Below are 57,671 nucleotides of genomic sequence, written 5' to 3' on the forward strand. Positions count from 1 at the left end.
ATCGGAAAGCCGTATGAGGGAAAACCTCACGTACGGTTTGATGAGGAGGGGCAGATTTCTCTGCCCTTCACTCTAGTACCGGAGCATCGTGCTGTCAAAAAAAGTGAGCGAAATTGGAAGAAAACGGGTATACTTGAGCTGTAGCTTTATTTTTGATACGGAATCCTGTGGGCGTAACGGGTTAAACGTGGAAGGGAACCGGGATTCATGTACCGGCTGGGAAAGAGGTTGAAATGAATGAACGGTAATCAAGCATTGCAGTACAGGCTGTGTCCGTACGAATCGGGGGGAAAGATCGTCAGAAGGGGAACGCCGGCCGGAGGGCTTGAAGCACCTCCGCAATTTAGGCCGGAAGGCGGCGAAAAGGAGTCTGTGTTTGACGAACAGACGCTGCAGCGGATTCTCGGGCTGATAAACAAAGTATGTGGAATCGACTTCCAGAATTACAAGCGAAGCAGCCTCATCCGGCGCATCGAACGCCGCATGGGCAGGCTGAACCTGGCAGAGATAGAGAGTTATGAGCGAGTATTGACAGGCGAGCCGGACGAGCTGCTTGCGCTGGGCAAAGATCTGCTTATCGGGGTGACGCATTTTTTTCGCGACCCGCAGGCATTCGAGACGATTCGGAAAAAGGTCATTCCCGCCATCGCAGAATGCAGGCGGCAGGAACGGCATATTCGCGTCTGGGTTGCGGGATGCTCGACCGGTGAAGAAGCTTATTCCCTCGCTATGCTGTTTCATCAATTCAACGAGAACTCGGCGGAGGCTTATTCGGTCAAAATTTTCTCCACCGATCTGGACAAGGACGCAATCGCTGCGGCCAGTCAAGGCATCTATCCCGAAGCGGCGGTGACAAGCCTGCCGAAACCATGGCTGAGGCGGTATTTTACCCGAAACGGAGACCTGTATCACATCGATAAAGACATTCGTCAGATGGTCGTGTTTGCGCATCACAACATGGTTGAGGACCCGCCGTTCAGCCGCCTGGACCTGATCGCCTGCCGCAATCTGTTGATCTACCTGCAATCCGAGACGCAGCAGAAGGTGCTGTCGACGTTTCATTTTGCGCTTAATCCGGATGGGTTTATGTTTTTGGGACCGAGCGAAACGATCGGCCGGCTCACGCATTTATTTGTCCCTTATGACCGCAAGTGGAACATCTTCAGGCAGAAGCAGCCGCCTGGACCGGGGCCGGTGTTCGCAAGCGAAATCGACAGGGGCAACCCTGAGGCTGCCCGGACACGTACGCTGGCATCGGCAAGGCGGGGGCATCGGCAGTTGAAGGATTTGCAAAGCTTCATGAGAACGGACGAGTTGTATACGGCTTTCGTGGACGAGCACATGCCGCCCTGTATGGTGATCGACGAAAACAACGAAGTGATTCACCTCAGCGGCAACGTGAATCCTTATGTAACGCTGGCGAAGGGAAGACCGAGCTGGAACATTTACAAAATCGTTGAGGGTCGCCTGGCAGTGGCGATTGTAACGGCCATGCAAAAAGTCCGCAAAGAAAAGCGTAACGTTTATTATCATAACATAAAGGTAAGCGGCCCCGAGCCGCCCACATTCGTTAATTTGATCGTGAATCCGTTTTCATTGAAAAACAAAAAGTTCGACAAGCTGGTGCTCGTTTTGTTCGAGAAGCCGGAGCATTCTGGCAATCCGGTCCGTGCTGACGACGAATTTGAAATTGAACCGAACGTCAACCATCGGATGATCGAGTTGGAGCAAGAGCTGCGACAAGCGGAGGAGTCGCTTCAGGCGACGATTGAAGAGCTGGAGACGTCCAACGAGGAGCTTCAATCGGTTAACGAAGAGCTGGCTGCGATGAACTCGGAATATCAGTTCAAGCTTCAGAAGCTGAGCGAAGCGAACGATGATATGGACAATTTTTTGACCAGTACCAATATCGGGGTGGTGTTCTTGGACACCAACCTGTGCATTCGCCGGTTTACGCCTGCCATCACGAAGGAAATCAACTTGCTTGAGGTCGATTGCGGGGTCCCCTCGGGCATATCTCCCATAACTTCGATGACGACGGCATCGTGCGCGATGCCCAAAACGTGCTGAAGACGCTGATTCCCGTCGAGCGGGAGCTTCGGAGCCGCAGCGGGCTGTGGTACAGCATGCGCGTCCTGCCTTACCGTACGAGCGATCATGTGATCAAAGGCGTCGTCCTGACGTTCGCGGACATTACGGAGCTGAAGTCGGCCAACGAGCAGCTGCTTAAGCTTTCTTGCGCCATAGAGCAAAGTCCCTCCGTCACCGTCATTGCCGATGCGGAAGGAAAGATCCAATACGCGAACCCCAAATTTACGGAGATGACCGAGTTCCAAATGGCCGAGGTGGCGGGAAGTTCCCTTCGCGAGCTGAATCATTGGGACGCCTCTCCAACCTCATTCGAGGAAATCTGGAGCCTGCTCTCGTCCGGACACGAGTGGAAGGGCGAGTTGGAATGCCGGCGCAAAAACGGGCCGAATTACTCGGAATTCGTCAAAATTTTGCCGATTAAAGATCAGGATGGCCGGATTATCCATTATCTTAAAATCGCCGAGGACATTACGGAACGGAAGCAAACGGAGGAATTGCTGCGGAAATCGGAGATGCTGTCGGCCGTCGGCCAGCTTGCGGCCGGCATCGCGCATGAAATTCGCAATCCGCTGACCGCGCTCAAAGGCTTTACCAAGCTGATGGGTTCGGGAGGACAGCACGGAAACTATTTGTCCATCATGACGGACGAGCTGGAGCGGATCGAAGAGATCGTGAGCGAGCTGCTCGTGCTGGCGAAACCGCAGGCGGCCGACTTTTTGCCGAAATCCGTGGCTTCAATTCTGCATGACGTCGTTATGCTGCTCGAAACGCAAGCCATCATCAGCAAGGTGACCATTGAAAAGGACATCGAGGATGAGCTCCCACTGGCAAGCTGCGTGGAAAACCAGTTGAAGCAGGTATTCATCAACGTGCTGAAGAACGGGGTGGAAGCGATGCCCGGAGGCGGTACGTTCCTCGTCAAGATGGAAAAGTCGGAGCGGGGCAGCATACGCATCAGCTTTATCGACCAAGGCTGCGGCATTCCGGAGAGCAAGCTGGCGAAGCTGGGCCAACCGTTTTATACGACGAAAAACAAAGGAACGGGTCTCGGGCTCATGGTCAGCTACAAAATTATCGAAAATCATCGCGGGTCTATGACCATAACGAGCAAGGAAGGAGTCGGAACGACGGTCGTTATTGAACTTCCGGGGGTGCCGTAAAAGAAAAAGCACCTGATTCGCAATATTGCGGATTCAGGTGCTTTTGCTCGCTGCGCAGGTTTATTTTATGGCTACCGGCAACTGCTTGATATTGCCCGGATCGGGCGTGATGAACAGTGTTTTTTGATGGTCGTAAATGACGAATCCGGGCTTGGCTCCGCTAGGCTTACGCACGTGCCGGATGAGCGTATAGTCCACCGGCACCTGGCTCGATTCCTTGGCTTGGCTGAACCAGGCGGCAAGCTGGGCCGCTTCGTGCAGCGTCGCCTCGCCGTACTCGGCGCTGCGAATGACGACGTGAGAGCCTGGAATATCCTTCGTATGCAGCCACGTATCGCCAGGGTGGGCGAGCCGGTTCGTCAAGTACTCGTTCTGCGTGTTGTTTTTGCCGACATAGATCGGGATGCCTTCGCTTGAAGTGTAGCAGGCCAGAGCCGGCTTTTGGTTCGGCTTTTTTTTGCGTCCTTTTTTGCCGCGGTTCCGCACATAGCCTTGCTCCGTCAGCTCCTCGCGAATTTCCTCGATATCGGCGAGTCCCGCGCTGGCCAACTGCTGCAGCAAGTTGTCCAAATAGCGGATTTCCTCGTGCGCCTCCGCCATCTGCTGCTGAACGGCGATCAAGCTGTTCTTGCTTTTGGTATATTTCTTGAAATACCGCTGGGCGTTCTCGGACGGCGTCAGCAGCGGATCAAGCTCAATCGTGACGGGACGCTGCTCTTCGTCGTAATAGTTCACGACCTCGATTTGCTTGTCGCCTTTGCGGATTTGATGCAGCGAAGCGGTGAGCAGCTCGCCCAGGATGCGGAAACGGTCCGCGCCGCGGGCGTCCTCCATCGTCTCTTCCAGTTTTTCCAGCTTTTTTATGTTTTTGCTGCGTTCGTTGCTGAGCAGCCGGAACAGATCGGCTACGCGCTGCTTCACGGTATCCCGCTCGGCCTTGTCTCCGTAATACGCCTCGAGGCAGGCGCTAATCGAGGAGAAGCGCTGCGTCTCGCCCTGCACGTGGCTCAGCTCCGTAATGGAGAAAAACGTTTTGCCCGTCGACGCTTCTTCGACAATAACCGCTTCCGCCGCTCCGGCCTCCAGTCTTTCGGTGAGCTCCCGGAACGGAGCCCACAGCTTCGCGGGCATTTCGGACGGTAGAGGCAGGCCTCCTCCGTTGACAGCGCGGTACACAAGCTCGCGGGCGACAAGCGGGCTAAACCCGCTGAAACGCGCGACAAGCGCCTGCTCCCAGAAGCGCGAGGAAGCGGGCTCATCGGCCGCCTCGGCCACTTCGGCAAGGAGAGCGGTGAACCGCTCCTGGCTAAGCCCGAACGGAAGCAGCTTGTGCTGTTCCGGCGGCGCCGTGTAGACGCTGCCCGGCATGACGATGCGGTAGCTGCTGATTGCCGGCGTGACGTGATGAATGCCGTCGGTGATGAATCCGGTCGCCGGGTCCTTCAAAATAATATTGCTGTGGCGGCCCATAATCTCCACGACGATGGTTTTGAGGCTGAGGTCTCCGAGCTCGTCGCGCTGCCGGATGTTCAGATGCAGTATCCGCTCGAGACCGGGCTGCTCGATCGCTTCGATGATGCCTCCCTCGCAATGCTTGCGCAGCAGCATGCAGAACATAGGTGCTTCCAGCGGATTCAGGAAGCTCTGCTCGGTGAGATGCACCCGGGGGTAGGTTGGATTGGCGGACAGCAGCAGCTTCAGGTTGCGGCCGGCCGCGCGGATTTGCAGGACGATATCGTTTTCCGATGGCATCTGCACTTTATTGATGCGGGCCCCGACGCAGCATTGCAGCTCGCGGGCCAGACTGTGAACGACGAGACCGTCGAAAGACATGCGGGACAACTCCATTCTTCATGCGCAGAAAGCGATTTTTGAGTGCTACCCTCTATCATGCCATATTTTGAAGCAAATTTTAAGCTGTAAGACCCGGATGCCGTTTTCGGGACCGTTTTTGTAGCCTGAGCCGACGGGAAGAGGGACGGTTCGTGTCAATATTGGCGAGGCTGCCGTTTCCTCTTCCGGAGCCAATACAGCGCCGCCGCGATGACCGCGTTGCATAGCACAAGACCCGTCAGCGCGGGCGCGACGACCGCGAAGCCGGAATCGCCGCCGAAATAAATGCTCCAAACGATCTTCAGTACGGCGATCAGATTCAGAACGAGCAGGCCGTACAGCCAGGACCGTTTCCAGAACGCATATGCGAGAGCGGCCAGCGACCCGGGCACCAGCAGCGTCATCAACATTTTCGCCAAGTTCCATTCGCCTAGCAAGTAGTCCTGCTCCATTTGCAAAAATTGCTGCACGTGCGGGTCAACCGCGGCTGGCTTCGCAAACCAGAACATGCTGCTCAACAGCAGAAGAAGCACGACAGCGATTCCTTTGAGGCTGCGCCTATAGGCGAAGAAACAGAACGGCAGAAGAAATAACGGACGAATGTACCAGCTCAACACGTTTTGATGCCTTTCATAAGCCCAGAAAAACCATTCCTCCAGCATTTGTATTTACCTCCCCGAACGATTTGTTGCGGCGATGCCGTTTTCCACGATCCGAAGCAGGCTGTCGATCGTCTCCATGGCCTGTTCCTCACTGCCGGACAAGGCTTGATCGGCGTAATGCTCCGCGACATACACGCTTAGGAACGAAATCAAATCGGCAAGCACCGGCGCATCGACGTCGGGGGCGATCCGGCCCGACTCTTTTTGGCGCTCAATGAGCCGAATGAAAAATTCGTTGCTTTTGGCCGCGGCATCGCCGGTTATTTCCCGTTTCAGCCCGGGATCGCGAAGCTTGGCGAAATCTCCCGCGATCGAAGCAAGCTTCGGATGCGCCCGGTAGAAGCGAATGCCGGAGACAAACAGCTCTCGCACCGTTTGCAGCAGATCGTTCCGTTCGAGATCACGGAAGGCTGCGACCGAGAAGTCCGCCTTTTGCCCGCCTATGACCTCCAGGACATGCTTGTAGAGGTCTTTTTTGTCTTCGAAATACTGGTAGAAGCTGCCTTTGGCAATGCCGGTTTTCGCGACGATACGCGAAATGCTGGCTTTGGCGTACCCGAGTTGATAAAACTCTTCCACGGCCATTTCGAAAATCAGGTTTCGCTTGTCGGCAGGCAAATTAAAAAATGTCGGATGCGGCATCAAACACAGCTCCTTTTGAATATGACTATACGGTCATATGACTATATAGTCATATTATACATCGTTTCCGCATTTTTTCAATGATCTGTGGGGCGAACGGTGAGCGACCCCGGCGTTCCTTTCCAGGTGCTAATTTCCAGCTTGTCTGAATACATTTAACGTAGACAACCTTTTGGGAGGGAAAAAGCAGATGAGTCAGAAGAAGTGGTATCAAATGTCGACGGAAGAAACCCTGCAGTCGTCCGGGACAGAGCCTTCAAAAGGGCTGACTATGGAGGAATCGGAAAAGCGTCTGGCCGCATACGGCAAAAACGAGCTGGCGGAAGGACAAGGCGTGTCTCCCGTGACGCTGTTTTTGAACCAATTCAAAGACTTCATGGTGCTCGTGCTCGCCGGAGCGACGCTCGTCTCGGGGCTACTGGGCGAATATTTGGACGCGGTCGCGATCATTGCGATTATTATCATGAACGGCATTCTCGGCTTTGTGCAGGAATTCCGGGCGGAGCGATCGCTGCGGGCGCTAAAGGAGCTTTCGGCGCCGAACGCCAAGGTGCTGCGGGAGGGCCAAGTGGAGCTCATCCCGGCACGATGGCTGGTTCCAGGGGATATCGTCGTGCTGGAAAGCGGCGACCGGGTGCCGGCGGACGTCCGGTTCATCGAGACGAACGGCCTTTATGCGGAAGAGTCCGCGCTAACGGGGGAATCCGTACCGGTCGCCAAACATACGGAGCCGCTGGAGGGAGATGATATCCCGCTAGGGGACCAGCGCAATGTAGGCTTTATGGGGACGATGCTGACGAGAGGAACGGCCAAAGGAGTCGTTGTCCGTACCGGCATGGCGACGGAGATGGGCAAGATCGCCGACCTGATCCAAAACACGGATGCCACCGAGACGCCTTTGCAGCACCGGCTCGAGCAGCTCGGCAAAATATTGATCGTCGTTGCACTGGCGCTGACGGTGATGGTCGTGGTTGCAGGCATCCTGCACGGACAGGAACCGTACGGCATGTTCCTCGCCGGGGTGAGCCTGGCGGTCGCCGCGATTCCGGAGGGGCTGCCGGCGATCGTGACGATCGCTCTGGCGCTTGGGGTACAGCGGATGATTCAGCGTAAGGCGATCGTCCGCAAGCTGCCTTCCGTTGAGACGCTCGGCTGCGCTTCGGTCATCTGCTCGGACAAAACCGGCACGCTGACGCAAAATAAAATGGCCGTGACGCACTTATGGACGGGCGGCGAGCTGCTTGAGGTGACGGGGAACGGGTACGACCCGCGCGGCGATATTTTGAAGCAGGGGCAGCACGTCGATGTGCGGAAAAACCAGATGCTGCGCCGGCTGCTGCAGGTTTCCGTGCTCTGCAACAACGCGGAGCTGCGGGAGGAGCGGGCGGAGTCCAAGAAAAATCAGCCGGACGACGAGACGGAGGGCGTGTGGAACATCAAGGGCGATCCGACGGAGGGAGCGCTTGTCGTGCTCGGGGCCAAAGCCGGCGTAACGCAGCAATCGCTCGAAGGCTTGTACCGGCGCGTCGTGGAGTTCCCGTTCGATTCGGAGCGCAAGCGGATGTCGGTCATCGTCGAGCATCAGGGCGGCCGGATGGTCTGCACGAAAGGAGCGCCCGACGTTCTGTTGCAGCAGTGCGCCTACGTGCTGTGGGACGACAAAATCATCCCGTTCACTCCGACGCTCAAGCAGAAGGTGATGGCGGCGAATGAAGGGATGGCCAAAAACGCGCTCCGCGTGCTCGGCCTGGCTTACCGCGATTTGAAGCCGACGGAACGGAGCGAGGAAGAGACGGCGGTGGAAAGCCAGCTTGTTTTCGTCGGTCTGACCGGGATGATCGACCCGCCGCGCAAAGAAGCGCGGGAAGCGATTCTCAAATGCCGCAAGGCCGGCATCAAAACGGTCATGATCACCGGCGATCACCAGACGACGGCGGAGGCCATCGCCAGGCAGATCGGCATTCTGCCGCAGGACGGCCTCGCTCTGAACGGCCAGCAGCTTAGCGCGATGAGCGACGACGACCTGGATAAACGCATCGGCGAGGTGTACGTCTACGCGCGCGTGTCGCCGGAGCATAAGCTGCGCATCGTCAAATCGCTGCAGCGCCAAGGCCACGTCGTGGCGATGACCGGCGACGGCGTGAACGACGCGCCGGCGATCAAGGCGGCGGATATCGGCATCGCCATGGGGATCAGCGGGACGGACGTATCGAAGGAAGCGTCCGCGCTCGTGCTCAGCGACGATAATTTTGCCACGATCGTCTCGGCCATCGAGGAAGGACGCGGAATTTACGAAAATATCCGCAAATTTATCCGCTACTTGCTCGCTTCGAATGTCGGCGAAATTTTGACGATGTTCCTCGCCATGCTGGCCGGGCTGCCGCTGCCGCTCGTGCCGATTCAGATTTTATGGGTCAATCTCGTGACGGACGGCCTGCCGGCCATGGCGCTCGGGGTGGATCAGGCGGAGAAAGATCTGATGCAGCAGAAGCCCCGCATGGCCAAAGAAAATATTTTCGCTCGCCGCCTCGGGTGGAAAATTATCAGCCGCGGCATTCTGATCGGACTATGCACTCTGGCGGCGTTCTACATCACGCTCAAGCAGGGCGGGGACGGCTCGGGCGCGCTTATGAAGGCGCAGACGGTCGCTTTCGTCACGCTGGTGATGGCGCAGCTCATCCACGTGTTCGACTGCCGCAGCTCACGCTCGATTTTCCACCGGAACCCGCTGCAGAACAAGTGGCTTGTGATGGCGGTCGTTTCTTCGCTGCTGCTGATGCTGCCGGTTCTTTATGTGGAAAAGCTTCAGCCGATTTTCAAGACGGTGCCGCTCGGTGTTGCGGATTGGATGCTTGTGCTCGTATTTGCGGGTATCCCGACATTTCTGATGGGCATCGGAAGCCTGATGAGCAAGCCGCGGAAACGCAAGCCTGCTTCTTACGGAGGCGGCGGGGCGAAGGCGATGAAGCCGGTCATACGGTAAAAGGGATGGGAGCCGGACCCCTGCGAAAGCAGAGGGTTCGGCGATTTGCATTTTCGCCCGAATTCGGATAAAATTTTGCGGAACCGCTATGCATAGCTGCGAATTTGCGATATAGTAGGGTGTAAAACGCTGAAATGGGAGCCAAAACGATGAATTTCACGAAAATGCAAGGGTTAGGCAACGATTTTATCGTCTTGCACGGCCACAAGGAGCTGCCTGTGGATGCATCCCGGCAAGCGATCCGGTTGTGCGACCGCCATTTCGGCATCGGCGCGGACGGTCTTGTCTACCTGCTTCCTTCGGCAAAAGCCGATTATATGATGCGAATCATCAATTCCGACGGCTCGGAGGCGGAGCAATGCGGCAACGCCATCCGCTGTGCGGCCAAATATATTTACGATCACGAGCTTGTTCCCAAGGACAAGACGGAGCTGACGATCGAAACGATCGGAGCCGGGGCGCAGGAGGTTCAGCTGACGCTCAAGGAAGGGCGCGTCGCTACGGTACGCGTCGATATGGGAGAGCCGGTATTGAACGGGCTCGAAGTTCCTACGACGATCGACGAGCCGCAGGTCATCGGGTATCCGGTCACCGTCGACGGACGCGAATTCCGGTTCACCGCCGTGTCGATGGGCAACCCTCACTGCGTTATCTTTGTCGAGGACGCCGTCGGAACGGATCTGTACGCCTGGGGCCCAAAGCTTGAAACACACGCGTTGTTTCCACGTAAAATTAATGTAGAGTTTGCGACGGTCCAAAGGCGCGATTACGCCGACATGCGGGTGTGGGAACGCGGCGCGGGCCCGACGCTCGCCTGCGGAACGGGCGCCTGCGCCACGCTGGTGGCCGGGGTGCTTACCGGACAAATGGACCGGGAAGCGGTCATTTCCTTAAAAGGCGGCGAGCTTCGGATCGAATGGAGCGAATCGAATAATCATGTCTATATGACCGGACCGGCGGAAATCGTGTTTAAAGGAACGCTGTAAGGTCCATCATGGAGAGAAGGGAGATGCCGTTGGTGAAACCGGATTTGCGAGAAGCTCTCAGACGTCAGGTGCTGGTAGGGGACGGGGCCATGGGTACGTACCTGTATCAGATGGGTTTTCCTGTCGGCATTTCTTATGAAGAATTAAATTTGTTGGAGCCCGATGTCATTATGGACGTGCATCGGCGCTATTACGAAGCCGGAGCGCGTTTAATCGAGACCAATACGTTCTCGGCGAACCGCGAAAAGCTGTCCAAATACGGGCTGGAGCAGGAGATGGAGGCGATCAACCGCGCCGGCGTCGAGCTGGCCAGAAAAGCGGTTGGAGACGACGCCTATGTTGTCGGCGCTATCGGCTCGATCCGGGCGGGCAAACGCAAAAATGTCCGCACCGCCAAGGTTAAGGAAGATTTGCGCGATCAGATCGAGGTGCTTGTCGATACGCCGGTGGATGGGCTGCTGCTCGAGTCGTTCTACGATCTGGAGGAAATGTTGATCGCGTTGAGGCTGATCCGCAAGGTCAGCGAGCTCCCGGTCATTTGCCAGTTTGCGACCGAAGGAACGGACTCGACGCATGACGGCATCCTGCTGACGGAAGCGTTCCGGAAACTGACGGCGGCCGGGGCGGACGTTGTCGGTTTCAACTGCCGGAGCGGTCCGAACGGGCTGATGCGTTCGCTTCAGCGGGTCGCCGGCATGGAGGGCGCGCCGCCATTCTCGGTGTTCCCGAACGCAGGGATCGCCGACTATGTGGACGGACGCTACACCTATGCGGCCACTCCGGAATATTTCGGGGAAACCGCCCGGAAATTCGTCGACTTGGGAGCGCGCATCATCGGCGGCTGCTGCGGCACGACGCCCGAGCATATCGCCGCCATGGCGCAGTCGCTTCGGAACTATTCGCCCAATCCGGATGCTTTGCGCTTGCTGCAGGAAGTCGGCGGCGGAAGCGAGACCGGCCGCATTGTGACGCGTCTGCAGCCCGTACCGACGCCTTCCGCTCCGGAGCCGAATCTCGCCGAGCTCGCGAAGGAGCGCTATACCGTCATCGTGGAGCTTGATCCACCGCGCGATCTGGACATCGAGAAGTTCATGCAGGGGGCGCAGGCGCTCAAAAATGCCGGGGTCGACGCGTTGACGATGGCGGACAATTCGCTCGCCGTCACACGGATGAGCAACTTGGCGCTCGGCAGTCTGGTAAAAGAGAGAATCGGCATGAAGCCGCTCATTCACATCGCGTGCCGGGACCGCAACATGATCGGTACCCAATCGCATATGATGGGGCTTCATGCGCTCGGCATCGACCATGTGCTGGCCGTGACGGGCGATCCGGCCAAATTCGGCGATTTGCCGGGTTCGAGCTCCGTGTACGATCTGACATCGTTCGAGATCATCCGGATGATCAAGCAGTTGAACGAGGGAATCGCTTTTTCCGGCAAGTCGCTGAAGAAGAAAGCGAATTTCGTCGTTGGCGCCGCCTTCAATCCCAATGTCAAGCACTTGGATAAAGCGGTGCAGCGGCTTGAGCGCAAAATCGAGTCCGGCGCCGATTATATCATGACCCAGCCGGTCTATAATGCGGAGCTGATCGAGAAGGTGTACGAAGCAACAAAGCATCTGGACGTTCCGATCTTCATCGGCATTATGCCGCTCGCCAGCGGGGGCAACGCCGAATACCTGCATAACGAGGTTCCGGGCATTCAGCTATCGGACGAAGTCCGGCAGCGGATGAACGGGCTCAAGGGCGAGGAAGGACGGGCCATGGGCGTGCAGATCGCCAAGGAGCTTCTCGATGCGGCGATGCGTTATTTTAAAGGAATTTACCTGATGACGCCGTTCCTTGCCTACGAGATGACCGTACAGCTGACGGAGTACGTTTGGGAGAAAGCGCAGCGGCTTGATTCCCACTTGTACCCACTATCAAAATGAATTAGAATAGGATAATGGATGTGAAGGCCATGGTCATCAGTATGACCGGCTTCGGACAAGCCGCACGTACGACGGACGGCTTCCGGATCCAGATTGACCTGAAATCGGTCAATCACCGTTACTGCGAGATCGTGGTACGGATGCCCCGGGAATTTGCCCGTTACGAGAACGCGGTGAAAGCCGCCGTTCAGCAGCACGTAAGGCGCGGGCGTGTCGATGCGTTCGTTACGGTCGAACGCGACCGCGACGTACCGCAAGCCGTCGAGATCGACTGGAGCTTGGCGATGGGCTATGTTCAGGCGGCCGAACAGCTGCGGGAGCGGTTGTCCCTCAAGGACGAGCTGAGCCTGCGCGACTTGCTTGCCATTCCCGGCCTGGTTGCGATCGGGCAACATCAGGAGATGGCCGAGGAGCGGATGGAAGCCGAGCTCGTTGCCTGCGCAGCGGAAGCGGCAAGGGAGCTTTCGGACATGCGCGAGAAGGAAGGCGCCTTTCTTCAGAACGATCTGATACAGCGTATCGGGACGATGGAGCATTATTGCAGCACAGCCTCGGGGATTGCGCCACAAGTGGTCCAAGACTATGCCGGCAAGCTCCGCGCCCGGATCGAAGAGCTTTTGCAGCAAGCGCCTCCGGACGAGCAGCGGCTTGCCATGGAGATCGCCGTCTTCGCCGACCGTGCCAGCATCGCCGAAGAACTGACCCGTCTGCAAAGCCACTGCAAGCAGTTCCGGGAGCTGCTGAAATCTTCCGAGCCGGTGGGCCGCAAGCTCGATTTCCTCGTTCAGGAGATGAACCGGGAAGCGAATACGATCGGTTCCAAAGCGAATCATGCCCAACTGGCCGCCGTGGTGGTCGACATGAAAGCGGAGCTTGAAAAAATGCGGGAGCAGATTCAAAATATCGAGTAATTTTAGTAATTAACTCTTTCTTTTGAAATGATTTTTGTTCGTTGCGGTTGGCGGAGAACAGAGGATCTGCCGGAGCATATGCTTCCGATGCAGTTTTCCTTTGCGGAAAACTTGCAGTTTACGTGCCGCCTTTGAAATTGGGTTCTTACCGCAAAGGAAGTTCATGAAGAACCCGATTTCAAGAGCGGCCGAAGGCAGATGCTGCTGATTCGCAGCCTCTGACGAACAACCTCTCATTTTAAAAGAAAGTTCCAGGGGGAACCTATAACAATGGCGATCAAACTAATCAACATCGGTTTCGGGAATATCGTATCTGCGAATCGAATCATTTCCATTGTCAGCCCGGAATCGGCACCGATCAAACGGATCATCCAAGAAGCGCGCGACCGCCATATGCTGATCGATGCGACTTACGGTCGCCGCACCCGCGCCGTCATTATCACGGACAGCGATCATGTCATTTTGTCCGCGGTACAGCCGGAAACGGTGGCGCATCGACTTTCCAATAAGGACGATGATCATGACGAGTAATGTAGGATATACCCCTGCGGATAAGGGAATTTTGATCGTGCTTTCCGGTCCTTCCGGCGTCGGCAAGGGTACCGTCTGTAAAGCGCTGCGGGGCTGTGCGCCGGATATCGTATATTCGGTTTCCGCAACAACGCGGGCTCCGCGGCAGGGCGAAGTGGATGGGGTCAATTATTTTTTTAAGACGAGAGAGCAATTCCAGCAAATGATTGCGCAGGACCAGATGCTGGAATGGGCCGAGTACGTAGGCAATTATTACGGAACACCGCGCAAGTTTGTAGAAGACACGCTGAACGCAGGCAAGGACATTATTTTGGAGATCGAAGTGCAGGGTGCGCTGAAGGTGAAGCAGAAGTTCCCGGAAGGAGTCTTCATTTTTCTGCTGCCACCGTCGCTGCCGGAGCTTGAAAGCCGCATCGTCGGACGCGGCACGGAATCCGAGGAAACGATTCGCAGCCGCATGTCGGTGGCGGTCGACGAGATCGCGATGATGGAGCATTACGATTATGCTATCGTCAACGATCAAGTAGATTTCGCCTGTTCCCGGATCCGCAGCATTTTGACGGCGGAGCATTGCCGTAAAGACCGGATGGTTTCCAAAATTCAACACTGGATGGCTGAGGTGAAAAAATAACATGTTGTATCCTTCAATCGACAAGCTTTTGGACAAAGTAGACAGCAAGTATTCGCTCGTGGTAGCGGCCGCCAAACGGGCGCGCATGCTGCGTGACGGCTCCAAAACCGAAGTAAAGCAAAAGAAGTCGCATAAATATGTAGGTCTGGCTCTGGAAGAAATCTACGAAGATCATATTTCCTACGAGAAATTGCAAAACAAAGAGTCCTTAAAGTAAACAACAACCCTCGCGGTTGTTATTTTTTTCGCAAGGATACGATTCATTGCCCGTAAGGGAAAGGAGCGAAGCCCATGTTGAACGGAAAAACGGTCTTGCTCGGGGTCAGCGGCGGCATTGCCGCTTATAAAGCGGCGGCGGTGTGCAGCAAGCTGGCACAGGCGGGAGCCGACGTGCGGGTCATCATGACGGAATCGGCGACCAAATTTGTAGCGCCGCTGACGTTTCAAACGTTGTCGAGACACGACGTCATTGTCGATACGTTCGACGAAAAGGACGCTTCCGTCGTATCGCATATCGATCTGGCGGACCGGGCGGACGTCGTCGTGATCGCCCCGGCTACCGCCAACGTCATCGGCAAAATCGCTCTGGGCCTCGCCGACGATATGCTTAGCACGACGCTATTGGCCACCACGGCGCCGATTCTCGTAGCTCCCGCCATGAACGTACATATGTATGCGCACCCGGCGGTGCAGGCCAACATGCAGAAGCTTGCGGAGCGCGGCGTGCGGTTCATCGAGCCCGGCACGGGTCAGCTGGCTTGCGGCTATGTGGGCAAGGGCCGTCTGGCGGAGCCGGAAGAGATCGTGGCTGCGGTCGAACGTTTTTTTCAAGAGAGGCGGCTGCTTGAAGGGAAGCGTGTTCTGGTAACGGCCGGCGCGACGGTGGAACGGATCGACCCCGTCCGGTACTTGACCAACGATTCCTCGGGCAAAATGGGCTACGCAATCGCCGAGGAAGCGCAGCGGATGGGGGCGAACGTGACGCTCGTCACGGGCAAAGCTTCAATTGCCGCGCCCGCCGGCGTGACCGTGGTCAAAGTCGAATCCGCGCTGGAGATGATGGAAGCGGTCCTTTCCCGACTGCCCGAGCAGGATGTGATTATTAAGGCCGCGGCCGTGGCCGATTACCGGCCTGCGGAGCAGGCGGAGCATAAAATCAAGAAAAACGAAGATGAAATGACGATGCGGCTGGTGAAAAATCCGGATATCGCGCAAGCGGTCGGCGAACGGAAGAAGCCGTCGCAGCTTCTCGTCGGTTTTGCGGCCGAAACGCAGCATTTGGAGACATTTGCGCAGGAAAAGCTGAAGAAGAAGCGCTGCGATCTGCTGGTAGCCAATGACGTGACGATGGAAGGCGCAGGTTTCGGGACCGATACGAACGTCGTACGGATTTATGATTCCGGGGGGCTGGTTGAAGCGCTGCCTCTGATGTCGAAAGGACAAGTCGCGGCCAGATTGCTCGCGCTAGTTGCGGATCGTCTCGGAAAGGGGAGATGACCGACGAATGTACGCCAAAGTTATTGTGGATGTCCCGGCCCGGCCTACAAACCGGGCATTTGATTATATAGTACCGGAAACGATGCGGGACTACATCGCCGTGGGGAGCCGCGTAGGCGTTCCCTTCGGCCCGCGGACCGTACAAGGGTTTGTCGTGGAGCTTCATGACGGAACGGACCTCGACCCGGAGAAGCTGAAGCCGATCCGCCAGACGCTGGACGTTACTCCTCCGCTAACTCCCGAGCTGGTAAAGCTGGGCCGCTGGATCAGCCGCACGTATCTTTGCCACGAAATTATTGCGCTGCAAGCAATGATCCCCGGCGCGCTGAAGGCCAAGTACGAACGGCATGTGAAGGTGGCCGACGAACCGGAGACCAAAGAAAAGCAGCCGGAGCTGCTGCCTCTGCTTCTTCCCGAGCAGGAAGAAATCCTCGCTTATGTCCGCAAGCACGAATCGGTCGAGCTGGAATCGCTGCTGCAAACCTTTTCGGAAAAAGGCGCACTGATCAAGCAGCTGCTGGAGGACGGCCGGCTGACGGAAATTCAAATGGTCAAAGACCGGATGTCTTCGAAAAAAGCGCTGTATGTGTTTCCGCCGAACGATCCCGATCAGATGGAAGCGTGGCAAGCCGAGCTGCCGGCGCGCGCGGCCAAGCAAAAGCAAGTGCTCGCTTTTCTGCAGGAGCATCCTGAGCCAATCAAGCTGACAGAGCTGCTGACGAAGCTGCAAATCACCGCCGCAGCGGTCAAAGGGCTCACCGAACGAGGCTGGCTTCGGCTGGAGGAAACCGAAGTGCAGCGCGATCCCTATGCGTCGCGCACCTTCAAGCCGACCTCGCCGCTCCCGCTGACGCCCGAACAGCAATCGGTGTTCGAACGGATCAGAGAAGCGGCGCAAGGACGGACGCGTCGCGTCTTTTTGCTGCACGGCGTGACTGGCAGCGGCAAGACGGAGGTCTACCTCCAGTCGATCCAATCCTGCTTGGATCAAGGCCGCGAAGCGATCGTCCTTGTCCCGGAAATTTCGCTTACGCCCCAGATGGTGGAGCGGTTCAAAGGAAGGTTCGGCAATCGGGTCGCCGTGCTGCACAGCCGTCTCTCCAACGGCGAACGCTATGACGAATGGCGCAAAATCGTGCGCCGGGAAGTCAGCGTCGTGATCGGCGCCCGCTCGGCGATTTTCGCGCCATTCACGAATATCGGACTCATTATTATTGATGAAGAACACGAATCGACCTATAAGCAGGAAGAAAGCCCGAAATATCACGCTCGCGATGTGGCGATCGCCCGGGCGGGTGAACACGGGGCCTCAGTCGTGCTGGGCTCCGCTACGCCTTCGCTGGAAAGCATGTACCGGGCTTCCGTCGAGGCCACGGCTTTAGCAACCCCGGATCGTCCGGCATTCGAATTGCTCTCCATGCCTTCGCGCGTCGAGGGAAGGCCGCTGCCGCGGGTGAACATCGTCGATATGCGCGAGGAACTGAAGAACGGCAACCGGTCGATGTTCAGCCGCGCCTTGTATAAAGCGATCGAAGATCGGTTACACAAGAAGGAACAGGTCGTCCTGCTGCTGAACCGGCGCGGGTACGCCACGTTCGTCATGTGCCGCACCTGCGGCTATGTCGCGGATTGTCCGCATTGCGATATCTCGCTGACGTACCATCAAAGCTCCAAGGCAATCCGCTGTCATTACTGCGGCTACGCGGAGCGCGAATTGGCCGTCTGTCCGGACTGCGGCAGCGAGCATATCCGCCACTTCGGCACGGGAACGCAGCGCGTCGAGGAGGAGCTCGGCAAGCTGTTTCCCGGCATTCGCGTCATTCGCATGGACGTCGACACGACGACGGAAAAGGGCTCGCACGAAAAATGGCTCACGATGTTCCGCAACCGTCAGGCCGACGTGCTGCTGGGAACGCAGATGGTCGCCAAAGGGCTTGATTTTCCTTACGTGACGCTCGTCGGCGCGCTAGCTGCCGATTCCGTTCTGAACCTGCCCGATTTCCGCGCGGCCGAACGGTCGTTCCAGCTGCTGACGCAGGTGGCGGGACGCGCCGGACGGCACGAGCTGCCCGGCGAGGTGTTCGTGCAAACGTACACGCCGGAGCATTACAGCATTATGAGCGCGAGCAAGCACGATTATATGGGCTTTATGCGCAAGGAGATGCTGATGCGCAAGCTGCACAATTACCCGCCGTTTCACCGGCTGGTTTTGATTACGTTGTCGCACGAGCAGGTACAGCTGCTGCTTCGCGCGGGCGAAATGCTCGCTTCCCGTCTCAAGGAGCTGGCGCAGACGATGCAGGCGGACGGAACCGAGCTGGAGGTGCTGGGGCCCGTCGCTTCGCCGATTTCAAGGATCAAAGATAGATATCGGTTTCAATGCATGATAAAATATCGGGGAGAGACGGACATTTCCGCCTTGGTGCAGAAAGCGGCCGCCGTGCTTGACGATATCGTGAAGCAGCAAAAGCTGACGGTGTCGATCGATGTCGATCCCCAAGTGTTAATGTAAGGCGCTGTCAACCGGCCCGTGCGGCCGGAATATACATAACGTATCAGTCCGGCTGTAAAAAGCCGGTTCATTCTGTTGAACTGAAAAAGGATGGTGCACGAAATGGCAATCAAAATCATCGTGAAGGACCCGGACCCGGTGCTGCGTGAAAAATGCAAGCCGGTTCCTAAAATTACACCGAACATTCATAAGCTGTTGAATGATATGGCGGATACGATGTACGATGCGGAGGGCGTAGGACTGGCCGCGCCGCAGATCGGCATTCTCAAGCGGGTCATCGTTATGGACGTCGGCGACGAGCACGGCTTGATCGAGCTGATCAATCCGGAGATCATCGAGCGGGAAGGAGAGCAGTTCGGACCGGAGGGCTGCTTGAGCATTCCCGGATTTACGGGCGATGTGAAGCGGGCAGCACGTGTGAAGGTGAAAGGTCTCAACCGCAACGGCGAGGAGATCGTCATCGAAGGGACCGAGCTGCTGGCCCGCTGCATCCAGCATGAGGTGGATCATTTAAACGGGGTGCTGTATACGGATCTCGCTGAAAAAATGTATCGCAGCGAGCAAGAGGATCGTGATGACGCATGAGAGTGATTTTTATGGGCACGCCGGAGTTCGCCGTGCCGTCTCTGCAGACGCTGCTGAACGATAAAAATCTGGAGGTCGTCGCGGTCGTCACGCAGCCGGACCGTCCGGTCGGGCGCAAACGCGTACTGACGCCGACTCCCGTCAAGGTCGAGGCGGAGAAGCACGGCCTGCCCGTGCTTCAGCCGGAACGGCTGCGCCGCCCGGAGTCCGTCGAGGCGATCCGCACCCTGCAGCCGGATCTCATTGTGACTGCGGCCTTCGGACAAATTTTGCCAAAATCGGTACTCGATCTGCCGAAGCTGGGCTGTATTAATATTCACGCTTCGCTGCTCCCCAAATACCGCGGCGGAGCGCCGATTCATTACGCCGTGATGAACGGCGACGCCGTCACCGGCGTCACGATCATGTACATGGCGGAAGGTCTGGATACCGGCGACATGATCAGCAAGATCGAGGTGCCGATCGAGGACAGCGATACGACCGGCACGATGTTCGACAAGCTGAGCTTGGCCGGAGCGGAGCTGCTGGAGCGGACGCTGCCGGATTTGTTGGCGGGCCGTGTGCAGGCCGTGCCGCAGAACGATGCGGAGGCGGTATACTCGCCCAATATTACCCGCGAGCAGGAACTTATCGATTGGACAAAGCCGGCGGAGCAGCTGTGGAATCTGGTGCGGGGGCTGCATCCTCGTCCGGGAGCTTACACGCTGTGGAACGGCGAAGTATTGAAAATATGGACGTGCGCCAAGCCCGACGAGTCGGATCAGGCATCTGAAGGCGTACAGCCGGGTACCGTGCTGGAAGCGGGAGAACGCGGGATCGCCGTCGTTGCCGGACAAGGCGTGCTCCGGATCACGGAGCTGCAGCCGGCGGGCAAGAAGGCCATGGACGCCGCCGCGTTCGCGCGAAGCGGACAGCTGGCGCCGGGCACCGTGCTTGGGACATCGGGCGATTGAGCTGTGAGCTATAGAAGAAAAGCGGAGGAATTATGAGCGAAACGAATCAACCGTCCTCCGGACGGACCAAGCGGGCGGGAGCGGCAGGAGGCAAACGTGCCAGTGGTGGAGCCTCGGGGAACCGTCAGGGGAATGCTCCCCGGGCAAGCAAAGGCACGGCTCAGGGCTCGGCCAGGGAAGCGGCGCTTGATGTGCTGGTGCGGATTGAGCAGGACCGTTCGTACAGCAATTTGCTGCTCAACCAGACGCTGCAAAAGTACAAGCTGGATAAGCCGGACTCAGGGCTTGCGACCGAAATCGTCTACGGAACGGTGCAGCGGCTCGGCACGATCGACTTTTTCCTGGAGCGGTTCGTCAGCAAAGGGCTGGCGAAGCTGCAGCCCTGGGTTCGCAACCTGCTGCGGTTGAGCTTTTACCAGCTTCACTACTTGGACCGGATTCCGGACCATGCGATCGTCAACGAAGCGGTCAATATCGCGAAGCGGCGGGGCCATCAAGGCATCTCCGGCATGGTCAACGGCGTGCTGCGCAGCGTGCTCCGCAGCAAAAGCGAGCTCGTCCTGCCCGCCGGGCTGCCGGCCGAGCGGCGCATCGCGCTTGCGCAGTCGCACCCGGAGTGGCTGGTGCGGCACTGGGTCCGCGAGTTCGGCGAGCAGACGGCCGAGCGGCTCTGCGAGGCGAACAACACGCCACCGCGCGTGAGCCTTCGCGCGAATGCGCTGAAGCTCGGCCCGGGCGAGCTGGCCGAGCGGCTGCGGCAAGGAGGGCTCGAAGCGGAGCCCTCCGCCGTTGCGCCCGCCGGCGTGACCGTTCGCGGCGGCGGCAACATGGCCCTCTCGCCGGACTATGCGGCGGGCCTGTATTCGGTCCAGGACGAGAGCTCCATGCTCGTCGCGGAATGGGTGGATCCGCAGCCGGGCGAGCGGGTGCTGGACTGCTGCGCCGCGCCCGGCGGCAAGACGACGCACCTAGCGGAGAAGATGGGCGACCGCGGTGAAATCGTCGCTTGCGACGTGCACGAGCATAAGCGGAAGCTCATCGAGGAGCAGGCGGAGCGCCTCGCGCTGCGGTCAATTCGGACGCTGACGGCGGACGCGCGCCGGCTGGCGGAGCAGTTTGCCCCGGGAAGCTTCGACCGCATCCTGCTTGACGCCCCCTGCTCGGGGCTTGGCGTCATTCGGCGGAAGCCGGATATGAAGTGGAGCAAAAGCGAAGCGGAGCTGACGGAGATCTGCGATATCCAGCGGGAGCTGCTGGAGGCGGTGCATCCGCTGCTGAAGCCGGGAGGCGTGCTGGTGTACAGCACGTGCACGGTGGAGAAGGCCGAGAACGAAGACATGATCCGCGCCTTTTTGGAGCGGCATCCTTCGTTTGCGCCGGACCTGCCCGAAGTGCCGGAGACGCTCCAAGAGCGGCTGGACGAAGAACTCGCCGCGGTGCGGATTATGCCGTACGATTACGGTTCGGACGGCTTTTTTATCGCCCGGCTGCGCAAGCGAGCATAGAACCGCAAAATGTGGTAAAATAAAACGTGGCCTTTTCGGCGGATTGTCCCCGAAAGGGCTTCACTATAGACTAAACAGGTTGTGATGCATACAATGAACGAAATAGAAAGCAGATGGCAGCCGAAAAACGAAAAGCCGTACGTCTACGACTTTACCCTGGAGGATTGGCAGCAGTGGGTCAAGGACAACGGAGAGGCGGGCTTTCGCGCCGGCCAAATTTTCGATTGGCTGTATGTGAAAAGAGTTTCAAGCTTCGACGAGATGACGAATCTTCCGAAAACGCTCCGGGATCGGCTTAAGGAGCAGTTCGACTTCGTCACGCTCAAGGAAGTGGCGCATTACCGTTCGAAGGACGGGACCGTCAAGTTTTTGTTCGAGCTTAGCGACGAGAACGCGATCGAAACGGTCATCATGAAGCACAGCTACGGGAACAGTATCTGCGTAACGACGCAGGTCGGCTGTCGGGTCGGCTGTACGTTCTGCGCCTCGACGCTCGGCGGGTTGAAGCGGAATTTGACGTCCGGCGAGATCATCGCTCAGGTCGTCAAGGCGCAGCAGCTCTTGGACGAAACGCAGGAGCGGGTCAGCAGCATCGTTATCATGGGAATCGGCGAGCCGTTCGAGAATTATGACGCGGTGATGAAGTTTCTCAAGGTGATGATCCATCCGAAGGGGCTGAATATCGGCCAGCGGCACATTACGGTGTCGACAAGCGGCATCGTTCCGAACATTTACCGGTTTGCCGACGAGGATACGCAGATCAATCTGGCGATTTCGATCCATGCGCCGAACGATGAGCTGCGTTCCAAGCTGATGCCGGTCAACCGCCGGTACCCGTTTGCCGAGTTGATCGAAGCCTGTCAATATTACGTTGCAAAAACCGGACGGCGTATTACGTTCGAATACGCGTTGATGGGCGGCGTAAACGATCAGGCGGAGCACGCGGAGGAGCTGGCGAAAGTATTAAAAGCATTTCCGATGGCGCACGTGAACTTGATTCCGGTCAATTTCGTTTCCGAGCGCAACTATGTGCGTACGCCCCGGAATGATATCTTCACGTTCCAACGCATTCTGGAACGCAACAAAATCAACGCCACCATACGCCGGGAGCAGGGAAGCGATATCGCGGCCGCCTGCGGGCAGCTGCGGGCGAAGCATATGGAGTCGGGTGCGAGGTGAAGCAAGCGATGCTGAGATTGGCTTATCAATCCGATATCGGCCGGGTGCGGGCAGTCAATGAGGACCGTGCAGCCGTTCAAGAAGACTTGAACGGCTGGACCCTCGCCATTGTCGCAGACGGCATGGGAGGCCATCAGGCCGGAGATATCGCAAGTCAAATGGCGGTGGAGCTTATCCCGCTGAAGGTGAAGTCCTTGGATCCGAACCGGTCGTCCGAGGAGAGGCAGCTTAAATTGAAAGAAGCCATCGAAGCCGCCAACGATAACATTTTCGAGTTTGCGTCCGGACGCGAAAATTACCACGGGATGGGGACGACCGTCGTTGCTGTGCTGGCGAACGACGAGCGGGCTGTCGTGGCGCATATCGGCGACAGCCGCGTATACCGGATTCACGACGGGCAGATCGAGCAGTTAACGGAGGATCATTCGCTTGTCAACGAGCTGGTCAAAAGCGGCCAAATCACCCGTGAGGAAGCGAGCCACCATCCGCGGCGCAACGTTCTGACGCGGGCGCTCGGCACCGAGCCGACGATCGAGGTGGATGTGCAGGAAATCGGTTGGGGCCCCGGAGACTTGCTGCTGCTGTGCAGCGACGGACTAAGCAGCCTGGTTGAGCCGGGCCAAATGCTCCAAACCGTGAAGGAGACGGACGGTTTGGAGCGTAAGGTGGACCGCTTGGTCCAGGCTGCGCTGGATGCCGGGGGCGACGACAACGTAACGGTATTGCTGATCGAGAACGGGCCGGGTTCGGCGGTAGATGACGACGGAGAAGCGGGGTGAGGAAGGAATGATCGGTAAGCAGCTTGGAGGACGCTACGAGATTTTGGGACGCGTCGGCGGCGGCGGAATGGCCATCGTATACAAAGGACTCGATATTTTATTGCATCGGCATGTCGCCGTGAAGGTGCTGCGTCAGCAGTACGTGCACGACGAAGAATTCATTCAGCGTTTTCGCCGCGAAGCGCAAGCCGCAGCCTCCTTGTCGCATCCGAACGTGGTCAGCATATACGACGTCGGCCAAGAGGAAGACATCCATTACATCGTGATGGAATACATCGAGGGAACGACCTTGAACGAGCTGATTAAGGAAAGGGCACCGCTGCAGGTGGAGGAAGCCGTTCATATTGCGGGCCAGATTTGCGACGCTCTCGATCACGCGCATCATAATCAAATTATTCATCGCGATATTAAGCCTCACAACATTTTGATGGGCAAAAACGGCCGCGTCAAAGTGACCGACTTCGGGATCGCCCGTGCCGTCACTTCTTCCACGATTACGCAAACCGGCTCCGTCGTCGGCTCGGTTCATTATTTTTCGCCCGAGCATGCCAAAGGGACGCCGACCGGCGAGCAATCGGACTTGTACTCTCTCGGGATTGTCATGTACCAGATGCTGACTGGCCGGCTGCCGTTTCTCGGCGAAAGTCCGATCAGCGTAGCATTGAAGCATTTGCAGGAGGATGTCGAAGAACCGCGCAAGGTGAATCCGCTCATCCCGCAAAGCGTGGAAAACATCATTCTGCGCGCGATGCGCAAAAGCACGTCCGAGCGGTACCGTTCGGCCAAAGACATGCTGAGCGACCTCGAGTCGTGCCTGCTGCCGCACCGCCGCAACGAGCCGAAGGTCAACTTTCTGGACGACGATGAGCTGGATGAGGAAAAGACACGGGTCATGCCCGCGCTGCGGCCGGGACAATACGCCGTTGTGGAGGATGACGACGATCCGCAGCCCCGTGCGAAGGAACCCGCGCCGCCCGAGAAGAAGAAAAAGGGCTGGGTCAAGCCGCTGGTCTGGTTCGTGGTACTTATGTCGCTCGTGGGCGGCATGTGGTATGCGGTCCAGTACGTGCAGCAGAAATTGGCGGTGCAGCGGGTCGATATCCCGAATGTGGTGGATAAGCCGCTTGCCGAAGCTACGAAGATTTTAGAGGACAACAAGCTTCGGGTGGAAGTGGAGCGCCAGAATGATGAGGCGAAGCCGAAAGATATCGTCATTCGGCAGAGCCAGTCGAATATGCAGGTTAATGCGGGTGCGACGATCAAGCTGACTGTCAGCGATGGGCCCGAAAGTAAAAAAATGCCCGATGTTACCAAGCTGAAGCTGGCGGATGCCAAAACAAAGCTGATCTCTCTTGGCTTCAAGTCGGAAAATATCAAGATCGATCAACAGTTTCTGGAAGCCGAGCCGGAAACGGTCACGTCTCAAAAGCCTGCGGTGAATGAGGAATACACGTTGCCGGACGATGTTAAGGTCGAGCTGATCGTTAGCAAAGGACGAGAAACGTTCAAAATGCCGAACCTGGTCGGCAAAACGGAGAACGAAGCCAAAACGTTCCTTAGTGTAAATAGGCTGAAGCTTTCCAAGGACGGGATTGTCCGCCAGCCGAGCTACAAGCAGAGCAAGGGCCGTGTGACTAAGCAATTTCCGTTCGAGCCGGACGACGACGTAACGCCGGGGACGGAGATTACGCTGACCGTCAGCTCGGGCCTTCCGCCGGAAGCGGGACAGATGACCGTGCCGGTGCAGATTAAGCCGACCAAGGAAGGGCAGGCGGGTACGGCCAAAGTTATTCTAAGCGATGCGACGGCCGAAAATTCGGAATACCAGAAGCTTACGAACGTGACCAAGACGGAAACGCTTGAGGTGAAGCTGGTCGTCTCGCCGGATAAAGATGCGACGATTCAGATTCGCGGGGATAACATTCAGAACGATTCGATAACGATCACCTATAAGGATTATCAGGATCAAAAAGGCGGCAAGACTCAGTCAAACGGTACCGGTACGCAGCAGAATACAGGTACCGGGACGAACGGCGGCGGCAAGACCGAGCCTCCGGCCACTCCGGCTTCCGGCACGGGGGCCGAGAGTAGCAAGCCGACGCAGCAGGGAAGCGGCGGAACGGCGCCGCCGACCGGGCAGAACGGAGGCGCAGCAACGCCTCCGGCCGGGAATACGACAAGCACAGGAGGCAAGAATCCATAATGCCAACCGGGTTAATCGTGAAGGCGCTAAGCGGATACTATTACGTGCTTGCCGACGACGCGCAGACGACTGAATCGGTGCAATGCCGGGCGCGGGGGATTTTCAAGAAGCGCGGCATTTCGCCACTTGTCGGCGACCGCGTGGTGTACGGGCTGACGGAGAATGGGGAAGGAACGGTCGACGAAATTCTTCCCCGTTCCTCCGAATTGATCCGGCCGCCGGTGGCAAATATCGATTTGGCTGTATTGGTGTTCTCAGTGACCGAGCCGGCGCTTAATTTGCCGCTTCTGGACAAGTTTCTGGTACATACCGAAAGCGCCGGGCTCGATACGCTGATCTGCTTGACCAAGCATGATCTCTTGTCCGAAGGAAGCTCGCCTGACGGCGTTTCCGGGCAATTGGTGCCGGTGATCCGGCTCTACGAGTCGATCGGTTACCCGATGCTTGTGACAAGCGCCAAGGAAGGCATCGGCGTGAGTGAAGTTTACGATCGGCTTGCAGGCCGAATCGGGGTAGTTGCAGGGCAGTCCGGCGTCGGAAAGTCGTCGCTGCTTAACGCCATGGTGCCGGGGCTGTCGCTCGAAACGAACGAAATCAGCATGAAGCTTGGCCGGGGCAAGCATACGACGCGTCACGTCGAGCTGATCCGGCTGCAGAACGGCGGGCTTATCGCCGATACGCCGGGCTTTAGCCAGCTCGATTTTTTGCAGGTGGATGCGGAGGGGCTTAGCGGGGCTTTTCGGGAATTTGCGCCTTATGCCGCAGCATGCCGCTTCCGCGGTTGCTTGCATCTGCACGAACCGGGCTGCAAGGTTCAGGAGGCGAAAGAAGCGGGCCATATCGCCGCATCGAGGTACGACCATTACATTCAATTTTTAAACGAGATCAAAGACAAAAAAAGGAGGTACTGAGATGCTGCGTATCGCTCCTTCGATCTTATCCGCGAACTTTGCCAAGCTGGGCGAAGAAATTGCCGACGTCGAGCGCGGCGGGGCCGACTGGATTCACGTCGACGTGATGGACGGACATTTCGTGCCGAATATTACAATCGGACCGCTGGTGGTAGAGGCAATCCGTCCGATAACAAAGCTGCCGCTCGACGTGCATCTGATGATCGAGCAGCCGGATCGCTACATCGCCTCGTTCGTTCAGGCCGGCGCTGACCTTATATCGGTTCATGCCGAGGCATGCGTCCATCTGCACCGGACACTTCACTATATCAAGGAGCAGGGCGTAAAAGCCGGCGTCGTGCTGAATCCGGCCACTTCGCTCCATGCTTTGGAATATGTGCTTGAGGAAGGTCTGCTTGACTACGTGCTGCTGATGACGGTTAACCCGGGCTTCGGCGGGCAAAAGTTTATTTCCGCGGTGCTGCCCAAAATCGCCGGACTGCGCCGCATGCTGGACGAGCGCGGGCTTCAGCACGTGGACATTGAGGTTGATGGAGGCGTCAATACCGAAACGGCCAAGCTCGTTGCCGAAGCGGGCGCCAATGTGCTCGTTGCCGGGAACGCGGTGTTCAACCGGCCGGACCGCGCCAAGGCGATCCGCGCGATCCGGGAAGCCGGGAGCGGCCGATAAATGCGGGCGCTTCAAATTTTTGCCTTCTGTTTATTATGCGCCGCCCTGCTGTTCGTGTTTTCCATTATCGACGGCGTGGTAAAGTTTGCATTTTCGCTGGGCGCTTTATACGTCGGTATCCAGTTTTTTAAGCGATTCGAGACGCGCGGCCCGCGCATTGCATTCGTCTTAACCACGATCTTATTCTATTTTATTTATACAGTATTCTACGCGTTGTATTTGGCTGTTCAGCAGCAGCAGGCTGCAGTTTGAGAAAAAAAACAAAACCCGGGCGTGCATAACCGGCCCGGGGTTCGCATACACATGGTTACAAAAGTACGGCTTCCGGCTTTTGTAGCCTTTTTTGTTTTTTCGGTGCCCGGAATTTGCATGGCACGTTTTGGGGAGCAGCGGAATATACTTTTAACGAGGTGGTTTACTGCGCGCATGGCTCGAGGTCGGCTTTGCGTCGCAAAGCCAAGCGATGCTGACTTTGCTGCGCAAAGTCTGGAGGGAGGGTGCAAAATGAAATTTTACACAATCAAGCTTCCGAAGTTTTTGGGTGGGTTTGTGAAAGCCGTACTTAATACATTTAGCAAAAACTGAAGGTACGCTCGTCCATACTTAGGCGCCGGCTGCCGGCTAAGGCAGGCGCTACACCCGGAATCAACGGCTCAGCCGTCCTTGTCTTGCAAGACAAGCGCGTTTGTCTAAGTTGATAGGAATTTATGCTTATCAACTAAAAAAAGCACCTGAGCCAGGTGCTTTTTGTCTGCGGACGCAGATTACACGCGAGTTACTTTTCCGGATTTCAGAGCCTTCGTGCTCACCCAAACGCGTTTCGGTTTGCCGTCGACCAGAATGCGAACCTTTTGAACGTTGACACCCCAAGTGCGTTTCGCTTTGTTGTTCGCGTGGGATACATGGTTGCCGGTACCCGGGCCTTTACCTGTGATAAAACATTTGCGGGACATTGATTACACCTCCTTAAAGCATACACGCTTCAAAAACACACTTAAACATCATATCACAGCGGCCTAAAGGCCGTCAACGCAGCTTCTTCGTTTTCTTCCCCTGAGGCCTGAGTTTTATTTATTTCTTGCGGCGAATATAGTACAATGATTCGTAGTCCATGCTAATTTTGGGATCGAAGGAGCTGTATGGAGATGACAATCGAACTGGCTTCAGAATATGGAAAAATCTATGTTACGGATGAAGTAATCGCCGTACTTGCGGGTTCGGCGGCGCTGGACTGCTACGGACTTGTCGGGATGGCTTCGCGCAATCAATTCAAGGACGGGATTGCCGAACTGCTGCGCCGGGACAATTTGCGCCGGGGAGTTGAGGTTCACCGCGACGAGCAGGATGTCCTGACCATTGATTTATATATCGTCGTCAGCTATGGCACGAAAATTTCGGTCGTTGCGCATAACGTGCAGAGCAAAGTCAAATACATGCTCGGGGAAGTCGCGGGCCTGCAAGTGGCTAACGTGAACATTTTTGTCCAAGGCGTGAGGATTGCGGAATGAGACCTGTGATGACAGCGGTTGTGGCCGAAACATGTTATGGATCGCCGACAGGGTTATAGCGAAAGGGGAACGGTCTTTTTGAGTAAGCGCTTAAAAGAAATGAATGGACAAGATTTCATCCGAATGGTAGAAGCGGGAGCGCATAGGCTGACGACGAACGCAGAACGGGTCAATGCGCTTAACGTCTTTCCGGTACCGGACGGCGACACGGGCACCAATATGAATTTGACCTTGACTTCCGGGGTGGAAGAGCTTCGCCGCCGTCCGTCGGACCACTTGGGTAAAGCAGCGGAAGCGCTTGCTAAAGGCTTGCTGATGGGCGCCCGCGGCAATTCGGGCGTGATTCTGTCGCAGTTGTTCCGCGGTTTCGCCAAAGCCGTATCCGATCTGCCTTCGGCCAACGCCCAGCAGGTGGCTGCGGCGTTTCAGAACGGCGTGGATATGGCCTACAAAGCCGTTGTCAAGCCCGTGGAAGGTACGATTCTGACCGTAGCCAAGGAGGCGGCAAGACAGGGCGTACAGACCGCCAAGCGGCAGCCGGACGTGGCAGTCGTCATGGCGGAGCTGCTGGATCAAGCGAAAGAGGCGCTGGCCAAAACGCCGGACATGCTTCCTGTACTGAAGCAGGTCGGCGTAGTCGATTCCGGCGGACAGGGGCTCGTGTATATCTACGAGGGCTTTGTTTCCGTTTTGGACATGGAGGAAGCGCTGCTGGAGGAGCCGGCCGATATGCCGTACGTCGCTTTTGGCGCGGTGCAGCCGCTCGAGGAGACGCTTGAGCCCGCGGCGACGCCGCTTGATTTTACCGGCCATGAACGCGCTCAGGCGAAGCTGGCGACGGAGGATATCGAGTTCGGGTACTGCACGGAGTTTATGGTGACGCTGAACCCGGGCAAGCTGAACGGCCGCAAGTTTGACGAGGCTCTGTTCCGCGAGGAGCTGTCCGCCTTCGGCGATTCCCTGCTTGTCGTGGCCGACGACGATCTGGTCAAAGTGCATATCCATGCCGAATTCCCGGGAAGCGTTATGAATCTGGCTCAGAACTACGGAGATCTCAGCCGGATCAAAATTGAAAATATGCGCGATCAGCATACGCATCTTTTGATGGAGGAGGCCGGACCGTCCGGCGCGGTCGCGGCATTGGCCAAGGCGACGCATCTGTTGGACGCGGCGAAGGAGCTCGAAATGGGCCAACCGTCCGTCCCCGCAGCGAACAACCCGTCCCGCGAGCTCAAGCCGTATGGCTTTGTCGCCGTATCCGCAGGGGAAGGCATCTCGGGTATTTTCGGCAGCTTGGGCGTCGACCGGATTCTGCATGGCGGACAAACGATGAACCCGAGCACCGAAGATATCGTCCGCGCTATCAACGAGGTTGAAGCGAGAACCGTGTTCGTGCTTCCGAACAATTCGAACATCATCCTGGCTGCTCAGCAGGCCGTGGAGCTTGTCGAAGATAAGCAGGTTGTCGTTATTCCGAGCAAGTCGATTCCGCAAGGCATTGCCGCTGTCATCGCCTTCCAGGAGGAGGCGGCTCCCGAGGAAAACATCGGCGAAATGCAGCAGGCGCTGCAGCAGGTACAGGCCGGTCAAATCACCCATGCCGTACGCGATACGCAAATGGATGGGATCGAGATTAAAGAGGGCGATTATATCGGCATTCATAACGGCCGCATCGTTTCCTCGGCTCCGGACCTCGTCGATTCCTGCAAAAAGCTGATTGACTCCATGCTGGATGCGGGTGCCGAGATCGTGACCCTGTATACCGGAGCGGATGCGGTGCAGGAGCAGACCGAGGAGCTTGTCGGGTATGTCGAACAAACGTATCAAGAGGTAGAAGTGGAAGTGCAGGACGGCGGACAGCCGCTCTATTACTACATTATTTCCGCGGAGTAAGCGGGTTGGCTTTCGACGTTATTACTATAGATCAAAATTTTGCAAAGAATTGAGGGAGGCTATTGAGCCAGGTTCGTATTGTAACGGACAGCACGGCGGATATTCCGGCCGACCTGCGGGAGCGGCTCGGCATTGAGATGGTGCCGCTTAAAGTATTGTTCGGCTCGGAGGCATTTCGCGACGGGGTTGATATGGGTCCGGAGCAATTTTATGACAAGCTGGCCTCGTCCGGTATTTTTCCGACCACATCGCAGCCGTCGCCGGCCGATTTCATCCAAGTATACGAGAGGCTGGCAGACGAAGGCGCCGACTCGATCATCTCGATTCATTTGTCATCGCAGATGAGCGGCACGTACCAGTCCGCCCTTGTGGCGAAATCGATGATCGACGAGAAGGCGGATATCGAGGTGGTGGACAGCCGTACGGCTTCCTGTGGCATCGGTATGCTCGTCGTAGCTGCGGCGGAGGCGGCAAAGCAGGGGAAGAGCAAGTCGGAAATTTTGGAACGGATTGCGTCGCTGCGCCAAAACATCGGACTTTATTTTTTGGTGGATACGCTCGAGTATTTGCATAAGGGCGGACGGATCGGCAAGGCTGCGGCGCTCTTCGGCTCCTTGCTTAATATTAAGCCGATCCTATCGGTCAACGATGACGGAGTCGTGTACTCCGTTGATAAAGTTCGCGGACAGAAGAAAGCGATGAACCGGATCATCGAGCTGATGCAGAAGGATTTTGCCGGCAAGCCGATCGATTTGATCATGGCTTATACGACCGGTCGCGAGACGGCAGAGGAATTTTTCTCGTTGCTGAAGCAGCATTTTGATGTAAAAAGCGTGCAATACACGCATATCGGGCCCGTCATCGGAGCGCATGTCGGACCCGGAACCGTAGCGGCCTTTGCCATACCGGTCTGATATGACCTTGGATCTTTATTCGCTTCCGGTCACGAAGGTGTCCGGCGTCAAAGGCAAGAAGCCCGAGGAGCTGCTTGCGCTCGGCATCTCGAGCGTCGGAGAGCTCCTCGATTATTATCCTTTCCGCTACGAGGATTACACGCTTCGCGATTTGACGCAGGTGAAGGACGGAGACCGGATTACGGTGCAGGGCACGGTCGCAGGGGTTCCCCAAGTGCAAATGTACGGGCGCACCAAATCGCGCATGACCTGCAAAATCGTGGTCGACCCGCTCTTCATTACGGCCGTCTGGTTCAACCGGCATTTTTTGAAGGACAAGCTGACAGCCGGCACGGATGTCGTCTTGACCGGAAAATGGGACCAGAAGCGGCTGCACTTGACCGTGACGGAGGTCGAATTCCCGGGCCGCGGCACGTCGCAGACCGGCACGCTGCAGCCGGTTTATTCGGTGACCGGATCGATCACGCAAAAATGGTTCCGGCAAACGACGAAGCAAGCGCTGCTGCAATTCGGCGACCTCATTCCCGAGGTGCTTCCGGGCAAGCTGCTGCGCAAATACAATCTGCTGCCCCGCAAGCAGGCGGTTGCTCTGCTGCATCTGCCGGGCAACATGGAACAGGGACAACGGGCGAGACGCCGGATGGTGTACGAGGAGCTGTTCTTGTTCCAGCTCAAGATGCAGGCGTACCGCACGCTGAATCACGAGCGGGCGGACGGGGTCGCGCACCCCGTAGATTTGCCGGCGGTCCGCGCGTTCGTACGCGCGCTGCCGTTCACGCTGACGGCTTCCCAGAAAAACGTGCTGGCCGAAATTCTTCATGATCTGCAGCAGCCTTTTTGCATGAACCGCCTGCTGCAGGGCGACGTGGGCGCGGGGAAAACCGTCGTCGCGGCGGTGGCGCTATTTGCTGTCGTGAAAGCCGGCTATCAAGGCGCGCTGATGGTGCCGACGGAAATTCTTGCGGAGCAGCACAAACGCTCGCTCGACCGCTTGTTCGAGCCGTACGGCATTCAGACGGCGCTGCTGACGGGCAGCCTGACGGAGCGGCAGCGCCGGGATGTGCTCGGCTCGCTGCAGATGGGGATGATCGACATCGTCGTCGGTACGCATGCGCTCATTCAAGAGGATGTGTTTTTCCGTCGGCTCGGACTTGTCGTTACGGACGAACAGCATCGCTTCGGCGTACAGCAGCGCAGCATTTTGCGCCGCAAAGGGATGAATCCGGACGTGCTCACGATGACCGCGACGCCGATCCCGCGGACGCTCGCAATTACCGCTTTTGGCGATATGGACGTCTCAACGCTGCGGGAGCTCCCTAAGGGACGAAAGCCGATTCAGACCTATGCGGTCACGCACAATATGCTGGAGCGCGTCCTCGGCTTTATTCGCCGCGAGGTGGCCGAAGGACGGCAGGCGTATGTCATCTGCCCGCTGATCGAAGAATCCGAGAAGCTCGACGTGCAGAACGCGATTGACGTGCACGCGCAGCTTCAATTTGCTTTTCCGGAGTACAAAGTCGGGCTGCTGCACGGACGGATGGCCCCGGCGGAGAAGGACGAGGTGATGCGCGAGTTCAGCCAAGGCCGGCTTCATGTCCTGGTCTCGACGACCGTTATTGAGGTCGGTGTGGACGTGCCCAACGCGACGCTGATGGTCGTCTATGACGCCGACCGGTTCGGATTATCGCAGCTTCACCAGCTGCGGGGCCGGGTCGGACGGGGCGAGCACCAGTCGTACTGCGTGCTGATTGCCGATCCGAAGAACGAAGTCGGCAAGGAACGGCTGAAGGCGATGACGGATACGAACGACGGTTTCGAGATTGCGCGCCGCGACCTCGAATTGCGGGGGCCCGGAGATTTTTTTGGTACGAAGCAGAGCGGGGTGCCGGATTTCCGGCTCGCCGACATGGTGACCGACTTCGAAGTGATGGAACAGGCAAGAGACGATGCGGCGGAGCTTGTCAAGCAGCCGGATTTCTGGACCGAGGCCGACTACGTGCCGCTCCGTCACTATTTGCAGCGCGAGCATATCTTCGACAGCGAGATGCTGGATTAGACGATAGCCTGCTTGACGCTCCGCCTGCGGGGCGAAAGGGAAAGACGGGCGAAAGAAATAGGTACACAAGGCCAAGCTCTCCGACATAGACTTACTACTGTGGTGGTTGTAAGTCCTATTTGCAAGAACGCGGAGGTGTGCGGCATGAGCTATACGCAGTACGGCTTTGACCCTGCGCAAGTCGAGCGGATTAAGCTGAAGATGAAAAATCCGGAGACGAAAGAACGGGTCAAAATGATTTTGCAGGGCGTTACGAAGTACGATTTGCAGGACCGCGTGAAGGTTCGCCGGTTCGTCGGCATGCTGACGAAGGTGCTCGGCGAAAGAGTCACCGAGCAGCAGACCGAGCAGCTCGTTCAGTTCGTGATCTCGCAAAAAATCGATCCGAACAATGCGTTTCATCTGATTAAACTGTGGAGCATGTTCCGCTAAGCGGGCATGTTCTTTTTTTTGTCGGAGCGCCGGGCTCCGGCCCAATTGTCAAATGAAGCGGAGAAGGCTATAATGCTGATAGATTGCTAGATTGTGGAAGGGGGAACGATATACGATATGTCGACTTCGGAATCTTCATCTTCACCCAAAGACAAAGCAATGTCCCGCCGCGAGCTGCTGGCCACAATGGGCACGGCGACGGCCGGCATGATCCTGGCCGCCGGTACGGGCTGGAGCGGCACGGCCGCGGCGGAGCCGATGCCCAATCCGATGCAAAATCCGGGGTTTCGCCCGGAATCGGTCGCCTGGATCAACGTAAAAAACTACGGAGCGCAAGGCTTGGGTCGTTTCGATCAAAACGACGCACCGGCGATTCAATCGGCCGTCGAAGCGGCGGCGCCTCTGGGAGGGACCGTTTATTTGCCGCCCGGGCGCTACATTTTGAGATCCTCCATTATGCTGAGACCGAATGTACGTTTGGTCGGAGACGGGCCGGGCGCATCCATACTGAAGGCGGCGGAGTCGAATCTATCCATGGTGATGGGGCTCGGCACGAAGAAAAATGCGGTCGAGGGACTTGGCTTCGAAGGCATGGGCGCCCTATCGCTGACAAATTCCAAGATGACGGAACGCGGCGTTTATTTTGAAAAATGCGAGCACGTCTCCGTTCGGAATTGTCATTTCACCGCCATAGTCAACGGCGTGTGGCTCAACGACAGCCGGCACGTCTCGGTTAGCCAAAGCTCGTTCTCTCAGCTATTTGCTTATGAAAATTTCTACGAAGGCTATGGGATCTTTGCCGAATCAGCGGCGAATTTCCGGCTGACGGATAACCGGTTTCGTTTGTTAAAAAGACCCTGCATCTATATTTCCGCAGGCAGCTCGTATTCGATCGTTTCCGATAACGTGGCGCAGCAATGTGAGGATGCTTTTATCGTGATATCCTCCAAGCTGAAGCCGAGCTCGTACCATCGGATCGAAGGCAACATCTTGTCGGCGGAGGGGCTGGAAAACGGCGCTTTTGCGGGCAAGCAGGGCATCGTGCTGCGCGATTACTGTACGGACAACGTGATCGTCCATAACATCATTTCCCGGGCAAAAGAATCCGGCATCTCGCTGACGGGCGACGGCGCGGCAGACGACGAGCGGCCGTTCGGCAACATCGTTTCCGGCAACAAAATCGATCAGAGCGAGCGCGGCATCGTCCTGCTGAACAGCGACGTCACTACGGTAACGGGCAACGATGTGCGCCGGGTCCAAACCGGCATTACGCTTGAAACGTCCGGCAATGCCGACGGCTCCTTCAGCCGACACAATCTCGTTACGGGCAATATGCTGTCCCGCTGTTCGACTGCCGCTATCCAGATCGCCGGCAGCCGCTGCGAAAATAACACGGTTTACGGCAATGCCGGTACGGGTAACGGCGAAACGCTGGCCGATCAAGGGAAGGATACGTCGAAGGCGGGCTTTTAACCTCTGAAGCATATAATTCCGGAATCAAATAACTCGGCAAGCGGACAGCCGGTCGGAGAAATGAAAACCCGACCGGCTGCTGTCTGTTTTGCCACAAATCGTTTTGTTTTGATGTGATCTAAATCACAAGAACGTTCTTGGCGTACTTGTATACTGTTCTCATGCAAGGGTAACGAAATCCGCAATGATGAAACGAGGGATAACGATGTTAAACGAACAGACGATCCGTATTATTAAATCGACGGTCCCGGTTCTGGAATCGAAGGGGACTGAAGTAACGAAACGATTTTATGAAATTTTGTTCACCGAGCATCCTGAGCTGCTGAACGTCTTCAACCACGCGAACCAAAAGCAGGGACGTCAGCAGACGGCGCTGGCTAATGCCGTGTATGCCGCCGCCGTGCATATCGATAATTTGGCTGCCATTCTGCCTGTGGTGAAGCAGATCGGACATAAGCACCGGAGCCTTGGAATAAAGCCCGAGCATTATCCGATCGTGGGTCGGACGCTGCTGACGGCCATGCGGGAGGTGCTCGGCGAGGCAGCTACGGACGAGGTGCTTCAGGCGTGGGAAACTGCCTATGGCATCATTGCCGACGCCTTCATCGGCGTAGAGGCGGAAATGTATACCCAGGCCGAGCGGCAGACGGGCGGCTGGGAAGGATTCCGCGCGTTCCGGGTGGAGCGCAAGCAAAAGGAAAGCAGCGTCATTACGTCGTTCTATTTGGTTCCGCTTGACGGCGGCGCGATTGCCACGTTCGAGCCCGGGCAGTATGTCAGCGTAAAGCCGGAGATGCCCGGCGAGACGTATACGCATATCCGGCAGTACAGCTTGTCCGATGCGCCGGGTAAGCCGTATTACCGCATTTCCGTCAAACGTGAGGACGGTACGCCGGACCGCCCGGCCGGCAAAGTGTCCGTCTTCCTTCACGAACACGTGAACGAAGGCGATACGCTATGGCTGACGGCTCCCGCTGGGGACTTCACGCTCGACACCTCCGATTCGCGCCCGGTCGTATTGCTGAGCGGCGGCGTCGGTCTGACTCCGCTGCTCAGTATGCTGAAAACGCTCGGCGAAACGACGCCGGACCGACAGGTCACGTTCATTCACGCAGCCCTGAGCGGCGAGACGCACGCGATGCGCGCCGAGGTGGAAGAGCTGGCTCGCAGGTATCCGGGCTTTTCGTACTACTTTTGCTACCAATCGCCGACCGCTGCCGATCGGGAGGAACGTACGTTCCACAAGGAGGGCTACATCGATCTGGAGTGGCTGCAATCCGTCGTTCCTTCGCCGGACGCGGCGTTCTATTTCTGCGGGCCGGTGCCGTTCATGAAGACGGTCAACCGGATGCTGCAATCCTGGGGCGTACGCAAGGAGGACGCGCGTTACGAGTTTTTCGGACCATCGGGTTCGCTGGAGGAAGCCGGGGAACCAACAGCTCCGGCACACCGCTAAAATGCGGTCCGGATCAACAGAGGAACGGTATGCTTAGTGGTCAGCGTTTGCTATCGTCCCGGGCCTGCAAGGCAGCGCGGTTGCCGGCTTGAGCGCGAAGTAGACGATTGACCGTCTCGCGGCGCAGCCCGATAAACTGGCCGATCTCTTCTTGTGTCAGCAGATCGGTCAAACGGGCCGGGGCAATATAGGCTTCGAACCAGGTTTGCAGCTTCGCGAGCTTGTCCGCCGGCGTAATCTGCGTCAGCTGGTCGATTCGCTGCTGCATCATTCGCAGCTTGCTTTCCAGCAGCATGGCGATTTCAAGACACGTTTGCGGTTCCCGTTGAAGCTTGGCATACCATTCTTGAGCGGGAAGCGTTTCGATCTCGCACGTCATGAGCGCAATCGCGGTCCCGTAATATTCTTTCGGACTGATCAAGGAATGATGAGGGATCGTCTCGCCCGGAACGATAATATTAACCAGAACGGGATTTCCGTCCTCGTGAATGCGGACAATCTTAAGCAGGCCGCTCTTGATGCGGTACAGCGGTCCGGCTTCTCCTTGGCGAAACAACGTTTCGCCTTTATGCAGCAGCATGCGTCTTCACCTTTGCTTCCATTTTCAGCGTTCCGTCTCTGCCGAGGCGGGACGCTTTTCTTTTTCCGATTATAGCACGATCCGGGGATACGCTCATAGTGAAACTGGACTAGAGGAGATGATGAGTTCCCTGCTGATGACCGGAATTTCTTGATAGATAAGAAGTTCCGGTCACGCACATTATTTACCGTATTGCCCAAGGTATTTCGCAACGTCTTGCAGATACCTGGTTAAACGCACACTGATCTCCGATCGAACTACATCACGAACGATACCGAATCGTTCTTCGTAACCTCGGCATATGATTTTGTAATAAATAACGAGGTCGATCTGCTCGTCGTTAATTACTTTAATGTTTCGTTTACTTAATTCCCGACGTAACGTGTGCATGTCTTTATGGATTTGATTCATAACGGTTTGCGCAGCGGTCAAAGATAACCGCTTTAAGATATTTGTTGAGGCTCTTATTTCCTCGACATTCCGGTCAATTATGGTTAGCATATGCGGCAGCAGAATGTAATCCCGAGCCATGGTGTATTCCTCGGGTGTCGGTCGAGAAGTTTTGGCTTCATTACGCGCCTCGTATTGCTCCGTGTGTTCCGTGAGCGTCATTTTCGACTGCCAGCGGCCATTCCCGTCTAGTTTACTCATGCCCAATGACCCCCTATTTGAGCCGCTCTTTCAAATGCCTGAGCCGTTTTTAACAAGGACGATGCACGGATAATAGCCGTTGGTCCAAACCTCTCTTTCAGCGCATCGACTGTTTTTTCACGGTGAATCAATCGTTCTCGATTCTCAAATAAGTCAAGTTGATAAACATCATCTCTCGAAAGGTCCGTGAGCGTAATATGCAAATGAGTAAGAGGCAAGCCCTTCCAGTGCTCCAAAAAGAGTGAGCGTATAACCGGGCCAATTTCATGTTCCAAATGGGTAGGACGCGGCAATGTTCTTTGCCTCCCGAAACTTGAAGACCGATGCCCGTCGGTTTCTGCAGCTCCTACTGCAACGACTCTGCCCATATATCCGTATCGCCTGGCACGACGGCAAACCTCCACGATAAGTTCGAGCATAAGCGGTTCAATGTCTTCGATCGTTCGATAGGTTTGCCATTTTAATGCCCTACCGTGGTTGATCACTTTAATTTGACTTCGCATTCCGGTGACAACGGGACTCGGATCGATGCCATTCGCCGTTTGCCAGTAATATTCCGCCTGAATGTCACTTTGCCGGCCCATCCGGCAGCGCATCCGTTTTTTGAATTCACCGAGATCGAGACGCGCTATATCGCCGATGGTATGTAAGCCCATTCGAGCAAAATGGGAAGTCATGCGCCCGGCTACCATAAACATTTGATGGACAGGCAGGGACCAAAGGTCTTTTTCGATATTGTCATGGGTAAGTTTAAATATACCCGTGGGCCTTTTTTTTGCGAAATTATCCGTTGCCATTTTGGCAAGGATTTTGTTGGGGCCGATACCGACACGGGACCATACTCCGGTTGAAAGCTTTACTCGGGTTTGTATCAAACGGGCAATCTCTTCAGCAGAACCGAACAAGGCCAACGATCCTGTCACATCGAGAAACTGTTCGTCGATGGAGAACGGTTCAACTTGATCTGTAATGGATTCGAAAATTTCTGTAATGAGCAGGGATACGGAAATATACGTTTGCATTCGTGGCCGTATGACGACCAATTCCGGGCATTTGGCCAGCGCTTCACCGACTCTTTGGGCTGTAGTCACACCGCGTGATTTTGCAGCCGGACAGGCAGCTAAAATAATTCCACTACGGCGTGCCGGGTCCCCGACCGCAACGGGTTTATCCCGATATTCCGGGTGCGCTGCTTTTTCGATACTCGCGTAAAAACTTTGCCCATCAATTTATCAAGACTAAAATATAAAAATTTTAATATTTTTGCGAATTATATCGTCGTTTATATGTATATATCGAATCAGTATTTCTTAATGTCAACATAATTGACCAATCCACTTATTTACAATAAGATTTTATTACCAAGGTATAATTGATAAAGGCCAGCCTGTGTTTTTTTCATAGAAGATATTTTGTTACTAAAAAGAATCGGGAGTGAAATGCATGATCGGTTGGAGAGTAACTGCAAATGATATAAGAAATTGGACTGAAACTCAAAAACGACGATCAGAGGAAATACTGCCGCTTCTTGTAAAGAAACTAGTCCTAGCATCTTGTAAACCAAAACACATTGACTTCCCTTCCGGCGATTCAGTTGCAATAGGAGGTTGGGACGGAATATTAGAAGTTGAAGTAGGCAATGAATTTATTCCAGCAGGTGAATCGGGTTGGGAATTTGGGACTGACAGTGGAGTAAAAGGCAAAGCGGATAGTGATTATGAAAAACGTAAAAGTAGTCCCTCTCCTTTTACACCAACAGACTCAACATTTGTTTTCGTGACGTCTCGCCTATGGACCAAAAGAAATGAATGGGTAGAATCCAAAAAGACTGACGGGTTTTGGAAAGATGTTAAGGCGATAAATGCCGAAAGTTTAGAAAATTGGTTAGAGCAATGCCCAGCCGTAAGTAGATGGTTTGCTGAAATTATCGGCAAAAGGTCTGCTAATCTTTGGGACGTGAATCAAGCGTGGGATAAAATATCTCATTCAACAGCTGTTAATTTAACTCTAGATTTTTTCCTCCACGAGCGAGAGGATGAAAAGCTAGCTCTCGAAAAGGTATTAGAAGATTCACCTAACGTTATAAGAGTTAAGTCAAGATCAAAAATCGAATCATACGCCTTTATGCTAGCTGTAATACAATCTAACGTTTCTTACGAAGCTCGTTGCCTTGTTGTTAATAATCAAACTGCTTGGGATACTATAACAGATAATAATCAGAAGTTAATATTGATTCCCAACGGGTTTATCCCAAATGGTATAGGTGCAGCAATAAACAACGGACACCATGTATTAATACCAGTTGATAATAAGGATACAAAAAAATCCTCTATCCTACTATCAAGGCAAACAAGATCCATTAGACAACAAGCAATAAAAAAACTAGGGTTTACAGACGATAAAGCAGCAGAAATATATCAAGACACAAAAGGGTATTTTGAACCAATTCTTCGGCATAAATATATGAATCCTATCGATTTTATCGAACCAAGTTGGCAATATAGAACTTCACCTGATGTGCTATTCGCCATGTTTTTTGCAACTGAATGGAATGAAGTAAATGAAAACGATCAAGAAATCCTTGCTTCTTTATCCAAGTTACCTTATCGAGATTTTGAAAAGGAAATTATAGAATTATCAACCTTAGAAGATCCACCAATTAGGAAAGTAGGATCTATCTGGCAAGTAATTTCAAAAATTGATCTGTGGCTAGCTATAGCACCATTGCTTGTAAAACAGTATTTGGATCGATTTGAATATGCCATTAATCAAGTAATATCAGAAATAGACCCATCTGTAAAATTATCGAGTGAAGAGCGTCCTATGGCTAATATTATAGGCATTATACCATTATATTCAAGACAACTAAAGCAAGGTCTAGCTGATAGCATGGTAATTATTTCGGTGTATGGAGACGAATATGTCGATGAAATTGATGGTGATAGACCATCACTATTAGTAAACTATTGGGTTAGGAATTTGTTTGAACAAAATAATAGCACCGCCTTTTGGTATTCAATTAATAGCATAGCAAGAGTCTTGGCTGAGGCTGCCCCGGATGCCTTTTTAGAAGCAGTGGAAGACGGCAGCAAAGGAACTGATTCGGCAATACTCGGTCTATTCAATACAGAAAAAGATGGGATTTTCGGGAGATGTAACCATTCTGGCCTTCTGTGGGCTTTAGAATTATTATCTTGGAAGAAACAGTATTTTGGTAAAGTAAGCATGTGTTTATCGAGATTATCTGAAATTGACCCAGGCGGAAAAATGAGTAACCGCCCCTTTAACTCACTTGTAGAAATCTATCAGGGATGGATTAACAATACCTCGGTGACTCATGAGGAACGACTTCAAGTGTTGTCAAAAGTAATTATATCCAATCATCCTAGCGTTGCATGGCGATTAATGATAAAGCTGCTCTTAAATAATACAACCGTTTCGTCTGGTATTTGTGAGCCGGAATACCGTGATTGGTCCAATAACGTTAGTAAGGATACTACACGGAGTGAGCATATAAGTTACGTGAGCGCAATTGTTGATCTGCTTTTAGCCGAATCAAAAATTAATATCGAGGAAAAAGTTATAGACTTGATTCATAATTTTGATTCTTATAATGATGAACAGACGAGTAAAGTAATCGACCTAATGTTGAACTCGAATCTACAGTACACTAGCTTTGAAAAACGAATGAAGATAATAGATGAACTGCGAGAAGTGATATCTCATCATCGCGAATTCCCAGAAGCAGGATGGGCTTGGCCAGAAACATTACTTTCAAGATTGGAGAAAGTATTAGATCATATTAACTTTGACGATATAATAAAAACCAACTTATTTTTGTTTAATGATACTTGGCCCAAACTTATAGATCCGATGAATAGAAAAGAGATAGACCACGATGAACGTGAAAAATACGTGGAAACCAAAAGAGTAATCGCATTTGAACAGATACTGACACAACTCGGACAAGGTGGCTTGCTTGAATTAATAGCAAGTTCTAAATTACCAAGCCTTATTGGAAAAATAGCGTACAAATCAGTATTCGCACAAGAAGCAACAATCACAGCATTAAGCTGGTTGGGGAACGATGACAATCGTGAATGGTTTGCTAAAGGTTTAATTTCAACCCTAGCTAGCGAAGACTTCGAATATGCAAAACAGTTATTGACAAGTATTAATGCTGAGTTTGCTATTAAGAAAGCGAAATTTTTGTTATGCATGCCTTTAAAAGCTGAGACGATAAAATTAGTTGCAGAATTACCGGCCCAAGGTATTAAAGAGTTTTGGTCTAACTTGAATCATTACAATATAAGTGAAAAAGATATCGAAACATTATCTCACGTGGCGTCCAAATTCCTTGAACATAACAGGCCACTAGCCGCGGTGGATGTGGTTGCTCAAGTATTTCATAGTGGTATAGATACAAGTAATCTAAGTAGTGGATTGATAGCATCTATCCTATTTAGGATCGCCACTAATCCAAGTGATATAGCTGATGTACCACTACAATATGTTCGATATGATATTATTAGTACGCTTGAATACATACAAGATTCAAGTGATTTACCCGAAGCAGAGATTAGACAATTGGAATGGATATATTTAAAAATCTTTAAGTTTGATGACTTCACTCCTAAATTTCTAATGAAGAGCATCGCAGAAGAGCCAGCATTTTTCGTCCAATTAGTAACGTGGGCATTTAAAAGAAAACATGGGGAAGATCAGGTTGAAGAACTGAGCGAGGAATTACTAATTCAACGAGCTGAGATTTCAAGAGAATTACTTTCTAAAACTTCTAATTTACCAGGACAAAACGGAAAAGAAATTGATCAAAGTAAATTATATGAATGGGTAAGAACTGTAAGAAATGAGCTTGCAAAAGTAGACCGTGAAGATATAGGAGACGATAGAATTGGTGCATATTTATCAAATTGTTCTGTTGGAGGAGACGGAATATGGCCGCATGAATCTGTTAGATTCATTATTGAGAATGTACAAAGTAAAGTACTAGAGGTTGCATTTATTGTAGGGCATAGAAATGCAAGAGGAGTAACAGTCAGAAACCCTTATGACGGTGGTGAACAAGAGCGTTCTTTAGCGAGAAGCTACTGTAAAAACGCTGAATCAATTGAACTGGAATATCCAAGGACAGCAGATATACTTCGATCGATAGCTAAAAGTTATGAATCCGACGCAGCTAGGCAGGACAGGGACGTAGAGCTTAGAAATTTTTGACTAAAAATTGTCCCTATTTTGAAAATAAAGGTGATTTCTTATTGCTTAGTCCAAATTAATTAATTATATGCTACTTGCGCATTGTGCTTTAATTAAGAATTGGTAAAAGAATGTAGAGGACTCTAGCCCAACGATGGTGATATGCTCTCATACAGCAGCAGGTTTAATTATTTAACCTGTCTACCGTATGGGAGCATATCATTTAAGGATTTGACGTTCACAAAAAACAAATTAACTATTAATCAAGTGAACACATTATTGCCGCAGCCGCTGCTCCTATAACAGCAAGAGGCCAAGCGCCCCCGGCGGCGAGGCCTATGGTCACTCCAACAGCAAAACCGCAGTCTCCGCTCAATGCGAGTACACTTCTATTATTGGTTTCGTTTTGGGACCTTAATTGTTCTTGTTTTTTTGGAATAAGACGTATAATCATATCCATAGTCTCAGCAACATACGTTACGATACCGCCGTTACGCTCTATAAGGGATTTCCAATTTTGTTTCTGCTCCTCAGACATAATCTCATTATCATTAATCAATCTTTGGTGGATCTGTTCAATAATTTCAGGGTTCCGGTTTACAAACTCTTTCAGCCATTGAGCATGATGCTCAGTCTCACTTAACAACTGGCTCATCTTATTTGTTAAATTATGAAGCACATGCATTTCTGAGTCCGAGACCTCCTTGACTTCCTTTAAATGGCGAGATCTGACTGAATCCAAGGTGAGAAATTGGAAAAAGCAAGAGCCAGCTACTGTTGCTTGGTACTGTTCCATTAACGTGACTGAATACATATTGGAATCTCCTTTTTCAATTTGAATTTGATATGGAAAATAATGCATTATTTTTTAACAAGATTGATTTAATCCTTTTTTATTTTTAATAAAGGGTTTGATCAAAAGCAAACCTAAATAAGTTAAACGTCATGGGCACAAGCGCCAACTGCGGCAGTGGCTGCTCCCGCAGCAAGTATTACGTTCCCAGTCGCAGCAGCAACTAGCGCGAGACCGGCATAAAGACCACATCCAAAGCTAAAATCTCCAGATACAAATCCACCATTCTTAATTTTGGTCTGTATTTTGGACTGCATAAGTTCTTGCTCACGTGGGATTTGTTGAACAATTGTATCCATAGCCTCAGTAATATACGTCACAATGCCACCGTTTCGTTGAACAAAGAATTTCCAGTTTTCTTTCTGCTCCTTAGTCATCCCATTGTCACTAATCAATTTTTCGTGTATCTGTTCGAACAGTTCAGGGTGACGTTTTACGAGCTCTTTCAGTTGTTGAAACTGGTGTTTGCTTTCAGTCAACAGCTGATTCATATTGTTTGTTAACTCTTGAAGCACTAGTACATCTGACTCGTGAAGCTCATTAGATGTTTCAAGGTGGTTTGTCCACACCTTATCCAGAGCTAAAAGGTTGGTAATACACGAGGCAACTTCTGCTAATTGATACTGCTCATTTAGCGTGGTTGAATACACTTCCATACCCCTCCTTTTGTTTCAATGAGACTAAGGAAAATTGTTTAATTCAAAATTAATTTACAGGAATAATTTACTCAAAAATTTTTGTCTTATACACCTACAACGCAGTGATATGTTTCTTTTGATGTACTCTTTCTTTTCTCTGCAATTAAATCCCCGAATATCACATTGTACGCTGAAATAACGACACGCTCCCTCACATTGATCCAATACACTTCTGTATAGAGTCAGCGAAGCCTACCCAATCGAGCGAGGTAGAAGCTCCGGCCCCAAAAGCCTGCTCGCATACACCTCTCACCCAAAAAATCCAAAACTAAAACGATACCTCGATGACATAAAACGGCCGATTTCGACAAATATTACTTTTGTTAGGTTTTAATTGAACACACAGGCAGAATGGAGATCGACAATATGCACAAGCGAAAAGAGATACGTTCAATGACCGCAGAAGAATTGCTTGCTCTGCGCCGGGCGATGTTGGAACTACAACGCCGGAATGGGCCAGGAAGTTATATTTACCTAGCGGGGTATCATGGTATCCCACGAGGTTACTGCCCGCATGGAAGTCCACTGTTCCTTCCATGGCATCGGGCTTACATCCGTGTCTTTGAACAATCACTCCAGGCGATCGATTCGACAGTTGCATTACCTTTTTGGGATTGGACGTCTAGCGAATCTTTCGCCGAAGGCATGGCTACCGCACATTCAGATATCTTCTTCAATGACGATGGAGGCAACCATCCGAATCCGCTCGCTTCAGGTCCAATTGAGGATCGTAGTCGTCAAACTCGCCGAATTCCCCCACATAATCCAAATCGCTTGAGGAGCTTCGCCTTATCGTTGGAACTCTCGATGGAACAAAACGACTACATTGAGTTTAACAATGGGATTGAGGGGCCCCATGGCAGTATTCACGTATGGGTCGGCGGCCCGGGTGGAGACATGACCTCCGTTCCTCGCGCGGCTTACGACCCCATTTTTTGGTCGCACCATGCCACAGTTGATCGGCAATGGGCAATATGGCAGAAGTGTAACCCCGAACAAAACCCGCAGCCCGAGTTAATGTCACAGGAATTACCTGGCTTTCCAGATTGGACAGTTGCCGATACAATTAAACTCTCTTCGCCCCGCCTTGATTATACCTACGAGGGGCTTGACACGCTCCAGTGCATGCTAGAGCGACGTCTTGAACCCGAGGACATCGTTCCTGAGAATGCTATTCGCGTGGGCAAGCCACGGATTATAGTAGAAGTACGAGATGTGGCTCGAGACGGGGAGTCCTTCATGGTAGACATATTTGTGCGGAGGAAACCATCTTCCGATGGGGCAACGTATGTCTTCGGTGGATCGTTTGGCATTCTTGGGACTGAAGGTCTGCATGGAATGAACCACAACCATCACAATGCATTCAAGACTAGCCAGCGGGTCGACATTTCTGACGCCATTGATAAATTGGGGCTGCGCCGTGATGAGTCAGTCCAGTCGGTAGAACTACAACTCACGGCTATCAATAAGTTTGGAGATGTCGTGGATGCCGCAACACTCCCAATTGGCGGATTGGAATTACTGATTATTCCATGAAAGGAAGATTGCCCTGCACCTTGTCAAGAGACAGGATGGAGGGCAACTATTTGAAGGAAAAGGTCAGAAGATTATTTGAGCTTGCCCTTAGGGGGAGACCAGTCTCTATTTCAATTCAGACTTAGTTTACTATACATTTATGGAGTTAAATGGTATAATATTTATAAATCCGAAAGTATCGGTAACCAAATAGCCCAAAGGGAAAAAAGTACTCTTTGGGCTATTTGTCTTCCTACTTGTTCCTAGCTGCCTCATGAAGGATAGAAACGAATTTTTTTGCGTAGTTGCCAATCTTAACGCTAATTTCGGCCCGTATAAAATCTTTGGTCATCGTAAACCTCTCTTCGTGACCGCGGCAAACGAAGCGATAGTAAAGCGAAGTGTCGTCTTTTGATTCTTCGAATACACGAATATTTTGTTGGAAAAGGACTTTTTTTAATTTTTGCATATCCTCTCTCATGATTTTAACTAAAACCTTTGCAGTTGCGGTGTACAGCAATTTAAGCATTTGCGAGGATGCTTCCATTTCCCGACTTTTCTTCTCCACAATCTGGAGCGCAACTGAAAGAATAATGTAATCCCTCATCGACTCGACTTCCTTATTCGTAGGAAGTTTCGATGGTAAGGAAGCAAGATTGCTCTGAATAGGTAGCGATTGTTCTTTATGTTGTGGAAGCATCATACGGCTAGATTCCCACAATCCATTGCCTTCGAGTTTCTTGCTCATTTATAATGCCCCCCGATTTTCTGTGACCGCTCAAGCGCCTGCCCCGATGCTGTAAGTGATGAGGCCCTTATAATGGCGGCGCTGCCGTAGCGGTCCTTTATATGGTCCGTAACCTTATCCAGAGCCCGAGATTTCACCTGATCCTCAAAGAGTGTTAATTGATACCCTTGATCCTCTACAAGGTTGCTAAGTGTTACCCCTATGCGACGAACCGGCATTTTATCCCAGAAACGATAAAAAAGTGTCTTGACGGCTTTGAAGACAGCATTGGTGCTGTTGGTTGGATCTGACATCTTCATTTGCCTAGAAAACCCTGTCGGGGCTTCGTAGGGGCTACACATACAGCTAACAGATACAACCCAACCCATATACCCTTTATGTCGGCAGTCTCGGCAAACCTCCTCCGTAAGCTCCAATAAAATTGTCTCCACCTCACTATTTTCAATATAGTCTCTGGGCAAAGTCATCATATGGCCGACTGATTTAGGTGGCGTATTGAATGTACTAGGTGTTACAGGTGAGTCATCCAAGCCATTTGCAGTTCGCCACATGACTTCGGCATGGATATCACTTTGTTTACCGAAACGGGCTCGGAATTTTTCCTTAAGTCGTGGTAATGGGGTCCTTGCAATATCACCTATTGTAAACATCCCTAGTCTCGCAAAATGAGCCGTCATCCGTGATCCGACTCCGAACATTTTTTGTACCGGTTGAGGCCAGAGCAACGTCTCAATATCAGCTTTATTTAATGTAAAAATTCCGGTTTCATTCTTTTTAGCCCACACGTCAGTGGCGATTTTTGAAAGTATCTTATTCGAACTAATGCCAAGCCTTACCCAGACCCCTGTTTGTTTGAGTACTTTTTGTTGAATGGATTGAGCGATGGTTATAGGATCTCCAAAGATAGACAGGCTACCGGAAATGTCAAGAAATTGTTCATCTATGGAAAATATCTCAACAAGGTTAGTGTATTCTTTATAAATTTGTGTAATCATGAGGGATACATCAATATAATGCTGCATACGTGGGCGCATTACAACGAGCTCAGGACACTTTGCCAAGGCCTCACCTAATCGTTCTGCTGTAGTTACTCCGAAGCTTTTTGCAATAGGACAGGCAGCTAGAATAATACCAGAACGACGTGAGGGGTCACCTGCCACAGCAACGGGTTTGTTCTTATATTCCGGATGATCTGCTTTCTCTACGCTAGCGTAGAAACTGAGACAATCCGCCAATACAATGGTGTTTACGCTGTTTTTGTTCACCCTGTTCGCCTCCGCAAGTTCATAAGCAGGGTCATTAGCTCTGCTTTTACCAAGCTCCTTAACATCTTGAAATGATGGATATAGCCACGAACTTTGTATTCAACCTCGATACCCGACGCATTCATTTCCGTGACTAAAATTTTTATATTCTCTTTCCTCATCCTGTTTTTAAGGCTCAGTAATTCGGAATAAATTGTTTTTTCGATTTCCTTCAAATAAAAGATAACGTGATTGTAGACAATCCTATCCTTGTATATTTGTAGTTCATCGATATCTCTTGCCAGCATATCGAGCAATACAGGCAGCAATGTATAATCTTTGATGATTTGAATATCCTCTTCTGTTTCCATCTGCGGACCAATGCTCATATCTACACCACCATTTTTACGAACATGTATTCTCATTTGATATTATACTACGAACATACATTTGTTATGCAAGGGAGTTTTTATTGGGAATTATTTCTTATCAACTTCACATCGATAGGACTCGGTAAGGAGTGACTACCGAAGGGTTAAGTTGCTGTCACCGCAGTTCTTCTTTTTATTACTCAAATTTTGTTGTTTGGCAACCCGAGGGATTGAATATCGACTGACCGGCTCCTTGCTTTTTAGCGTTGTAAGCTTTGCGGATGTTGATGTGACCAGCATGTGTAGAATGCAACCCTGGCATTTATGAAGCTTATTAATGGTAATAGTACAAAATATACCTTCATAAGTTTAAACAAAATGTTTTTATGGAGGGGGTGTTTGTTTTGGCGTTTGATCCCAATCGCCCTATCTTTATATCGGATACAACCACTCAAAACTGGGGGAATATCAAGGGGCAACAAATCCTCACAGCGCGGAGTGAAGAGCGGAGGGGCAGGAACTACGAGCTAGGGATAGAGTTGCTTGCACAGATAAATAATTTAATTAATAAGTGGGCTCAGCTCAAAATACTGGTTGATGCGAAGGCTTCCGCAGTGGTGCAGGCACAGATTCAAACACCGCTTGATTTGTTTGACGAAGCAGGGTTGGCCGTTCGATTGAGGGCTGTACTGGAGGCGGCTGTCGCTGTCGGACTAAGCATGAACATAACCATGGGGCAACTGGCTGAGATGCTCAAAGCAAAGCCGCAGGGTAGAGGTCTGTCTGGTCAGTTGCTTGAAATACTTCTGAACGAAACCCAGTTGGAGGGTGCCTTATTCGGGCAGTATGCTGTAGGTTTCATGGCGTATGCCAACTTCGTTACAGTCGGTTCTCTTCACAAGAATGAAAACTTCCCAGAGCCGGCATTTCAGTTCCTATATGAAGTAGGAATGGGATTCATCGTGGGGGGAGGATACCGCAGCTATATACATGTGGCTATGCCTCATCCAAGGCGACTCGTAGAGCTTTTTAGCAACAAGCTGATCGACGGAATCATCGGGAAGGCAATAGCTTCCCAACGAGACCAGGCTATCATGCTAGGGGCTATGCTCAGGATTGGGATCTTGGTTTCTTACGAAATCAGTGATCAACTAAGCAGCGAAATAAGCATCAATACAGATGAAATTGCCCGAAAAGTCGTCACTATTGTATGGAGACAATTACAACGAGTGGTTTTCCTGCAGATGGGTTTATTTTTCCGCAATCAGGTAGTCAGTCTGCTGAATCGTTCGGGTCTCCCTTCGGACCAGACCGCTCCTGTCCTCCGCTCACTTCAGGATATTCAACCACTGCAATTCCCATCGTATTCGTCTGAGATGTTCACATCGGTAACGCATCTCGCTAGTTCCATACAGGAGGAAGCAAAGAAGCAAGATATGCTCGCAGCCGTTTCTGCCTTATGGGCAGCGGCTTATTTTATCACTTCAACGTCACAGGATACTGGAGGTATCAGCTTTCCCGAGTTTTCTGGTGCGTTACCTACACAATTCTCGCTAGAGGTCAGGCACTGGATTAATACTAGCTTAAACCGTGATAAGGACGCCAGTCTCACCCAGAAAGATCTGTTGCGTTTCCTGCTTGATAAGCCTGTAGCATCTGCTCTACAAGGGGCGGAGAACATATCTGATATTGGCAAAATTGTGGGGCCTACCATCGGGAGCGATGCACAGCAGGGTATCCAAAGGCTGTTTAGCACACAGGCGGAGCTGACCTCGACAGGAGGCTTCAGGACAGTGCTAAGTACCATGAGCAGACCCTTTGATGACTACGTGGATCGAGAAATTAGCGGTAGGTCAGAGGCAATCTCTAACGTACTGTTCGACGAGCCGGAAATTGTAGTGTTGTTTCAGCGGGGGCTCGTTCCGGGCATTCAGATTGTATCGGATATTTTGTTACCGGAGGTGGCCAAAGGGTTTCAAAACTATGATCGGAAAACGATGCAGGAGATGCTTTCCGGCGCACTCTTGACGATGCTTGGCCGCAGTGTTGTCTATGTCATGGGTACCCTGACTTCGGTGGTAAACACTCGGATTGAGAATATATTGCGGGATGCAGCACGAAACGTAACCAGTGTTCTTAAGCCCTTAGGCGTTCAAGACATTGTCAGGAAGCCGCTGGAGGAAGCCGTCAAGATTATTGCAGACCAGTTAGCACCATTACCGGCTAATGTACAGAACCAGCTATTTGAAAGAGCAGCCAACTTAGTATCTCCTATTGAAGGTAATGCGGTGGAATATGCGAACCGGTTAAAAAATGATGTCAAATATATGCCGCAACTCGATGAGATTGAGGGGATCGCGAAATTGCTACTTCAGCATTTGTCCGGTAATATGATCAATTTCGCGGTGAAGCTCATTCCTGCCTTGTTCCAAGCCCTAATCGACGAGCTGCTAGAAAAGATTGAACAACTATTAGGCGAGCTTAACAAAATACTTGATACCTTCGTTGAGATCATTAAAAACATTGTGACTAAAAAAATACTCGACCAATTAGTGGGCCCCTTCCTCGAGCTGGCTAAGAACTCTGCAGAAGTCCTAAGCTTCAACATATTCGATCTCATTGGGGCTGGTCAAGTGAAGGCTGCCTTCTTCAAAGCCTTGGACGGGGCCGTGAGATCTGCCGTTGAACGAGATATTTTACCTATCATCCTGCTGCCAGTCAATGCCCTTAAGCTTGATCCCCGTAAAATCGTAGATACCTTCCGGGGCGTGTCCGATTTATCTTTTGACACATTTGATAGGCTGTTTACCAATCAGATTTTCGAACAAATCGAAACCCAACTCAGCAAGGCACTTAGGATGAAAAGGATCGGATTAGATCTAGAGGTTCCCGTTTCCTTTAGTGTACCTTTGCCTTGGCCTCTGGGGGAACAGTCTATCTCACATACGTTCAGATTAGCGGATCTCGTGATGCCCTCCTCCCAAGTTCTTAATCTGATTATGAAGGTGATTCGTGATAATTTCCGGTTCGCACAACATGATAATCAGTTCAGTCTGCTGGTACGTTTGATTCAGCAGGTACTTACATTCCAAGACCGGATTAATCAGCTTCAACAGGAAAAGCTTCAGGCGCTTCAGAAATACAGCAGTTAATTTAATAGCTGCGAGCATTTAACTGAAAGAGGTAAGGTTCATATTAGGTTACAATAATATTATCTCACTAAAGACTGCATGAATCGCGGTCTTTTCGTGTTATGGGATAAAATTGTTGTCGTAGCTAAAGCTAAATCAGGTAGACTTCACCAAGGCTAGAGCGCTCGTACGAGCAGCATGCACTGACGATCCGCATAACAGCACACACATAGGGCTGCGATTTCGGCTGAGTGGTGGCAGATAATAGCGCGTACCAGCGTAGTTGAGCCAAGTGTAAACATTTGGATAGAAACGCAAATTCCTAACTGGTGAAAGGGATTTTTATGGTACTCAACATAATCAATCCCAGCAGTTACAGACTACATCTTTAGTGATCACATTTTACGATAGTGATAACCTTTTAAAAATAAACTTACAAAAGAACAGCTACTTCCTAGGTTGGAAGTAGCTGTTCTTTTAAGTCTAAAGCAAGAGATCTTGATCCACTTAAGCCTTTGATATATTTAAGTGGCCCATTAGATGACCAGTCAACAGACAGCTTATCCACATATTTAATAATAGCAGCATGATCTATCTGTTTCTTTCCCTCTGGGAGACACTTGCTCAATACATAACTTCCTGTAATTGAAAGAGCATCGAGGCAAACAATATGAGTTAACCGATATTCCTTGTAGTTAGTCCACTCAGTGGGAAATTTCTCTTTTATAGAATTATAGTATGACATGGCAAGTAACAATTTTTCTTCTTTTGACAATCGGGAGAGTTTGCTATCTGCAGTAAGCATATGAAGGGCTCTATACACGTTTTGAAGCGTAATATGACGTCCCTTGCTGCGTTTACCAATAATACTCCCAATGTGGTAAAACGGGCTCTCTTTCCGGACCATCATTTCCGTGGCAACCCAACTGATTTCGTCAGAGTCACGGCGAAGGAATTTACTCAGCGATGAACCGATCCCTTTTGCTTTCGTGTTAATGGTATCAAATAGTTTCACTTCCTCATCTTCATCAAGACAATGGAAAGCCAGAAAGGGTACGTTGATCTCAGAATTAGTATCTAGGATATATTGTTTAATTCCTCCCATTCTGTGCTGTCCATCCATCAGTGAAGCTTTACCCTTACAAAGCAGACGGCCATAAGCAGGGCGTTCTCGATCATAACAAATAAACTCCCAATTCGAAGCTGCATTAAGCAGTATTGGTGTAAATAGAGCGTCTTCTCCTTGTGATAAATAATTGGCAAAATCATTACATCGTTTAGAATCGACTGGCCTCTGATACCCTTTACCCGAGGGTAAGTCATAGGGTTTTACGAAGATTAGATTAAGTCCTATAGTCGCAGGGAAATGACTCTGGTAAGCAACTTTGCCTCGTATTTTGCATTGTAAGACATTTTCAATTACTACTTGACTAGGGAGTAAATCCATAGAAGTGCGCTCCTTGTATTTTCATAGTTCCAATATTTTTAATATAGTTCTTATAACATATAAAATCAAATGGATATATATAGTATGAGTGTATTCAATTAATACTTTGACTTACCTACTCTTATGTAGAGGTGGTCAATGTGGTGAAATTAGCTGAACATGTTGGTGCTAAGATCCGTATATTCAGAAAAAACAGAGGACTCACACAGGAAAAAATGGGGGAAATGGCAGAAATTCCTCAATCGTATATAGGTGGTATAGAACGGGGGGAAAAAAACGTATCTCTAGATACAATTGAGCGGATTGCCGCAGCCTTAGACATCGATCCATCAGAATTATTTAAATCGTATTATAAATCAACTAAAGATCAGCTCGAAAAAGATAAAATTCTTGATTCTATTTCAATATCCTTAAGCAATCGCACGATTACAGAAATAGAGGTAATTAAAAGATTAGTTCTAGATGTAATTAGAGTGTTTGATACAAAATAGATAAACTGGCTTTTTTGAACAATTGAACAAAAAAGTCTCCGGGTTACCATGGGGGGTATGTAAGTCATTGCATAAAAAGCCGAGCAAGTTTGCATATAATACAATGCCCGGCTTGTTTCCGAATTTCACTGAAATAATCAGTATTTTAATTTCAATAATGCCGTTGATACTATTCAATTTTTAAATTTCATCATACAACTTCCCAAAATGTACCTTCATTTGTTCTTTAAGCTGCTTATTTTCCTTTTCAAGGTCGCTGACTCTTTTTCTAAGAGATGCAATGATAACATCCTTCGAGGCATCACTCATATTTCGTTTTACTTGCTTGGGGGAAGATAAACCCATTTGTTGTTTCCGTAATGTCTCTATTCTTTCTCGCAAATCCTTATTTTTATAGATAAACCCTTTTGAGATCTTCGCTTCTTCTGAAACTGTATTGAAGTTTATTTTCATTTGTTTTTTGATCATCGTACGGAGAGCTTCTTCTACTTTTTTAATGGACATCTCTGTTTTGGCTTTTGCATGGACGAGAAGCCCCGAGTAATTTGGATTATTATTTGCCATTATAACTCCACCTGTTTCCGTTCTTTTTCTGTGTATTCTCGATTTGATTTAGGAGTTCCCAAAATGACCTCCGATCTGGTAAGTGCCGCGGCAATCTTTTTGTATGCCCGAAGCCTGGGCTGAATAATTTCGATTGAACGGGTTCGGCCTGTCTTAGTGAATACTTTAATATCTGTTTCAATTTTCTCAATATGTTGTTGATAATAGGGGAGAAACGTTTGATCTACATGAAAGCTCGGGCATTTGTTTTTAATACACGGCGGCTCAATACTATCACTTAGGAAGCTACAATTTATTTTAGGACTTTTTATGCAAAACCCATGATCCATGCGAATAGAATCAAGATTATGCCTAATCCACTCTAACTCAAGCTCATTTTCTTCTGCTTGCCGGACAATATCTGCTTCGATAACATTACCATTAGTATCGAGCCTAACTGCGCCTTGATTTTTAACTCGTTCCCATTCTTTTCTAATTGTATGATCATGAATCTTCGCATATTTAAGTGTCATTTCAGGGCTCAAATGTGCCATTAATTTTTGTACATGAAGTAGACTCATTCCATTATTAATTAAAGTAACTCCATAACGATGACGAAAAGCATGATTATTAAATTTATAAATATTCCCTGATTGACCCATAATATTTAATTTTTTTGCCATTTTATTTATATGGTACGAGACCGTGGTTCTAAGGAGAGGTTGCCCTTTTTTCTTGCCTGATAAAATGGGAAATAAATATTCCTCTGGATTCTCATTTTCTTGAAGGGTTTCGTTGATATATTCCTTTTGAGCCCGTACTACATTTGCAATCTCTTCGGATATTGGGACTTTGTGATTGTCCACTCCAACTTTCCTTTGTGCACCAGAAATCCAATATCCATCTTCTTGATCTAACAAGCAATCTAGTTTTAATAATAAGACATCACAGCCACGAAATCCGGTCGCCTCCATCAAAAGAATAATTGGAATGATTTCATCCGGTAGATGGTGGATATTATCAATTACCTGATTCCAAATATGATCTGGAATATATTTAATATCTTCAGGCCGAGTGCTTATTTTTTTCGGTTTATCCACTGGAAGAATTAACTTTTTTATGTGTATTCTAGGGGCTTCTTCAAACTCATGCCGTTGAATATATTGAATAAACACCTCCAACAAATTAAGGTATCTGTTGATATAATTTTCAGACGTCGGCTTGCCAACATTTCTCCCGATATTACTTCCCAAACCCATAGGCGTTTCCCGAATAAACTTGATAAACCCTATGATGTGAGATCTATTCAAGTCATTTAAGTTAGCCCAGTTTGGGAAATCTCGAACAATATAGCTAAAAAATAATTGTAGTGCATTAATTGAAATAAGGGCGGTGCTCCATGCAAGCGACTGCTGAACAACAACTCGTTGATAAAAATATGTTTTTATTAATTTTCTAAAAGGGGAACTGATCTTTTGAAAATCCAAATGATATCTAGCATCGGTTTTGTTAAAATCAATCCCTAGCCTCCGAACATCCCACCTATCTTTTTCTATTTCAGGACGGTTGTCGTGTAGATCACTAATAAATGCATATATTTTGACGTAAAGATTAATTCTTGCCATGTATGATGAACCTGCTTCTCTTAGTCGTAAAGAGGAAACATACGATCTGAATTGAAGCAAGAATATCTCATGTGGCACATCCAAGATAGATGGAATGTCTTGGTGATAATTTTCTATAAATTTACCCAAATCCCTTAAAGCAGGTGAGTAGTAATTCCATGCCGTAATAGACGTTATTTCTTTCTTAGTCAAACGAGTATAAAAGAAATATTTGAGTTCTCTCTTTAAGTTCTTATTTTTAAAAATTTGAAAATTTATCTCACGAGAACTAGACGTCACAGTATTATTTTCTGGATATTCAGAGAGTTTCCATATATCCAGTTCATAGTATCCTACCAATGCTTGGTCAATTTGCTCGTCCTGAGACGAATTTTTTAAATTAACTTCGCGAACCGAACTATCTATACTTTTCACGTAGTTTCCTCCATTTACATTTCACGTTGAAGGTTTTCCCTTTTTTCTTTAGGCATTCCCATAACACCATTGTTCATTTGAATTTCTTGAACGATTTGTTTATATCTCTCTAACTTAGGGGTTATAATTTCAATCGAACGAAGTCGCCCCGTTTCTTTATAAATATTAATATCGTCTTCCATCTTATTGATTTGTTCCTGATAATAAGCTAAAAACGTAGTGTCTACATGAAAACTTCTACACTTGTTCTTAATGCATGGAGGATCTAAGGTTGTCTCGAGAAAATCGCAATGTTGATTTGGGAGTTTAATACAAAAACCATGTTCTAATCGTATTGAGTCCATGTTATGCCGAATCCATCGTAATTCCAGTCCAATATCGTTAGCATGCTGTTCTTTCTCTGTTGGTTGCATTACTCCATTAGGATTAAATCTCAAACCTTTATTGGTCCAGGCCATTTCCCACTCTTTACGGAGTGTTTGATCAAGTAGTTCTGCATAGAGTAAAGTGATTTCAGGGCACGCATGAGCCATTAGTTTTTGAATATGAACAATATTCATTCCATTGTTAACCAATGTTACCCCGTAACGATGACGGAAGGCATGGTTTGTAAACCAAAAAAGTTCGCCATTACTATCTTTGATGTTACATTTGAACGCCATGTCATTTAATCGTCGAATAACAGTAGAATTTAGTGGCGGAATGCCTTTTTTTTTGCCTCTTAAGACTGGGAAAAGATAATTATTTGGGTTCTCCAAAGGGGATAAAGAATTTCGGATAAATTGAATTTGAGCCTTAACTATATCTGCAATTTCCTTTGATACTGGGACCTTATGGTCGATTTTCTTCACTTTTCTTTGAAGCCCTTTAATCCAGAACCCATCGTCTTGTTCTAATAAACAGTCCAACTTTATTTGCAAAACATCACAAATACGAAAACCAGTTGCTTCCATAAGTAAAAATACCGGCACCATATCCGAAGGAAGAAAGTTAATATTTTCAACAACTTGTTCCCATACATAATCGGGAATATATTTTAAATCATCTGCCTTTCTCTTTTTTTGCTTTGACCTATCCTCTGGCAAAATTAAAAGTTCCGCATTTTTAAGCGGCGCTTCTTCATATTCGAAAAACTGAATGTACTGTAGGAATACCTCTAAATTTATTAATGTTCTATAAACATAATACTCAGATGGTTTTTGACCGGCTTTTGCGCTATTCCCACCCATAGGCATAATGCGAATATATTTGATAAATTCGAT

The 57,671-nt window shown here is 51.4% G+C and carries 46 protein-coding genes and 1 pseudogene (1 of these 47 running past the window's edge); 31 read left to right on the top strand and 16 right to left on the bottom strand.

Translation table 11 applies throughout. The features are described from left to right. Positions 1 to 422 precede the first annotated feature (422 nt). Positions 423 to 3,251 (top strand): annotated as a pseudogene (locus tag KQX66_RS27850) (PAS domain-containing sensor histidine kinase). A 60-nt stretch (positions 3,252 to 3,311) separates the two neighbouring features. Here the strand turns inward: KQX66_RS27850 and KQX66_RS27855 are convergent. From KQX66_RS27855 to KQX66_RS27865, 3 genes are all read right to left on the bottom strand, one after another. Beyond that, positions 3,312 to 5,084, bottom strand: a complete 1,773-nt coding sequence (locus KQX66_RS27855; protein ID WP_216796135.1) for an Rqc2 family fibronectin-binding protein — start codon at positions 5,082 to 5,084, stop codon at positions 3,312 to 3,314. 155 nt (positions 5,085 to 5,239) lie between these two features. After that, complete coding sequence (locus KQX66_RS27860; protein ID WP_216796136.1) at positions 5,240 to 5,746, bottom strand: hypothetical protein; 507 nt, start codon at positions 5,744 to 5,746, stop codon at positions 5,240 to 5,242. Between the two features lie 6 nt (positions 5,747 to 5,752). Beyond that, positions 5,753 to 6,388 carry a TetR/AcrR family transcriptional regulator gene (locus KQX66_RS27865; RefSeq protein WP_216796137.1) on the bottom strand — a complete coding sequence of 212 codons (636 nt, stop codon included), beginning with the start codon at positions 6,386 to 6,388 and terminating at the stop codon, positions 5,753 to 5,755. Positions 6,389 to 6,578: 190 nt separating this feature from the next. Between KQX66_RS27865 and KQX66_RS27870 the strand changes: the two genes are divergently transcribed. The 19 genes from KQX66_RS27870 to spoVM all read left to right on the top strand — a co-directional run bounded on the left by KQX66_RS27870 (position 6,579) and on the right by spoVM (position 27,737). Further along, positions 6,579 to 9,371 carry a calcium-translocating P-type ATPase, SERCA-type gene (locus KQX66_RS27870; protein WP_216796138.1) on the top strand — a complete coding sequence of 931 codons (2,793 nt, stop codon included), beginning with the start codon at positions 6,579 to 6,581 and terminating at the stop codon, positions 9,369 to 9,371. A 149-nt stretch (positions 9,372 to 9,520) separates the two neighbouring features. Further along, the gene (gene dapF / locus KQX66_RS27875; protein ID WP_216796139.1) at positions 9,521 to 10,357 is read left to right on the top strand and encodes a diaminopimelate epimerase; all 837 of its coding nucleotides are present in this window, start codon (positions 9,521 to 9,523) and stop codon (positions 10,355 to 10,357) included. 32 nt (positions 10,358 to 10,389) lie between these two features. Continuing rightward, on the top strand, positions 10,390 to 12,285 hold the full coding sequence (locus KQX66_RS27880) for a bifunctional homocysteine S-methyltransferase/methylenetetrahydrofolate reductase (protein ID WP_216796214.1): 1,896 nt from the start codon (positions 10,390 to 10,392) through the stop codon (positions 12,283 to 12,285). Positions 12,286 to 12,314: 29 nt separating this feature from the next. Continuing rightward, complete coding sequence (locus tag KQX66_RS27885) at positions 12,315 to 13,196, top strand: YicC/YloC family endoribonuclease (RefSeq protein ID WP_216796140.1); 882 nt, start codon at positions 12,315 to 12,317, stop codon at positions 13,194 to 13,196. Positions 13,197 to 13,466: 270 nt separating this feature from the next. Continuing rightward, positions 13,467 to 13,727, top strand: a complete 261-nt coding sequence (gene remA / locus KQX66_RS27890) for an extracellular matrix/biofilm regulator RemA (protein WP_009672664.1) — start codon at positions 13,467 to 13,469, stop codon at positions 13,725 to 13,727. Next, the gene (gmk, locus tag KQX66_RS27895) at positions 13,717 to 14,358 is read left to right on the top strand and encodes a guanylate kinase (protein WP_216796141.1); all 642 of its coding nucleotides are present in this window, start codon (positions 13,717 to 13,719) and stop codon (positions 14,356 to 14,358) included. Before remA ends, gmk begins: the two co-directional genes overlap by 11 nt. Position 14,359: 1 nt before the next feature. Further along, positions 14,360 to 14,575, top strand: a complete 216-nt coding sequence (gene rpoZ, locus KQX66_RS27900; protein WP_054974465.1) for a DNA-directed RNA polymerase subunit omega — start codon at positions 14,360 to 14,362, stop codon at positions 14,573 to 14,575. A 74-nt stretch (positions 14,576 to 14,649) separates the two neighbouring features. Beyond that, a complete protein-coding gene (gene coaBC, locus KQX66_RS27905; protein ID WP_216796142.1) occupies positions 14,650 to 15,855 on the top strand; it encodes a bifunctional phosphopantothenoylcysteine decarboxylase/phosphopantothenate--cysteine ligase CoaBC in 1,206 nt (401 codons plus the stop codon). A gap of 7 nt (positions 15,856 to 15,862) precedes the next feature. After that, positions 15,863 to 18,367 (top strand): primosomal protein N', encoded by a 2,505-nt coding sequence (priA, locus tag KQX66_RS27910; RefSeq protein ID WP_216796143.1) that lies wholly within the window; start codon positions 15,863 to 15,865, stop codon positions 18,365 to 18,367. A gap of 102 nt (positions 18,368 to 18,469) precedes the next feature. Continuing rightward, entirely contained in the window at positions 18,470 to 18,952 is a 483-nt protein-coding gene (def, locus tag KQX66_RS27915) for a peptide deformylase (protein ID WP_216796144.1), read from the top strand. Continuing rightward, complete coding sequence (gene fmt, locus KQX66_RS27920; RefSeq protein ID WP_216796145.1) at positions 18,949 to 19,905, top strand: methionyl-tRNA formyltransferase; 957 nt, start codon at positions 18,949 to 18,951, stop codon at positions 19,903 to 19,905. Before def ends, fmt begins: the two co-directional genes overlap by 4 nt. Before the next feature lie 32 nt (positions 19,906 to 19,937). Further along, on the top strand, positions 19,938 to 21,410 hold the full coding sequence (rsmB, locus tag KQX66_RS27925) for a 16S rRNA (cytosine(967)-C(5))-methyltransferase RsmB (protein WP_216796146.1): 1,473 nt from the start codon (positions 19,938 to 19,940) through the stop codon (positions 21,408 to 21,410). Between the two features lie 93 nt (positions 21,411 to 21,503). Then, positions 21,504 to 22,589 (top strand): dual-specificity RNA methyltransferase RlmN, encoded by a 1,086-nt coding sequence (rlmN, locus tag KQX66_RS27930; RefSeq protein ID WP_216796147.1) that lies wholly within the window; start codon positions 21,504 to 21,506, stop codon positions 22,587 to 22,589. A gap of 8 nt (positions 22,590 to 22,597) precedes the next feature. After that, positions 22,598 to 23,368: a Stp1/IreP family PP2C-type Ser/Thr phosphatase gene (locus KQX66_RS27935; RefSeq protein WP_216796215.1), complete on the top strand. Its 771-nt coding sequence runs from the start codon at positions 22,598 to 22,600 to the stop codon at positions 23,366 to 23,368. 7 nt (positions 23,369 to 23,375) lie between these two features. Continuing rightward, positions 23,376 to 25,571 (top strand): Stk1 family PASTA domain-containing Ser/Thr kinase, encoded by a 2,196-nt coding sequence (gene pknB / locus KQX66_RS27940; protein WP_253957486.1) that lies wholly within the window; start codon positions 23,376 to 23,378, stop codon positions 25,569 to 25,571. Then, positions 25,571 to 26,482 (top strand): ribosome small subunit-dependent GTPase A, encoded by a 912-nt coding sequence (gene rsgA, locus KQX66_RS27945; RefSeq protein ID WP_216796149.1) that lies wholly within the window; start codon positions 25,571 to 25,573, stop codon positions 26,480 to 26,482. Before pknB ends, rsgA begins: the two co-directional genes overlap by 1 nt. Before the next feature lies 1 nt (position 26,483). Beyond that, complete coding sequence (rpe, locus tag KQX66_RS27950) at positions 26,484 to 27,152, top strand: ribulose-phosphate 3-epimerase (RefSeq protein WP_216796150.1); 669 nt, start codon at positions 26,484 to 26,486, stop codon at positions 27,150 to 27,152. Then, complete coding sequence (locus KQX66_RS27955) at positions 27,153 to 27,404, top strand: hypothetical protein (RefSeq protein WP_216796151.1); 252 nt, start codon at positions 27,153 to 27,155, stop codon at positions 27,402 to 27,404. A gap of 252 nt (positions 27,405 to 27,656) precedes the next feature. Next, the gene (gene spoVM, locus KQX66_RS27960; RefSeq protein ID WP_014652194.1) at positions 27,657 to 27,737 is read left to right on the top strand and encodes a stage V sporulation protein SpoVM; all 81 of its coding nucleotides are present in this window, start codon (positions 27,657 to 27,659) and stop codon (positions 27,735 to 27,737) included. A 179-nt stretch (positions 27,738 to 27,916) separates the two neighbouring features. On the opposite strand, the gene rpmB is transcribed toward spoVM, so the two are convergent. After that, a complete protein-coding gene (gene rpmB, locus KQX66_RS27965; protein WP_010498258.1) occupies positions 27,917 to 28,105 on the bottom strand; it encodes a 50S ribosomal protein L28 in 189 nt (62 codons plus the stop codon). Between the two features lie 192 nt (positions 28,106 to 28,297). Between rpmB and KQX66_RS27970 the strand changes: the two genes are divergently transcribed. From KQX66_RS27970 to hmpA, 7 genes are all read left to right on the top strand, one after another. Beyond that, positions 28,298 to 28,660 carry an Asp23/Gls24 family envelope stress response protein gene (locus tag KQX66_RS27970; protein WP_054974167.1) on the top strand — a complete coding sequence of 121 codons (363 nt, stop codon included), beginning with the start codon at positions 28,298 to 28,300 and terminating at the stop codon, positions 28,658 to 28,660. Positions 28,661 to 28,738: 78 nt separating this feature from the next. Then, positions 28,739 to 30,553 carry a DAK2 domain-containing protein gene (locus tag KQX66_RS27975; protein WP_216796152.1) on the top strand — a complete coding sequence of 605 codons (1,815 nt, stop codon included), beginning with the start codon at positions 28,739 to 28,741 and terminating at the stop codon, positions 30,551 to 30,553. 62 nt (positions 30,554 to 30,615) lie between these two features. Continuing rightward, the gene (locus KQX66_RS27980; RefSeq protein WP_216796153.1) at positions 30,616 to 31,467 is read left to right on the top strand and encodes a DegV family protein; all 852 of its coding nucleotides are present in this window, start codon (positions 30,616 to 30,618) and stop codon (positions 31,465 to 31,467) included. A gap of 1 nt (position 31,468) precedes the next feature. Next, positions 31,469 to 33,523, top strand: a complete 2,055-nt coding sequence (recG, locus tag KQX66_RS27985; protein ID WP_216796216.1) for an ATP-dependent DNA helicase RecG — start codon at positions 31,469 to 31,471, stop codon at positions 33,521 to 33,523. A gap of 144 nt (positions 33,524 to 33,667) precedes the next feature. After that, a complete protein-coding gene (locus tag KQX66_RS27990; protein ID WP_054974171.1) occupies positions 33,668 to 33,955 on the top strand; it encodes a stage VI sporulation protein F in 288 nt (95 codons plus the stop codon). Between the two features lie 117 nt (positions 33,956 to 34,072). Next, the gene (locus KQX66_RS27995; RefSeq protein WP_216796154.1) at positions 34,073 to 35,428 is read left to right on the top strand and encodes a right-handed parallel beta-helix repeat-containing protein; all 1,356 of its coding nucleotides are present in this window, start codon (positions 34,073 to 34,075) and stop codon (positions 35,426 to 35,428) included. A 205-nt stretch (positions 35,429 to 35,633) separates the two neighbouring features. Beyond that, positions 35,634 to 36,884, top strand: coding sequence for an NO-inducible flavohemoprotein (hmpA, locus tag KQX66_RS28000; protein ID WP_216796155.1), 1,251 nt, complete (start codon positions 35,634 to 35,636; stop codon positions 36,882 to 36,884). A gap of 40 nt (positions 36,885 to 36,924) precedes the next feature. On the opposite strand, the gene KQX66_RS28005 is transcribed toward hmpA, so the two are convergent. From KQX66_RS28005 to KQX66_RS28015, 3 genes are all read right to left on the bottom strand, one after another. Next, entirely contained in the window at positions 36,925 to 37,464 is a 540-nt protein-coding gene (locus tag KQX66_RS28005; protein ID WP_216796156.1) for a Crp/Fnr family transcriptional regulator, read from the bottom strand. A gap of 180 nt (positions 37,465 to 37,644) precedes the next feature. Then, a complete protein-coding gene (locus KQX66_RS28010) occupies positions 37,645 to 38,115 on the bottom strand; it encodes a YhjD family protein (protein ID WP_216796157.1) in 471 nt (156 codons plus the stop codon). Next, positions 38,112 to 39,344, bottom strand: a complete 1,233-nt coding sequence (locus KQX66_RS28015; protein ID WP_216796217.1) for a DNA polymerase IV — start codon at positions 39,342 to 39,344, stop codon at positions 38,112 to 38,114. The genes KQX66_RS28010 and KQX66_RS28015 overlap by 4 nt, the downstream gene beginning before the upstream one ends. Positions 39,345 to 39,558: 214 nt before the next feature. Here KQX66_RS28015 and KQX66_RS28020 point away from each other — a divergent pair, with 214 nt between their 5' ends. After that, positions 39,559 to 43,350, top strand: coding sequence for a hypothetical protein (locus tag KQX66_RS28020; RefSeq protein ID WP_216796158.1), 3,792 nt, complete (start codon positions 39,559 to 39,561; stop codon positions 43,348 to 43,350). A 238-nt stretch (positions 43,351 to 43,588) separates the two neighbouring features. On the opposite strand, the gene KQX66_RS28025 is transcribed toward KQX66_RS28020, so the two are convergent. Together KQX66_RS28025 and KQX66_RS28030 are read right to left on the bottom strand one after the other, a co-directional pair. Further along, positions 43,589 to 44,143 carry a hypothetical protein gene (locus KQX66_RS28025; protein ID WP_216796159.1) on the bottom strand — a complete coding sequence of 185 codons (555 nt, stop codon included), beginning with the start codon at positions 44,141 to 44,143 and terminating at the stop codon, positions 43,589 to 43,591. A gap of 122 nt (positions 44,144 to 44,265) precedes the next feature. Then, entirely contained in the window at positions 44,266 to 44,832 is a 567-nt protein-coding gene (locus KQX66_RS28030; RefSeq protein ID WP_216796160.1) for a hypothetical protein, read from the bottom strand. Positions 44,833 to 45,246: 414 nt separating this feature from the next. Between KQX66_RS28030 and KQX66_RS28035 the strand changes: the two genes are divergently transcribed. Beyond that, positions 45,247 to 46,416, top strand: a complete 1,170-nt coding sequence (locus KQX66_RS28035; protein ID WP_216796161.1) for a tyrosinase family protein — start codon at positions 45,247 to 45,249, stop codon at positions 46,414 to 46,416. 232 nt (positions 46,417 to 46,648) lie between these two features. Here the strand turns inward: KQX66_RS28035 and KQX66_RS28040 are convergent, their stop codons facing one another. Genes KQX66_RS28040 through KQX66_RS28050 form a run of 3 tightly spaced genes read right to left on the bottom strand, consistent with a single transcriptional unit; the run spans position 46,649 to position 48,776 of the window. Next, a complete protein-coding gene (locus KQX66_RS28040) occupies positions 46,649 to 47,143 on the bottom strand; it encodes a YhjD family protein (protein WP_216796162.1) in 495 nt (164 codons plus the stop codon). After that, on the bottom strand, positions 47,140 to 48,408 hold the full coding sequence (locus tag KQX66_RS28045) for a DNA polymerase IV (protein ID WP_216796163.1): 1,269 nt from the start codon (positions 48,406 to 48,408) through the stop codon (positions 47,140 to 47,142). Before KQX66_RS28045 ends, KQX66_RS28040 begins: the two co-directional genes overlap by 4 nt. Then, positions 48,405 to 48,776, bottom strand: a complete 372-nt coding sequence (locus KQX66_RS28050; RefSeq protein WP_216796164.1) for a YhjD family protein — start codon at positions 48,774 to 48,776, stop codon at positions 48,405 to 48,407. Before KQX66_RS28050 ends, KQX66_RS28045 begins: the two co-directional genes overlap by 4 nt. A 386-nt stretch (positions 48,777 to 49,162) precedes the next feature. Between KQX66_RS28050 and KQX66_RS28055 the strand changes: the two genes are divergently transcribed. Continuing rightward, complete coding sequence (locus KQX66_RS28055; RefSeq protein ID WP_216796165.1) at positions 49,163 to 51,910, top strand: hypothetical protein; 2,748 nt, start codon at positions 49,163 to 49,165, stop codon at positions 51,908 to 51,910. A gap of 433 nt (positions 51,911 to 52,343) precedes the next feature. Here the strand turns inward: KQX66_RS28055 and KQX66_RS28060 are convergent, their stop codons facing one another. Further along, entirely contained in the window at positions 52,344 to 53,336 is a 993-nt protein-coding gene (locus KQX66_RS28060) for a DGQHR domain-containing protein (protein WP_216796166.1), read from the bottom strand. A gap of 143 nt (positions 53,337 to 53,479) precedes the next feature. Between KQX66_RS28060 and KQX66_RS28065 the strand changes: the two genes are divergently transcribed. Beyond that, positions 53,480 to 53,827: a helix-turn-helix domain-containing protein gene (locus KQX66_RS28065; RefSeq protein ID WP_216796167.1), complete on the top strand. Its 348-nt coding sequence runs from the start codon at positions 53,480 to 53,482 to the stop codon at positions 53,825 to 53,827. Positions 53,828 to 54,007: 180 nt separating this feature from the next. On the opposite strand, the gene KQX66_RS28070 is transcribed toward KQX66_RS28065, so the two are convergent. The 3 genes in view from KQX66_RS28070 to KQX66_RS28080 are tightly spaced (at most 14 nt apart) and all read right to left on the bottom strand, a layout consistent with a single transcriptional unit that may run on beyond the window. Then, on the bottom strand, positions 54,008 to 54,391 hold the full coding sequence (locus KQX66_RS28070; protein ID WP_216796168.1) for a DUF6262 family protein: 384 nt from the start codon (positions 54,389 to 54,391) through the stop codon (positions 54,008 to 54,010). Then, positions 54,391 to 56,409 (bottom strand): tyrosine-type recombinase/integrase, encoded by a 2,019-nt coding sequence (locus KQX66_RS37555; RefSeq protein ID WP_308647291.1) that lies wholly within the window; start codon positions 56,407 to 56,409, stop codon positions 54,391 to 54,393. The genes KQX66_RS28070 and KQX66_RS37555 overlap by 1 nt, the downstream gene beginning before the upstream one ends. A 14-nt stretch (positions 56,410 to 56,423) precedes the next feature. After that, on the bottom strand, positions 56,424 to 57,671 hold the 3' portion of the coding sequence (locus KQX66_RS28080) for a tyrosine-type recombinase/integrase (protein ID WP_216796169.1). 795 nt of this gene lie beyond the right edge of the window; 1,248 of the gene's 2,043 nt are visible here — the last part of the coding sequence; its start codon lies off the right edge, out of view; its stop codon occupies positions 56,424 to 56,426.

Source organism: Paenibacillus oleatilyticus (assembly GCF_018998565.1).
Lineage (GTDB): Bacteria > Bacillota > Bacilli > Paenibacillales > NBRC-103111 > Paenibacillus_G > Paenibacillus_G oleatilyticus.

Excerpts from the sequence above, each read along its gene's own strand:
- KQX66_RS28060 (WP_216796166.1), bottom strand. The coding sequence starts at position 53,336 with ATGGATTTACTCCCTAGTCAAGTAGTAATTGAAAATGTCTTACAATGC.
- KQX66_RS28025 (WP_216796159.1), bottom strand. The coding sequence starts at position 44,143 with ATGTATTCAGTCACGTTAATGGAACAGTACCAAGCAACAGTAGCTGGC.
- KQX66_RS27870 (WP_216796138.1), top strand. The coding sequence starts at position 6,579 with ATGAGTCAGAAGAAGTGGTATCAAATGTCGACGGAAGAAACCCTGCAG.
- KQX66_RS28040 (WP_216796162.1), bottom strand. The coding sequence starts at position 47,143 with ATGAGCAAGAAACTCGAAGGCAATGGATTGTGGGAATCTAGCCGTATG.
- rpe (WP_216796150.1), top strand. The coding sequence starts at position 26,484 with ATGCTGCGTATCGCTCCTTCGATCTTATCCGCGAACTTTGCCAAGCTG.
- KQX66_RS27860 (WP_216796136.1), bottom strand. The coding sequence starts at position 5,746 with ATGCTGGAGGAATGGTTTTTCTGGGCTTATGAAAGGCATCAAAACGTG.
- KQX66_RS28050 (WP_216796164.1), bottom strand. The coding sequence starts at position 48,776 with ATGAGCATTGGTCCGCAGATGGAAACAGAAGAGGATATTCAAATCATC.
- KQX66_RS28070 (WP_216796168.1), bottom strand. The coding sequence starts at position 54,391 with ATGGCAAATAATAATCCAAATTACTCGGGGCTTCTCGTCCATGCAAAA.
- KQX66_RS27990 (WP_054974171.1), top strand. The coding sequence starts at position 33,668 with ATGAGCTATACGCAGTACGGCTTTGACCCTGCGCAAGTCGAGCGGATT.
- recG (WP_216796216.1), top strand. The coding sequence starts at position 31,469 with ATGACCTTGGATCTTTATTCGCTTCCGGTCACGAAGGTGTCCGGCGTC.
- KQX66_RS28010 (WP_216796157.1), bottom strand. The coding sequence starts at position 38,115 with ATGAGTAAACTAGACGGGAATGGCCGCTGGCAGTCGAAAATGACGCTC.
- pknB (WP_253957486.1), top strand. The coding sequence starts at position 23,376 with ATGATCGGTAAGCAGCTTGGAGGACGCTACGAGATTTTGGGACGCGTC.
- remA (WP_009672664.1), top strand. The coding sequence starts at position 13,467 with ATGGCGATCAAACTAATCAACATCGGTTTCGGGAATATCGTATCTGCG.
- KQX66_RS27970 (WP_054974167.1), top strand. The coding sequence starts at position 28,298 with ATGACAATCGAACTGGCTTCAGAATATGGAAAAATCTATGTTACGGAT.
- KQX66_RS27855 (WP_216796135.1), bottom strand. The coding sequence starts at position 5,084 with ATGTCTTTCGACGGTCTCGTCGTTCACAGTCTGGCCCGCGAGCTGCAA.
- rlmN (WP_216796147.1), top strand. The coding sequence starts at position 21,504 with ATGAACGAAATAGAAAGCAGATGGCAGCCGAAAAACGAAAAGCCGTAC.
- KQX66_RS27865 (WP_216796137.1), bottom strand. The coding sequence starts at position 6,388 with ATGCCGCATCCGACATTTTTTAATTTGCCTGCCGACAAGCGAAACCTG.
- rpmB (WP_010498258.1), bottom strand. The coding sequence starts at position 28,105 with ATGTCCCGCAAATGTTTTATCACAGGTAAAGGCCCGGGTACCGGCAAC.
- KQX66_RS28035 (WP_216796161.1), top strand. The coding sequence starts at position 45,247 with ATGCACAAGCGAAAAGAGATACGTTCAATGACCGCAGAAGAATTGCTT.
- KQX66_RS27955 (WP_216796151.1), top strand. The coding sequence starts at position 27,153 with ATGCGGGCGCTTCAAATTTTTGCCTTCTGTTTATTATGCGCCGCCCTG.
- KQX66_RS27995 (WP_216796154.1), top strand. The coding sequence starts at position 34,073 with ATGTCGACTTCGGAATCTTCATCTTCACCCAAAGACAAAGCAATGTCC.
- coaBC (WP_216796142.1), top strand. The coding sequence starts at position 14,650 with ATGTTGAACGGAAAAACGGTCTTGCTCGGGGTCAGCGGCGGCATTGCC.
- gmk (WP_216796141.1), top strand. The coding sequence starts at position 13,717 with ATGACGAGTAATGTAGGATATACCCCTGCGGATAAGGGAATTTTGATC.
- KQX66_RS27935 (WP_216796215.1), top strand. The coding sequence starts at position 22,598 with ATGCTGAGATTGGCTTATCAATCCGATATCGGCCGGGTGCGGGCAGTC.
- rsmB (WP_216796146.1), top strand. The coding sequence starts at position 19,938 with ATGAGCGAAACGAATCAACCGTCCTCCGGACGGACCAAGCGGGCGGGA.
- KQX66_RS27885 (WP_216796140.1), top strand. The coding sequence starts at position 12,315 with ATGGTCATCAGTATGACCGGCTTCGGACAAGCCGCACGTACGACGGAC.
- priA (WP_216796143.1), top strand. The coding sequence starts at position 15,863 with ATGTACGCCAAAGTTATTGTGGATGTCCCGGCCCGGCCTACAAACCGG.
- hmpA (WP_216796155.1), top strand. The coding sequence starts at position 35,634 with ATGTTAAACGAACAGACGATCCGTATTATTAAATCGACGGTCCCGGTT.
- KQX66_RS28005 (WP_216796156.1), bottom strand. The coding sequence starts at position 37,464 with ATGCTGCTGCATAAAGGCGAAACGTTGTTTCGCCAAGGAGAAGCCGGA.
- dapF (WP_216796139.1), top strand. The coding sequence starts at position 9,521 with ATGAATTTCACGAAAATGCAAGGGTTAGGCAACGATTTTATCGTCTTG.
- spoVM (WP_014652194.1), top strand. The coding sequence starts at position 27,657 with ATGAAATTTTACACAATCAAGCTTCCGAAGTTTTTGGGTGGGTTTGTG.
- def (WP_216796144.1), top strand. The coding sequence starts at position 18,470 with ATGGCAATCAAAATCATCGTGAAGGACCCGGACCCGGTGCTGCGTGAA.
- KQX66_RS28020 (WP_216796158.1), top strand. The coding sequence starts at position 39,559 with ATGATCGGTTGGAGAGTAACTGCAAATGATATAAGAAATTGGACTGAA.
- rpoZ (WP_054974465.1), top strand. The coding sequence starts at position 14,360 with ATGTTGTATCCTTCAATCGACAAGCTTTTGGACAAAGTAGACAGCAAG.
- fmt (WP_216796145.1), top strand. The coding sequence starts at position 18,949 with ATGAGAGTGATTTTTATGGGCACGCCGGAGTTCGCCGTGCCGTCTCTG.
- rsgA (WP_216796149.1), top strand. The coding sequence starts at position 25,571 with ATGCCAACCGGGTTAATCGTGAAGGCGCTAAGCGGATACTATTACGTG.